The organism is Pseudomonas sp. B3G-3, from assembly GCF_028640915.1.
In the GTDB taxonomy this organism is placed as follows: Bacteria; Pseudomonadota; Gammaproteobacteria; order Pseudomonadales; family Pseudomonadaceae; genus Aquipseudomonas; species Aquipseudomonas chlororaphis_I.
Window position 1 is genome coordinate 43,780 of sequence record NZ_JAQZAB010000133.1, and the last position, 40,788, is coordinate 84,567.

Here is a 40,788-nt window from a genome sequence, read left to right on the forward strand (position 1 = left end):
TCTGTAGGAGCGAGGCTTGCCCGCGATAGGCCTCGCAGAGGCCGATCTCCAGGCAAAAAAATGCCCCGCACTTGGCGGGGCATTTTCATTCAGCGGCAGGCAATCACAGGCCGTCGAGCATTGCCTTGTTGCGCACCGCGCCCTTGTCGGCGCTGGTGGCCAGCAGGGCGTAGGCCTTCAGGGCGGTGGTCACCTTGCGTGGGCGTTTTTCCACCGGCTTCCAGCCTTTCTTGTCCTGCTCCACACGGCGGGCGGCCAGTTCTTCGTCGCTGACCAACAGGTTGATCGAGCGGTTCGGAATGTCGATCAGCACCTTGTCGCCGTCCTGGACCAGGCCGATGGCGCCGCCCGCGGCAGCTTCCGGCGAAGCGTGGCCGATGGACAGGCCCGAGGTACCGCCGGAGAAGCGGCCGTCGGTCAGCAGGGCACAGGCTTTGCCCAGGCCCTTGGACTTCAGGTAGGAGGTCGGGTAGAGCATTTCCTGCATGCCCGGGCCGCCTTTCGGACCTTCGTAGCGAATGATGACGATGTCGCCTTCCTTCACTTCGTCGGCGAGGATGCCGCGTACTGCGCTGTCCTGGCTTTCGAAGATCTTCGCGTTGCCTTCGAAGACGTGGATCGACTCGTCGACGCCGGCGGTCTTCACCACGCAGCCGTCCAAGGCGATGTTGCCGTACAGCACGGCCAGGCCGCCTTCTTTCGAGTAGGCGTGCTCGACGCTGCGAATGCAGCCGTGTTCACGGTCGTCGTCGAGGCTCGGCCAGCGGGTCGACTGGCTGAACGCGGTCTGGGTCGGGATGCCGGCCGGGCCTGCCTTGAAGAAGTGGTGCACCGCTTCGTCGTTGGTCTGGGTGATGTCCCACTTGGCGATGGCTTCTTCCATGCTGCGGCTGTGCACGGTCGGCAGGTCGGTGTGCAGCAGGCCGCCACGGGCCAGGGAACCGAGGATGCTGAAGATGCCGCCGGCGCGGTGCACGTCTTCCATGTGGTACTTCTGGATGTTCGGCGCCACCTTGCACAGCTGCGGCACGCTGCGGGACAGGCGGTCGATGTCGCGCAGGTCGAAGTCGATCTCGGCTTCCTGGGCGGCGGCCAGCAGGTGCAGGATGGTGTTGGTCGAACCGCCCATGGCGATGTCGAGCATCATGGCGTTCTCGAACGCCTTGAAGTTGGCGATGTTGCGCGGCAGCACCGACTCGTCGTTCTCGCCGTAGTAGCGCTTGCACAGCTCGACGATGGTGCGGCCGGCCTGCAGGAACAGCTGCTCGCGGTCGCTGTGGGTGGCCAGGGTCGAACCGTTGCCCGGCAGGGCCAGGCCCAGGGCTTCGGTCAGGCAGTTCATCGAGTTGGCGGTGAACATGCCGGAGCAGGAACCGCAGGTCGGGCAGGCGCTGCGCTCGTACTCGGCGACCTTCTCGTCAGAAGCGCTGGAGTCGGCGGCGATCACCATGGCGTCGACCAGGTCGAGGCCGTGGGAGGCGAGCTTGGTCTTGCCGGCTTCCATCGGGCCGCCGGAGACGAAGATCACCGGGATGTTCAGGCGCAGGGCGGCCATCAGCATGCCGGGGGTGATCTTGTCGCAGTTGGAGATGCAGACGATGGCGTCGGCGCAGTGGGCGTTGACCATGTATTCCACGGAGTCGGCGATGATCTCGCGGCTCGGCAGCGAATACAGCATGCCGTCGTGACCCATGGCGATGCCGTCATCCACGGCGATGGTGTTGAATTCCTTGGCCACGCCGCCGGCGCGTTCGATTTCGCGGGCGACCAGCTGGCCCAGGTCCTTGAGGTGCACGTGGCCCGGTACGAACTGGGTGAAGGAGTTGGCAATGGCGATGATCGGCTTCTTGAAGTCGTCATCTTTCATCCCCGTGGCGCGCCACAGTGCGCGGGCGCCGGCCATGTTGCGGCCGTGGGTGGATGTTTTCGAGCGGTAATCAGGCATGGAGCACTCCGGGCGGCTAATCAGGTAACAAATGGGGAGTGAGCTTCTATTGACCTCTGGAACACTCAGAAATGGCCGTGTGTCCTGAAGCTGCCGATGACGCCGCGGGATCGCCGCGCGCCTCAGCCTGAGCTCATAAACCCGCCGGGGGATGACTGGCGATGAATCTCGCGATTCTACACCGCTGGCGCCAGGAAGGAATGCCGCGAAACGCTGTGGCAGGACGGCTGACCTGAACCTGTAGGAGCGAGCTTGCTCGCGAAGGGCTTCAATGATGACGCGGACATGCAGGATGTGTGCGGCGTCCTTGAGATTTTTCGCGAGCAAGCTCGCTCCTACAGGGGATTCGTGGGGGCCGTAAGGTCAGAGCCAGATGGCATCCCATAGCGGATAGTCACCGATGTGTTGGACCAGCTCGGCGCGCAGCGGGTTGGCGATGATGTAGCGGGCCATGGCTTTCAGGTCTTCGTCACGACGCAGTGCGCGATCGAAATAGCCTTGCTGCCAGACGGGGGCGGAGCTTTCGCGGGTTCGGTTGATGGCTCTGGCGCTACGAGATTTGGTGGCTTGCATCAGCCGCGGCAAATCGCCGTTGTGCAGTTCCACCAGCCAGTGGAAATGGTCGGGCATTACCACCCAGGCTAGCGAGGTTGCTGCGCCTGTTTGTTGGGCATACCTGAGTTCGTTGACTACCCGGCGACCGAGGTGCCAGTCGTGGAAGATGGCTGAACGGTTTCGGGTGACAGCCGTGAGCAGGTAGATACGGCCCGATTCCGAGTAGCGACCGAGGCGCAGGCGATGGGCGTGTGGCGTGTTGGACATTCCGTTGTCCTCTTCGATGGATGGAAGAGCAACGGTAGGTGCTGTGAAGAAGGCTGTCGTAGTGACAATGGGACTGGATGTATCTGTAGGAGCGAGCTTGCTCGCGAAAAAAACATCAGGCACTGCGATTCGGCAGGGCGGGCGCGTTATCGTTGACGTTTTTCGCGAGCAAGCTCGCTCCTACAGGTTTTGTAACGCCTTGTGTAGCGATTAGCTGTTAGGCAGCAGGCGGCAGGTGATGCTCTTGATGTAGCGGGTTTCCGGGATGGCCGGGTGCACCGGGTGGTCCGGGCCCTGGCCGCCGCGTTCCAGCAGCTGGATATTGCGGTCCAGGTGGCGGGCGCTGGTGAGCAGGATGTTCTGCAGGTCGTCTTCCGGCAGATGCATCGAGCACGAAGCGCTGACCAGGATGCCGTCCTTGCTGAGCAGGCGCATGGCCTGTTCGTTCAGGCGGCGGTAGGCGCCTTCGCCGTTCTTCAGGTCTTTCTTGCGTTTGATGAAGGCGGGCGGGTCGGCCACGATCACGTCGAAACGCTCTTCGGCGGCCTTGAGTTCTTTCAGGGCCTCGAATACGTCGCCTTCGATGCAGGTGACTTTCTCGGCGATGCCGTTCAGTGCGGCGTTGCGCTCAACGCCATCGAGGGCGAAGCCCGAGGCATCGACACAGAACACTTCGCTGGCACCGAAGGCGCCGGCCTGCACGCCCCAGCCGCCGATGTAGCTGAACAGGTCCAGCACGCGCTTGCCCTTGGCGTAAGGCGCCAGGCGGGCGCGGTTCATGCGGTGGTCGTAGAACCAGCCGGTTTTCTGGCCTTCCATCACCGGGGCTTCGAACTTCACACCGTTCTCTTCCAGGGCGACCCATTCCGGCACCAGGCCGAACACGGTTTCCACGTAGCGGTTGAGGCCTTCGGCATCACGCGCGGCGGAGTCGTTCTTGAACAGGATGCCGCTGGGCTTGAGCACCTGGACCAGGGCGGCGATCACGTCGTCCTTGTGCTGTTCCATGGTCGCCGACGCCAGCTGCACCACGAGGATGTCGCCGAAACGGTCGACCACCAGGCCCGGCAGCAGGTCGGAGTCGCCGTAGACCAGCCGGTAGAACGGCTTGTCGAACAGGCGCTCGCGCAGCGACAGGGCCACGTTCAGGCGGTGCACCAGCAACGATTTGTCCAGCGCCAGCTTGGCGTCGCGCGACAGCAGGCGGGCGCAGATCAGGTTGTTCGGGCTCATGGCGACGACGCCCAGCGGCTTGCCGCCGGCGGCTTCCAGCACTGCCTGGTCGCCTGCCTTGAAGCCGTGGAGTGGGGTGGCGGCTACATCGATTTCGTTGCTGTAGACCCACAGGTGGCCGGCGCGCAGGCGGCGATCGGCGTTGGCTTTGAGGCGCAGGCTTGGCAGGGACATGACGTCGCTCCGGAAAAAAGAGCGGGAGTATAACGTGTTGCGCTCGCCGAGAGGCTGGCGAGTGGATATGCGGTGACAGGGCAGACCCGCCATGGATATCCCGCGCCTGCCCCGGCGTTGCCCCGAGGCGCCCGTTGTAAAGTTCCTGTCGGGTGGCCATGGGCGCCTTTTAAAGGGTTAGAATCGCCGCCTAGTCCAGAGTGCGTATCTATGTCCCAAGAGCTTTCCGCCGAACAGATTCAACAGGCCCTGCAAGGCATCAGCGTGCCGCCCCAACCGCAAATCATGGTGGATTTGCAGATGGAGCAGTACATGCCCGACCCTGACCTGGAAGTGATCGCGCGGCTGATCTCCCAGGATCCGGGCCTTTCCGGCGCCCTGCTGAAAATCGTCAACTCGCCGTATTACGGGCTGAGCAACAAGATCGCCTCGATCCAGCGCGCGGTGAACCTGCTGGGTAGCCGTTCGATCATCAACCTGATCAACGCGCAGTCGATCAAGGGCGAGATGAGCGACGAAACCATCGTCACCCTCAATCGTTTCTGGGACACCGCCCAGGATGTGGCGATGACCTGCCTGACCCTGGCCAAGCGCACCGGCTCGCAAGCGGTCGACGAAGCCTATGCCCTGGGGCTGTTCCACGATTGCGGCGTGCCGTTGATGCTCAAGCGCTTCCCCGACTACATGACGGTGCTGGAAGAGGCCTACGCCAGCGCGGGCCCCGAGAACCGGGTGGTGGACACGGAAAACCGTGTGTTCAATACCAACCACGCGGTGGTCGGTTACTACACGGCCAAGTCCTGGCGCCTGCCGGAGCACGTGACCAACGCCATCGCCAATCATCACAACGCGCTGGCGATCTTCAGCGACGAGTCTTCGCGCAACAGCCAGCTGAAGAACCTGCTGGCGATCCTGAAAATGGCCGAGCATATCTGCGCGTCCTACCGGGTGCTGGGCAATCAGGTCGATGATCATGAATGGAACAGCATCGGCCATCTGATCCTCGATTACGTCGGCCTGTCCGACTATGACTTCGAGAACCTCAAGGAAACCGTGCGCGAACTGGGCGCGCACTGATTCCCGACCACGTTATAGAGAACACGAGGCGCACATGCCTGAATTACCGGAAGTCGAAACCACCCGGCGCGGTATCGCGCCGCACCTGGAAGGGCAGCGCGTCAGCCGCGTGATCGTGCGCGAGCGGCGTCTGCGCTGGCCGATTCCGGAGGACCTCGATGTGCGCCTGTCCGGCCAGCAGATCGTCAAGGTCGAGCGCCGCGCCAAGTACCTGCTGATCAATGCCGAAGTCGGCACCCTGATCAGTCACCTGGGTATGTCGGGCAACCTGCGCCTGGTGGAAGTCGGCCTGCCGGCGGCCAAGCACGAGCATGTCGATATCGAGCTGGAGTCCGGCCTGGCACTGCGCTACACCGACCCGCGGCGCTTTGGCGCGATGCTCTGGAGCCTCGATCCGCTCAATCACGAGCTGCTGATCCGCCTGGGGCCGGAGCCGCTGACCGACCTGTTCGACGGCGAGCGCCTGTATCAGCTGTCGCGGGGACGTTCGATGGCGGTCAAGCCGTTCATCATGGACAACGCGGTGGTGGTGGGGGTGGGCAATATCTACGCGACCGAAGCGCTGTTCGCCGCCGGCATCGACCCGCGTCGCGAAGCCAAGGGGATTTCCCGGGCGCGCTACCTGAAGCTGGCGATCGAGATCAAACGTATCCTGGCCGCGGCCATCGAGCGCGGTGGCACCACCCTGCGCGACTTTATCGGCGGCGACGGGCAGCCGGGCTATTTCCAGCAGGAACTGTTCGTCTACGGGCGTGGCGGGGAACACTGCAAGGTCTGTGGCACGGGGCTGCGCGAGATCAAGCTGGGGCAGCGTGCGAGCGTGTTCTGCCCTAAATGCCAGAGCTGAAAAGCATCGCGGGCAAGCCTCGCTCCTACAGAAGCAAAACCCTGTAGGGGCGAGCGGGCGGCGATCCGACTTGCCCGCGAAGGCGTCCAGCCAGGCGCTAAATTTCTCAAGCCTTGCCGGTGATCTTCCGGTACTTGGCCATCAACTCTTCTTCGGTCTCCGGGTGGGCCTCGTCCAGCGGGATGCAATCCACCGGGCAGACCTGCTGGCATTGCGGCTCGTCATAGTGGCCGACACATTGGGTGCACAGGTTCGGGTCGATCACGTAGATCTCTTCGCCTTGGGAAATCGCGGCGTTCGGGCACTCGGGTTCGCAGACGTCGCAGTTGATGCAATCGTCGGTGATGATCAGGGACATGGGGCACTCCGGCCGGGGCGGCGGGCCCAGGCATTTGAAAAACCAATGGCGCAATTGTGCCGCATTGGCGAGCGCAGTGCACGCGGGGCTCGATGGGAGGGGCGTTTGCAGGTCGGCTGCGCGGAAGCTGGCGCAGGCCGCGCCAGCTCCCGCGGGGGTTATTTCTTGAAGCGCAGGGTCAGGGCGTCGGCCACGGCCGGATGCACGAACTTGCTGATATCGCCGCCCAATGCCGCGATTTCCCGGACCAGGGTCGAGGAAATGAACGAATAACGTTCAGACGGCGTGAGGAACAGGCTTTCCACGTCCGGCGCCAGTTGGCGGTTCATGTTGGCCAGCTGGAATTCGTATTCGAAGTCCGAAACCGCCCGCAGCCCCCGCAGGAAGACATTGGCGTTCTGCTCCTTGGCGAAATGCGCGAGCAGCGTGGAAAAACCGACGACTTCAACGTTCGGCAGATGCTTGGTGACCTCGCGAGCCAGTTCCACACGCTGTTCCAGGGGAAAAAGCGGGTTTTTCTTCGGGCTGGCGGCGACGGCGATGATCACATGATCGAACAGGCGCGAGGCGCGTTCGACCAGATCGCCATGGCCCTTGGTAATAGGGTCGAAGGTACCTGGGTACAACACTCGGTTCATCGCGTCGTCCTGGCGGGAGTCCGTTGGGGAGTCGGATGGTATCGCAGCCTTTCCGGTCGGCCAAGTCGCCTGTAACGGAAGAAAGCACTATAGACGACGAAAATAAGCGGCGTTTTCACCTGCTTTTCAGCCGTTCGGCCAGGGCCGTGGCCAGTTGCGCGGTCAGGCCGTAGACCGACAATTGCGGATTGGCGCCGATGCTGGTGGGGAACAGCGAACCGTCGTGGATCGACAGATTGGCCAGTTGGTGATGGCGGCCCAGGCTGTCGGCGACAGCGTTTTTCGGGTCTTCGCCCATGGCGCAACCGCCCATCACATGGGCGCTGCCCAGGCGGGTGCGGTACAGCGCAAGGTTCAGGCCGTCGATCAGGGTCCTGGCCTCGGCCAGGGTCTTCACGTAGCGGGCATCGCTGTGCATCGGCATGACCGCCTTGGCGCCGCCGGCGAACTGGATCTGCGCCATGCTGTGAAAGGCCCGGCGCACGCCGTCCCAGGCGTAGTCCGAGACCTGATAGTCGAGCACCGGCGAACCGTCGCCGCGCAGTTCCACGCTGCCGCCGCTGCTGTCCGGGTGAAAACCGTCGCGCAGCAGCGCGAGCATGGCGTGGGTGTGGGGCAGTTGCTGCATGTTCAGGGCGCTTTGCGGGCCGAAACCGCCGAGCAGGGTGGCGGCCAGCGCCGGTTGCAGCGGTGGTACCTCGAGCTTGTAGGACATCTTGCCAGTGGCGCCGTCCTGCCACTGGAAATGATCGGAGTAGATCGACTGCGGCGCACCGTAGAACGGGTTGATCACCTGGTCGAACTGCCCGGCGGAGAAGTTCACCAGGTGCAGGAAGGTGCGTTTGCCCAGGCGTTTGTGCGGATCGGCCGCATCGGAGCGCAGCAGCAGGGCCGGGCTGTTGATGCCGCCACCGGCCAGCACGTAGTGCCGGGCCTTGACCTTGATGGTGCGCCCGGTGGGCGCCACGCAGCGCTCGTCCATGGCCAGGCAGAGCAGGCTCTCGACCTGGTCGCCCTTGATCTGCAAGCGCTCGGCGCGGGCCAGGTACAGCAGCTCGCCGCCTTTCTCCAGGGTCGCGGGAATGGTGGTGACCATCATCGACTGCTTGGCGTTGGTCGGGCAGCCCATGCCGCAATAGCCAAGGTTCCAGCAGCCGCGCACGTTGCGCGGGATCACGTGCCAGCTGTAGCCGAGCTTTTCGCAGCCGATCCTGATCACGTCGTTGTTGGCGTTGGGCGGCATGATCCACGGGGCGACCCCCAGGCGCTGCTCCATTTTTTCGAACCAGGGCGCCATCTCGGCCGGGTTGTGGCCCTTGACGCCGTGCTCCTTGGCCCAGTGCTCCAGGGTCGGCTCGGGAGTACGGAAGCTGGACGTCCAGTTGATCAGGGTGGTGCCGCCGACCGCGCGGCCTTGCAGGATGGTGATGGCGCCATCCTTGCTCATGCGGCCGATGCCTTCCTGATAGAGGCTGGCGTAGGCCTGGTCCTCGAGCATCTTGAAGTCGTCGCTGGTCTTGAGCGGCCCTTCTTCGATCAGCAGCACCTTGTAGCCGGCGGCGCTGAGGATCTCGGCGCTGGTGCCGCCGCCCGCGCCGCTGCCGATGATGGCGACATCCGCTTCGAGGGTCAGGTCCTCCTGCAATTGCGAGCCGTTGTAGGTTTTCCAGCCTCGGGCCAGGCCTTCGCGAAACAGATCGGGTACGGGCATATCAGGCGCTCTCTAGTTGTTCTGTATTTCTGTAGCTGCTGCCGCAGACTGCGATCGACTGCAAAACAAGCCCCTGCGGGGCTTATCGCAGCCTGCGGCAGCGGCTACGGGTGTCAGATCCTGGGCGGCCCGGGATAACCGCAATGGGCCCAGGATTCGGGGCGGCTGTACCAGGCCATCATCACCAGTTGCAGCAGTGACGCGTGGCCCATGCGCAGCAGGCTGAGGGAGCTGTTTTTCCAGCGTTCGAGAAAGTGCCGGATGTCTTCGGCGCTGGCGTTTTCCCAGCTGCCCCAGATGCCGGTCAGGGGGCCGCGGGTGATGCCCATGCCCAGCACGTCGAACAGCTGGCGGGTGAGCTTGAGCATCTCAGGCGACAAGTGGTCGAGGCTGTGATCCAGGCTGTTCAGGGTGGCGTCGAGCGCCGCCGGCAGCTTCTCGGCAGCCACGGCGCCGTCGAGCATGACCGGGATCAGCGCCCGCAGCACCGGCAGGTCACTGCTGCGCAATGCGGTAAAGCCGCTGGCCGCGGTGCCGGACGAGCAGCCGCTGAGGCTGGCGCCGAGGCCGGCGGTGGTCAGGAACGCGCTGGCGCACAGGCCAATTTTCAACAGGCCACGGCGCGACAGTACGGGTGCTGCAGGCAGGCTGGGAGTCATTATCGTTATTACCCGGCAATGGTCTGGTTAGCGGATGAACAGCTTCTGGATCAGCTTCTGGATCGGTTTGCCATAAGGCGGGTAGATCAGTCGCGCGGCATTCAGGCGCTGCTTGCTCAGTACACCCTTGGCTTTGCTGAAGGTCAGGAAACCCTCGTGACCGTGGTAATGGCCCATGCCCGAGTGGCCGATGCCGCCGAACGGCATGTCGTCCTGGGCGACGTGCAGCAGGGTGTCGTTGAGGCAGACCCCGCCCGAGTGGGTTTCGTTGAGTACCCGCTCCTGCTCGGCCTTGTCGTAGCCGAAGTAGTAGAGCGCCAGGGGGCGAGGGCGCTGGTTGATGTAGGCGAAGGCCTGGTCCAGGCCGGTGTAGGGCACGATCGGCAGGATCGGGCCGAAGATCTCGTCCTGCATCACCGTCATGTCGTCGCTGACATTGAGCATCAGGCTGTGGCCCATGCGCCGCTCCTGGTTTTCCTCGAACAGCGGGATCAGCAGCGCGCCCTTGCTGGTGGCGTCGCTGATGTAGCTGTTCAGGCGCGCCAGTTGCCGCGGGTTGATGATCGCCGTGTAGTCGGGGTTGTCGACCAGGGTCGGGAAGAAGCCCCGGACCACCTGGCGATAGGCGTCGACGAAGGCGCCGACGCGGTGTTCCGGGACCAGCACGTAGTCCGGGGCGACGCAGGTCTGGCCGGCGTTCATGGTCTTGCCGAAGGCGATGCGTTCGGCGGCGTCCTTGAGCGGCACGTCGTCGGAAACGATGGCCGGGGATTTGCCGCCCAGCTCCAGGGTCACCGGGGTCAGGTTTTCCGCCGCAGCGCGCATCACGTGCTTGCCGATGCTGGTGGCGCCGGTGAACAGCAGGTGATCGAAAGGCAGCCGGGAGAAGGCCACGCCCACGTCGGCTTCGCCCAGCACCACGGCGACCAGGTCCTCGGGGAACGCCTTGGCCAGCAGGCGCTTGAGCAGCAGGCCGGTGGCGGGGGTCGATTCGCTGAGCTTGAGCAATACCCGGTTGCCGGCGGCGAGCGCGCCGACCAGCGGGCCGATGGCCAGGAACAGCGGGTAGTTCCACGGCACGATCACCCCGACCACGCCCAGCGGCTGGTAGACGACCTTGGCCGAGGCCGGCTGGAAGGCCACGCCGACTTTGCGCCGCGAAGGTTTCATCCAGCCCTTGAGGTGTTTGCTGGCGTAGTGGATACCCTGCAGGCTGGGCATGATTTCGGCGAGCAGGGTTTCGTCGGCGCTGCGATGGCTGAAGTCTTCGCTGATGGCCTCGATCAGGGCCTGGCGTTCGCTGTCGAGCAGGTCGCGCAGGCTCTTGAGCCATTGCTGGCGCTGGGCGGCCGGTGGCATGGGGTTGGCCGCGAAGGCCTGGCGCTGGACAGCGAACAGACGGTGGAGCTCATCCAGCTGCTGGTGGGCTTCCGGCAAGTAGGCGATTTCGGCAGACATGGGCGGCTCCGGTTTTTGTGGGTGGGAGATTTTTAGAGTTTATACTCTAAAATGTCAAATGAGATCCCGGGCCAGCTTTGATTTATCCCATCGGGGATAGGTCGTAAGATGCCGGGCAATGCCTTCTCGATTAAAGCCCACGCTCATGGCCCCACGCATAAAAACCCGCGAACGTATCGTCCAGAACAGCCTGGAGCTGTTCAACCAGCAAGGCGAACGCAGTGTCAGCACCAATCACATTGCCGCCCACATGGAGATTTCGCCGGGCAACCTGTATTACCACTTCCCCAACAAGCAGGCGATTATCGCCGTGCTGTTCTGCGAGTACGAAGCCCTGGTCGACAGCTTCCTGCGCCTGCCCCAGGGCCGCAGCGTGACCGTGGAGGACAAGCGCTATTACCTGCAGGAACTGCTGGCCGCCATGTGGCGCTATCGCTTCCTGCACCGCGACCTGGAACACCTGCTCGACAGCGACGCCGAACTGGCCGCCCGTTACCGGCGTTTCTCCCAGCGCTGCCTGATCCACGGCACGGCGATCTACGAAGGTTTCGTCGAGGCCGGCATCCTGCGGATGGACAAGGTGCAGATCGAGTCCCTGACCCTCAATGCCTGGATCATCCTTACCTCCTGGGTGCGTTTTTTGTGCACCACCCGGGAAAACTCCGCGCACCTGAGCGAAGAAGCCATCAAGCGCGGTGTGTACCAGGTGCTGGTGCTGGAGGCCGGGTTCGTCACCGACCACGCCCGGGAGGCGGTCGACGCGCTATACGACGAGTTTTACGTGCCCCTGGCGCAAGCCCTGGAAGAAGTGCAGTAGGATCTGGATCAAGTCATCGTTCAATTACTGGAGCCCGTCATGCCCATCGCGCAACTGATCAGTCCACAGCAATTGGCCGCTCGCCTGGAGCAGCCCGGGCTGGTGATTCTCGATTGTCGTTTTGCCCTGGAAGACCCGGATTACGGCCAGCGCAGTTATGCCAGCGGGCATCTGGCCGGCGCGCATTTTGCCGACCTGGAGCGTGATCTCAGTGGACGGGTGGTCAAGGGCGTGACCGGGCGCCATCCGCTGCCCGAACCGGCGACGCTGATCGCGCGCCTGCAGGCCTGGGGCATCGACGCCGACAGCGACATCGTGCTCTACGACGACGGCCCCGGTGCCTATGCCGCCCGCGCCTGGTGGCTGCTGGCCTGGCTGGGCAAGCGCGACGGTGTGTTCATCCTCGATGGCGGCCTGAAAGCCTGGCACGCCGCGGGCCTGCCGTTGAGCCTGGATCCGCCGACCAATGTTCTCGGCCATTTCACGGGCCAGCCCGACAAAACCCTGCTGCTGAGTGCCGAGCAGCTGCAAAAACGCCTCGGCCAGCCGACCCTGACCCTGCTCGACGCCCGCGCCCAGCCACGCTTTCGCGGCGAGGTGGAGCCGATCGACCCGGTGGCCGGGCATATCCCCGGCGCGCAATGTGCGGCGTTCACCGACAACCTGGACAGCGACGGCCGTTTCCTGCCGGCCGATCAGCTCAAGAAGCGTTTTGCCGCGAAGCTGGGCGAGCGTGCGCCGACCGAACTGGTGGCGTACTGCGGCTCGGGCGTGACTGCCTGTCACAACCTGTTCGCCCTGTGCCTGGCCGGTTATCCCCTGGGCAAGTTGTATGCCGGCTCCTGGAGCGAATGGATCACCGATCCGCAGCGCGCGGTCGCCACGGGCGACTGAATCCCCTTACCGTAGGAGCGAAGCTGGCTCGCGATCCAGGCGCTGCGTTGTTTCTGCTGGACCGCGTCGCCTGAGACATTTTTCGCGAGCAAGCTTCGCTCCTACAGGGGACAGGTGCTGTTTCAGAGAAACTGGCGGGCGCTGCGGTAGGCTGCCGGCCCCACGCCATAGACCTGCTTGAACTGCCGGCTCAGATGGCTCTGGTCGGCGAACCCCAATTGCGTCGCCACCTCCAGCGGCAGGCAACCGTCGCGCAGCAATGCCCGGGCCTGGGCGATGCGCTGTTGCATCAGCCAGGTGTGCGGCGGCATGCCGGTGGCGCGACGGAATACCCGGGCGAAATGAAACGGCGAGAGATTGACCGCCGCGGCCAGTTCTTCCAGGGACGGCGGGGCGGCCAGCTGCGCTTGCAGCAACTCCTTGGCCTGGACGATCGCCCGGTGTTCCCGTCCGGGTTTGCCCGGCGCCTTGACCCCGGCGTGACGCCGCAGCAGCAAGAGCATCATTTCCCGCCACAGGGTCTGTTGTTGCAGGGCGGTGGCCGGGCTTTCCAGTAATTGATGCAACTGGCAGAAGCCGCTGACCAGATCGGGGTCGCGATACAGCGTGGCGCCGAAGGCCGGCAGGCTGTCAGTGGGCAATTCCAGCTCGCCCAGCATGGCGAGGATTTGCGCGTTGTCCGGATAAAACGCCCGGTACAGCCAGCCGTCCTCGGTGCCTTTGTGGCCGGTGTGCAACTCGTCCGGGTTGATCAGCACCAGGGTGCCGCGCCCCGCCAGGTGCTCGGCGCCGCGATAACGGTAGCGCTGGGCGCCGTCCATGATCATGCCGATCACATAGCCGTCATGCACATGGGGCACGAAGCGATGCTCGATATAACGCGCGGCCAGCAACTCCACGCCGGCCAGGGGTGCGGTTTGCCAGAAACGGATCGATTCGCCCTGGCCGCTGTTCATCGCAGCTCGCCCCCCAGGCCGGACAGCCACTGGGGAATGCGCCGTTCCAGGTAATAACCCGGCGTCTTCACCGAACCCTCGACAAAGCCGACGTGCCCACCCTTGGCCTGCAATTCGAAGTGGGTGCTGCCGGACAGCTCCCGGGCTTCCGGCAGGCTGTGGGGGAATACGAAAGGATCGTCCGCGGCCTGGATGATCAGGGTTGGTGTGCGGATTTCCCCAAGGAAATAGCGGCTGGAGGCACGCCGGTAATAATCCTGGGCATCGGCAAAGCCATTCAGCGGCGCGGTGACCCGGCCGTCGAAGTCCCAGAAGGTGCGCAGCTTTTCCAGCGGCCCGAGCCGCTCCAGCACGGCCAGGCCTTCATGGCGCCCGTCGTGCTGGAACTGGCGCTGCTTGTCCTTGATGTAGGCCAGCATCTCGCGCATGAAATGCGCCTGGTAGACCTTGGAAAAGCCCTGGCCGATGCGGTCGGCGCACTGGTCCAGGCGAAACGGCACCGATACCGCGACGGCGCCTTGCAGCTGGCTGGCGCTGCCGCTTTCCCCCAGGTGCTTGAGCAATACATTGCCGCCCAGCGAGTAGCCCACCGCGAACAGCGGGGCCAGCGGGCGCTTGCTGCGCAGGTGGTCGATGGCGGCGGCCAGGTCTTCGCTGGCGCCCGAGTGGTAGCTGCGTGGCAGCAGGTTCGGCTCGCCCGAGCAGCCGCGCCAGTTCAGCGCCGCGCTGGCCCAGCCCTGGTTCGCCAGGGCCTTTTGCAGGCCGGCCACGTAAGGCGAATTGGAAGAACCGGTCAGGCCGTGCAGCACCAGCACCAGGGGCGCGGTGGCGGTGTGCGGGCCGTGCCAGTCGAGATCGAGAAAGTCGCCGTCGTCGAGCCACAGGCGTTCGCGCTGGCGGTCGAGGTGAGTGGTCTTGCGCCACAGCGGGCCCCACAGGGTTTGCAGGTGCGGGTTGCCGAGGCCGAAGGCGGGAATGAAGCGATCTGACGGAGTAGGCACGGTGATTCTCGTAGCAGCGGTGCGCGTCCCCGGCGGGGCTGCGCACCTTTTCAGGCCAGTGGTTTAACCGGCGATCTCTGCCATACGTTGCCACAAGGCGTAGTACACCTGCCCGGATTTTTGCTCGCGGTGTAGGCGCCAGTTCGCCGGGAGGCCGAGGGTCGACGGCGCGGTTTCACTTTCGGTATAGACCCAGGCGTCGTCGGCCAGCCAGTCGCGTTCTTCCAGCAGGGCGCAGGCGGCCGGCAGCAGGTTCTGATGGAACGGCGGGTCGAGGAACACCAGGTCGAAACGGCTGGCCGGCTGGGTTTCCAGATAACGCAGGGCGTCGGCGGTCTGCACCTGACCGACGGTGCAGCGCAGGGTGCCCAGGTGCTCGCGCAGGCGCGACACGGCCAGGTTGCTGGCATCCAGCGCCTGGCCCATGGCGGCGCCACGGGACAGGGCTTCGAGAAACAGCGCGCCGCTGCCGGCGAACAGGTCGAGCACCTTGGCCCCGGCGACATAAGGCGCCAGCCAGTTGAACAGGGTTTCGCGCACCCGGTCCGGAGTCGGGCGCAGGCCCGGCACATCGGGGAAGCTCAGGCGACGGCTGCGCCACTCGCCGCCGATGATGCGCAGTTGGCCCACACCGTTGTGCTGGTTGTGGACGGGTTTCTTGCTGGGACGCGATGGGCTGGCCATTAGTGCTCCGGAACCCCGAGCGGCTGCTCGGCGGGTTTGTCAGTAGGGGCCGGCAACGGCTTTTGCGGCACGGTCGGACCGGCGGTGACGACGACCATCTTGTCCGCGCTCAGGTGCTTGTTCAGTACATCCCGGACTTGCTCCACCGTCAGGCTCTGGGACTGCTGCATGAAGTCTTCAAGATAGCTCAGCGGCAGGTTGTAGAAGCCGATGGCGCCCAGTTGGCCGACGATGTCGGCGTTGCTGGCGGTGGACAGCGGGAAGCTGCCGGCCAGCTCGCGCTTGGCGTCGTCGAGTTCCTTCTGGGTCGGGCCGGTCTTGAGGTAGTCGGCGAGCACGTCCTGCACCAGCTTGAGGGTGCCCTCGCTCATTTCGGCGCGGGTCTGCAGGTTGATCATGAACGGACCACGGGCCTGCATCGGGCTGAAGCCGGAATAGACGCCGTAGGTCAGGCCGCGCTTCTCGCGCACTTCGCTCATCAGCCGGGTGCCAAAACCACCGCCACCAAGGATCTGGTTGCCCAGGGACAGCGCGGCGTAATCCGGGGCGTCACGATCGATGCCCAGTTGCGCCAGCAGCAGGCTGGTCTGGCTGGACGGGTATTCGATATGGCCGATGCTGGCCTGTGGTTCGGTCGGTTGCGGGATTTTCGCCAGCGCCGGGCCTTTGGGCAGGGCAGAGGAGATCTGTGCGGCAATCGCCTCGGCATCGCTGCGCGACAGGTCGCCCACCAGGGCGATCACCACGTTGCCGGCGGCATAGGCCTTGGCGTGGAACGCCCGCAGCTGGGCCAGGCTGATCGGCGGTACGCTCTGCGCGGTGCCGTCGCTGGAGTGGGCATACGGATGGCTGCCGTACAGGCGGTTCATCAGTTCCAGGCTCGCCAGCTTGCCGGGGTTCTGCTTCTGGTATTCGAAACCGGCGAGCATCTGGTTCTTGATGCGCGCCAGGGAGTCGGCCGGGAAGGTCGGCTTGCCGACGACATCGGCGAACAGTTGCAGGGCCGGCGTGCGCTTGTCCGGTGCGCTCAGGCTGCGCAGGGAGGCGATGGCCATGTCCTTGTAGGCGCCGTTGCCGAAGTCGGCACCCAGGCCTTCGAAACCTTCGGCGATCGCGCCGACATCCTTGCCGGCCACGCCTTCGTTGAGCATGGCGTTGGTCAGCATCGCCAGGCCTGGCGCGTCGCCATCCTGGCTGCTGCCGGCGGCGAAGGTCAGGCGCATGTCGAACATCGGCAGCTCATGGGCTTCGACGAACAGCACCTTGGCGCCTTCGGCGGTGCTCCAGGTCTTGATGTCGAGGCTGCGGTGGTTTGGGGCCTTGCCGTCGAGCTCGGCCAGGGATTGCAGCTTCTGGCTGCTCTTGGCCTTGTCCAGCGCCTGGCTGGCGTTGGATTCGTTCGCCCGCAGCAGATAAAGGCCGGCGGCGGCGATCAGGGCCACGAGTGCCAGGCCGAGCAGGACCGGGCTGGCGCTTTTGCGCTTACTCATGAGCGGACTCCTCAGGCAATACGTGGGCAACGCTCAGGCGTTCGCGAGTGAAATAGGTACGAGCGGCCTTCTGGATGTCTTCAGGGGTCACGCTTTGCAGTTCGGCGAGTTCGGTGTCCATGAGCTTCCAGGACAGGCCGACGGTTTCCAACTGGCCGATGGCGGTGGCCTGGCTGGTGATGGAGTCACGCTCGTAGACCAGGCCGGCGATCACCTGGGCGCGCACGCGCTCCAATTCTTCGGCGGTCGGCGGGGTGGTTTTCAGCTCTTCGAGCAAACGCCACAACCCGGCTTCGGCCTGGGCGATGGTTTTTTTCTTCTGGCTGTTGGGCATGGCCGAAAGCAGGAACAGGCTGTCGCCGCGGGTGTAGGCGTCGAAGCTCGACGAACCGCCGGACACCAGTTCTTCGCCGCGCTCCAGGCGGGTCGGGATGCGGGCGCTGTAGCCGCCGTCGAGCAGCGCAGCGATCAGGCGCAGGGCGTGCACCGAATGCTTGTCTTCGGCAGTGGCGATGCTCGGCACGTTGAAGGCCAGCATCACGCTCGGCAGCTGGGTCTTCACCCGCAGGGTGATCTGCCGCTCGCCGGGCTCGGCCAGCTCCAGGGGAATCTTCGCCGCGGGCACGGCACGCTTGGGAATGGCGCCGAAATAACGTTGGGCCAGGGTTTTGACTTCGTCCGGGGTGACGTCGCCGACCACCACCAGGGTGGCGTTGTTCGGCACATACCAGGACTCGTACCAGTGGCGCAGTTCCTCGACCTTCATCCGGTTGAGGTCGGCCATCCAGCCGATGGTCGGCGTGTGGTAGCCGCTGGCCGGGTAGGCCATCGCCTTGAAGCGTTCGAAGGCCTTGGACATCGGCTTGTCGTCGGTGCGCAGGCGGCGCTCTTCCTTGATCACTTCGATTTCGCGGCTGAACTCGTCCGGCGGCAGGCGCAGGCTGGCCATGCGATCGGCTTCCAGCTCGAAGGCCACGCCCAGGCGGTCACGGGCCAGCACCTGGTAATAGGCGGTGAAGTCGTCGCTGGTGAAGGCGTTCTCTTCGGCGCCCAGGTCGCGCAGGATCAGCGAGGCTTCGCCGGGGCCGACCTTTTCGCTGCCCTTGAACATCATGTGTTCCAGGGCGTGGGACAAACCGGTCTGGCCCGGGGTTTCGTAGCTGGAGCCGACTTTGTACCAGACCTGGGAGACCACGACCGGAGCCCGATGGTCTTCCCGGACCACGACCTTGAGGCCGTTGTCGAGGCTGAATTCGTGGGTGGGTTGTGGATCGGCAGCCAAGGCTGAAAGGGGCAGACAAACCGTACTGAGCAGCAGGCCTGCGGCGCGGCGGGCTAGAGCATTCATTCGTTTTTTAAACCTGTTGGACTGCCCGCTTGGTCTTAGCCTACGGGCGAGAGGTTGGGGCGTGTCATCAATCATTACCAGTACCGCGCCGGAGCCTGCCAGTGCGCAGGGCAAGGCGCGAGGAGTGTGGTTTGGTCATTCCAAATAAACTCCGAGCAACGCAGCCCTGCGCACTGGCAGGCCCGGCCCTCCGGGTGGCGCCTGAAAGCGGGCCATGCTGCGTTGCAGTCCTTGGAAAGGAAAACACATTTCCGGCGGACTGCGCCTTGCCTGGCCCGTTTTCAGGCGGCCACGCGGTACTGGTAATGATTGATGACACGCCCTAGGATACTGATCCGTTTTACTGGCGGCCACGCCTATCAGGCTCGCATGGATCAACGTGTGCTTGAGCAGGTTGTATGGGTTCCCGGCAAGAAGCGCTGTTTTATCGACTAGACTTCGACTTTTCGCCGATTTTGCCGTTTCAGTCCTTTAGTAAAATCGATCCTTGAGATGCCATTGGGCACCTCGACAAAATGTTGCGCGTGAACAAGCCGGCGGAAACGCAGTCTGTTCTGCATCGAATATTTATTTGCCGGTGCGCCTTGATGGCGCGTCGCTACCTTGAGATAGCCGTCCTCCATGTTTGGTTCCAACGACGACAAGAAGACCCCAGCCGCGGCTGGCGAAAAGAAAGGCCTGTTCGGATGGCTGCGCAAAAAACCGCAGGAAACCGTCGTCGAACAGCCACAAGTCCCTGTCGAGCCTGCCCCGGCTCCCGCTCCCGTTATAGATCAAGCCCCGGTTGTCGAAGTCGCCGCTCCTGTGGTGTCGCCGATCGCCGAGCCGATCCTGCAGCCTGAACAACCTGCGCCGGCGGTCGAACATGCTCCTGCGCCGGAACTGCCGCTGACCCCCGATCCCGAGCACAAGCCCTGGCTGACCCTGCCGGTGGCGGAAGAGCCGGTGGCGCTGGTGGAAGACGAGCAGGCGCCGCACATCACCCCGCCGATTCCGGCCGCGACCGATGTGCAGCAAGCCGCCGAGCTGTTGGTGGCCGAGTTGGCACACAGCGAGCCAGCTGCGGCCCAGGCGCCGATCGAAGAGGAGGACGTGCCACAACCAGTGATCGCGGCCTTCGTGCAGCCCGAGCCTGTCCGAGCACCGGAGCCTGCCCCGGTTGTCGTTGCTCCAGTTGCTCCAGTTGCTCCAGTTGCTCCAGTTGCTCCGGTCGCGGCGGTCGAAGTGCCTGCTGCCGTCGAGCCGCCCCGTGCCGAAGACAACAAGGTCGGCTTCTTCGCTCGCCTCAAGCAGGGCCTGTCCAAGACCAGCGCCAGCATTGGCGAAGGCATGGCCAGCCTGTTCCTGGGCAAGAAGACCATCGACGACGAGTTACTGGAAGATATCGAGACCCGCCTGCTGACCGCCGACGTGGGCGTGGAAGCCACCGCGGTGATCATCCGGAACCTGACCCAGAAGGTCGCGCGCAAACAGCTGACTGACGTCGATGCGCTGTACAAGTCGCTGCAGGCCGAGCTGGCGAGCATGCTCAAGCCGGTGGAACAACCGCTGCGGATCGCTTCGCAAACCAAGCCGTTCGTGATTCTGGTGGTGGGCGTCAACGGCGCCGGCAAGACCACCACCATCGGCAAGCTGGCCAAGAAGCTGCAGCTCGAAGGCAAGAAGGTCATGCTCGCCGCAGGCGACACCTTCCGCGCCGCGGCCGTGGAACAGCTGCAGGTCTGGGGCGAGCGCAACAAGATCCCGGTCATCGCCCAGCACACCGGCGCCGACTCGGCTTCGGTGATCTTCGACGCCGTGCAGGCCGCCAAGGCCCGTGGCATCGATGTGCTGATCGCCGACACCGCCGGCCGCCTGCACACCAAAGACAACCTGATGGAAGAGCTGAAGAAGGTCCGCCGGGTGATCGGCAAGCTCGACGCCGACGCGCCGCACGAAGTGTTGCTGGTGCTCGACGCCGGTACCGGCCAGAACGCCATCAACCAGGCCAAGCAGTTCAACCAGACGGTCGAGCTGACCGGCCTGGCCCTGACCAAGCTCGACGGCACCGCCAAGGGCGGGGTGATCTTCGCCCTGGCCAAGCAGTTCGGCCTGCCGATCCGCTACATCGGCGTCGGTGAGGGCATCGACGACCTGCGTACCTTTGAAGCCGAACCCTTTGTCCAGGCACTGTTTGCCGAGCGGGAGCGTTCATGATTCGTTTCGAACAGGTCGGTAAGCGTTATCCGAACGGCCATGTCGGCTTGCACGAGCTGAGTTTCCGGGTTCGTCGGGGCGAGTTTCTGTTCGTCACCGGTCATTCTGGCGCCGGCAAGTCCACGCTGCTGCGGTTGCTGCTGGCCATGGAGCGTCCAACCAGCGGCAAGCTGCTGTTGGCCGGTCAGGACCTGAGCACCATCAGCAATGCGCAGATTCCGTTCCTGCGGCGGCAGATCGGCGTGGTGTTCCAGAACCACCAGCTGCTGTTCGATCGCACCGTTTTCAACAATGTCGCCTTGCCGCTGCAGATCCTCGGCCTGTCCAAGGCCGAAATCGCCAAGCGCGTGGACTCGGCCCTGGAGCGCGTGGCGCTCTCGGACAAGACCGATCTCTACCCCGGCGACCTGTCCACCGGTCAGCAGCAGCGTGTCGGCATTGCCCGCGCCATCGTGCACCGCCCGGCCTTGCTGCTGGCGGACGAACCCACAGGTAACCTCGACCCGCGTCTGGCGGCGGAAATCATGGGCGTATTCGAAGATATCAACCGTCTGGGCACCAGCGTGCTGATTGCCAGTCACGACCTGGCGCTGATCGCGCGCATGCGCCACCGCATGCTGACCCTGCAACGCGGCCGATTGATCGGCGACGGGGAGGCTAGCGTATGAGTGCGACCCGCAGCCCTAAAGTGGCCGAACGCGTGGCTCCGAAAGCCCCGGATCAACCGCCGCAGAAGAAAAAGCGCGACGAAGACGACGGTCCGGATTTCAGCACCCTGCTGCACGCCTGGATCGAAAGCCATCGCGCCAGCCTGCTCGACAGCCTGCGTCGCCTGGGCAAACAGCCGATCGGCAGTTTCTTCACCTGCCTGGTGATGGCCGTGGCCCTGAGCCTGCCGATGGGCTTGTCGTTGTTGCTCAACAACGTCGAGCGCCTGGGTGGCTCCTGGCAGCGCGCGGCGCAGATTTCCCTGTACCTGGAGCTCGACGCCAGCGCCACCGAGGGCGAAAGCCTGAGTGAGCAGATCAAGGCCATGCCGGGCGTGGCGGATGCCGAGTTCATCAGCAAGGACAAGGCCCTGGACGAGTTCCAGCAGCAGTCCGGGCTGGGCGAGGCGCTCAAGGAGTTGCCGCAGAACCCGCTGCCGGGCGTGGTCCTGGTCACGCCGAACGAAGTGGACAAGGCGACCCTGGAAGCCTTGCGTCAGCGCCTGGCGGAAATGCCCAAGGTGCAGCTGGCGCAACTGGACCTGGTGTGGGTCGAGCGGCTGGCGGCGATCCTCAAGCTGGGCGACCGGTTTGTCTTCGGCCTGACGGTGTTGCTGGTTTCTGCATTACTTTTGGTGATAGGCAATACCATTCGTCTTCATATTGAAAACCGCCGCACCGAGATAGAAGTGATTAAACTCGTCGGCGGCACGGACAGTTATGTACGGCGTCCCTTCCTTTATATGGGCGCCTTGTATGGCTTCGGTGCGGGGATTCTGTCCTGGGGTGTTCTGGCGTTCGGCCTCGACTGGCTGAACGACGCGGTAGTGGGGCTGGCCGGCTTGTACGGCAGTGATTTCGCCCTGGCTGGCGTGCCGGTCGCCGATGGTCTATCACTCTTGCTTGGCGCGGTGTTGTTGGGGTATATCGGTGCGTGGATTGCGGTGGCCCGTCACTTGCGGGAGCTGGCGCCGAAATAGTGTCTTTTTGCTTGTATTGACCTTTTAGAATTTTTGGGAACTTGTTTTGTGGTTCCCGGTCAATTTTCAGCAGTGCTGAATAAGCACGAGTTATGTGAGTCGGAGGTTTTTTCGTATGACCACTTCTTTGCAACCTGCTTATGCCTTGGTCCCGGGTGCGAACCTGGAGGCCTATGTGCACACGGTGAACAGCATTCCATTGCTGACGCCCGAGCAGGAGCGTGAACTGGCCGAGAGTCTCTACTATGAGCAGGATCTTGAGGCGGCTCGGCAGATGGTGCTCGCCCACCTGCGTTTTGTCGTACATATCGCCCGTAGCTATTCCGGCTACGGTCTGGCCCAGGCCGACCTGATTCAGGAAGGCAACGTCGGCCTGATGAAGGCTGTAAAACGCTTCAACCCGGAAATGGGTGTGCGTCTGGTTTCGTTCGCCGTGCACTGGATCAAGGCGGAAATCCACGAGTTCATCCTGCGCAACTGGCGCATCGTGAAAGTCGCGACCACCAAGGCCCAGCGCAAGCTGTTCTTCAACCTGCGCAGCCAGAAGAAGCGCCTGGCCTGGTTGAACAACGAAGAAGTCCATCGTGTGGCGGAAAGCCTCGGTGTGGAGCCGCGCGAAGTGCGCGAGATGGAAAGCCGCCTGACCGGCCATGACATGGCCTTCGACCCAGCCGCCGAAGCGGATGACGACAGCGCCTTCCAATCGCCGGCCAACTACCTGGAAGACCACCGGTACGATCCGGCTCGTCAGCTGGAAGACGCCGACTGGACCGACAACTCCACCAGCAACCTGCATGAAGCGCTGGAAGTGCTGGACGACCGCAGCCGCGACATCCTCTACCAGCGCTGGCTGGCGGAAGAGAAAGCCACACTGCATGACCTGGCGCAGAAGTACAACGTCTCGGCCGAGCGTATCCGTCAGCTCGAGAAGAGCGCGATGAACAAGCTCAAGCTATCGATTGCCGCGTAATACGCCACGCAGTACAAAACGCCCCGATCCGATCGGGGCGTTTTTGTTTGTGGCGTTGGGGCGGCGCTGTCTGTAAGGGCGCTATCGCGAGCAAGCTTCGCGCCTACGGGGCCGCGCATTCTTCTGTAGGAGCGAAGCTTGCTCGCGATCAGATATTGAACGTCACTGCGCCCACAGCGCCTTGCGCGAATCGTTCAGGCCCAGCAGGTAGCTGTCGCCGCCCAACTGGCTCATCTGCCGGCGGATCCAGCCGGCCCGTTGCGCCACGTAGCTGCTTGGATGGCTGGCACTCCATACTCGTGGATTGGGCAGGACTGCGGCCAGCAGGCTGGCCTGCTGCCGCGACAGCGAGCCCGCGCTGACGCCGAAGTGATGCCGCGCTGCGGCCTCGGCACCAAATACGCCTTCGTCCCACTCGACGCTGTTGAGGTAGACCTCGAGAATCCGTTGCTTGGGCCAGAAGATCTCGATCAGCCCGGTGAACCAAGCCTCCAGCCCTTTACGCAGCCAGCTGCGTCCGGACCACAGGAACAGGTTTTTCGCCACCTGCTGGCTCAGGGTGCTGGCGCCACGAATCGAACCGCCGCGCTCGTTGTGGGCGAAGGCGGCCTGGATCGCGCCGAAGTCGAACCCCCAGTGTTCAGGGAACTTCTGGTCTTCGCCGGCGATCACCGCCACCTTCAGGTCGTCGGAGATCTCGTCCCAGGGTTTCCAGCTGCGTTGCAGGTCGATGGGTTCGCCGTCGACCCAGGATTCGACCTTGCGTTCGACCATCAAGGCCGTGCCCGGAGGCGGCACGACACGGAACACCAGCACCAGCAAAACGCTGCCGACGGCGAACCAGAGCAGGGCTTTAGAGAAACGACGGAAAAATAAACGCAGCATAGAGATGGCTTGGCCGAACCCGTTGAGCGCGCCATTATACAGGCCCGACCGACGATTCTGACTGGAGTTCCTCATGCTGCGTGGTTTCCTGATGCTGGCCGCCTTTTTCGGCTTTACCGGCGTTGCCCTGGGCGCATTCGCTGCCCATGGCCTGAAAAATCGCCTGAGCGCGGAATACCTGGCGATTTTCCATACCGGCGTCACTTACCAGCTGGTGCACACCCTGGCGCTGCTGGGCGTGGCGCTGCTGGCCACGCAGATCCCCGGCCGCCTGGTGACCTGGGCCGGCGCTTCGTTCGCCATCGGCATCCTGCTGTTTTCCGGCAGCCTCTACCTGCTGACCCTGACCGGTTTCAGCAAGCTGGGCATTGTCACCCCGTTCGGTGGGCTGGCCTTCCTGATCGGCTGGTTATGCCTGGGTCTTGCCGCCTGGCGCTTGCAGCTGACCGCTTGACGCTTGTAGCTGACCTTTAGGTCATGATCGGGCTAGAATGCTGGCCCCTAAAAATGATGGCGGCATCCGGCATGCGCATTCAGTTGAACGGCGAATCCTTTGAACTGCCCGACGGCGAAACCGTTGCGGCCCTGCTGACCCGTCTGGACCTGACCGGACGCCGGATCGCGGTCGAACTCAACCTGGATATCGTCCCGCGCAGCCTGCACGCCGAGACCACCCTCAACGAGGGCGATCAGGTCGAAGTAGTCCACGCCATCGGCGGCGGCTAGCCAAACACCGTGAAAACTACTGCAGGCTTCGCGCGCAATACTGCGTTAAAAACAGGCTCGGAATGCTCATTTACAGCCAGTAAAGTCGGGTGCGACTCCAACCGTTCCTCGCCTGTTTTTGCCTTGTCTTGCCTTCGCTCGCTACGTTTTCACGGCGTTTGGTCTAATAAAGCATTCTGCAAGAACCTCACCCCAACAGAGGATTTCCGATGAGCAACGTTCGCAGCGACAAGCCTTTCGTCCTGGCCGGTCGTACTTACCAGTCGCGTTTGCTGGTAGGCACCGGCAAGTACCGTGACATGGAAGAAACCCGCCTGGCCATCGAAGCCTCGGGTGCCGAGATCGTCACCGTCGCCGTGCGCCGGACCAATATCGGGCAGAACCCGGGCGAACCGAACCTGCTGGATATCCTGCCGCCGGACCGCTACACCATCCTGCCGAACACCGCCGGTTGCTATGACGCGGTCGAAGCCGTGCGCACCTGCCGCCTGGCCCGTGAACTGCTCGATGGCCACAACCTGGTGAAGCTGGAAGTGCTGGCCGACCAGAAAACCCTGTTCCCCAACGTGCTGGAAACCCTCAAGGCCGCCGAAGTGCTGGTCAAGGAAGGTTTCGACGTGATGGTGTACACCAGCGATGACCCGATCATCGCCCGCCAGCTGGCGGAAATGGGCTGCATCGCGGTCATGCCGCTGGCTGGCCTGATCGGTACTGGCCTGGGGATCTGCAACCCGTACAACCTGCAGATCATCCTCGAAGAAGCCAAGGTCCCGGTGCTGGTGGATGCCGGTGTCGGTACTGCCTCCGACGCCACCATCGCCATGGAACTGGGCTGCGAAGCGGTGCTGATGAACTCGGCCATCGCCCATGCACAACAACCGGTGCTGATGGCCGAAGCCATGAAGCACGCCATTGTGGCAGGCCGCCTGGCGTACCTCGCCGGCCGCATGCCGAAGAAACTCTATGCCAGCGCCTCCTCGCCGCTGGATGGTCTGATCAAGTAAGAGCCATTGATGACTGAATCAAACGACACGCCAATCCAGCCGGAAGCCGGCGACGAGCGCCAACACCGCCGCATCAAGAGTTTCGTGATGCGCGCCGGGCGCATGACCGAAGGCCAGCAGCGCGGCCTGGAGCAGGGCGCGCCGCTGTATGTGCTGCCGCTGGCCGACGCGCCGGTGGATTTCGATCAGGTGTTTGGCCGCTCGGCGCCACGTTCCCTGGAAATCGGCTTCGGCATGGGCCACTCGCTGCTGGAAATGGCCGCGGCCGCGCCGGAGCAGGATTTCATTGGTGTGGAAGTGCACCGTCCGGGTGTCGGCGCGCTGCTCAACGGCGTGCTGACCCAGGGCCTGACCAACCTGCGGGTCTACGATTGCGATGCGATCGAAGTGCTCAACCGCTGCATCGCCGATAACAGCCTGGATCGCCTGATGCTGTTTTTCCCCGATCCGTGGCACAAGAGCCGTCACCACAAGCGTCGTATCGTCCAGGCGTCCTTCGCCGAGCTGGTGCGCAGCAAGCTGAAGGTCGGCGGCATCCTGCATATGGCCACCGACTGGGAGCCTTATGCCGAGTACATGCTGGAAGTGATGAATGTCGCGCCGGGTTACCGCAACCTGGCCGAAGACGGCAAGTGCGTGCCGCGCCCGGCCGAGCGCCCGATCACCAAGTTCGAGCGCCGCGGCGAGCGCCTGGGCCATGGTGTGTGGGATCTGAAGTTCGAAAAGCTGGCGTGAGCCCAGCCTTGTAGGGGCCGGCTGACCGGCGATGGGCTTCTTGCGGGCCAATCGCTGGCAAGCCAGCTCCTACAGGATTGCGATGAAATTCGCCGGAACCTGATCGGTCAGCCAGACCCCGTTCTCCGCCTGATAGAACTTGAAGCCCTGCGCCTGCATGTCCTGTGCGGCGATCTTGAGTATCACCACCTTCCCGTAACGCTGCCCCACCGCTTCGGCGGTCGCCAGGTCCTGTGACAGGTGCACGTGATGGCGTGTGCCTGGGATCAGGCCTTTCTCGTTGATCGAGTCCATGAACCGCGTGGCGGTGCCGTGGTAAAGCACGGCCGGTGGCTGCTGCTCGGCCAGTTGCAAGCTCACGGTCTTGCTGGAATGGCCTTGCACGGCGCGAATGCGCTGGCTGTCCTCGGACAGGGCGAAGCGTTTCTTGTCGTTGCTGGCGACCACCTCGGCGATTAGTTCGGGCGTCAGCTGGCGTCCTTCCTTGGCGGCACCCTCGATCAAGGCATCGATCCCGGCCCAGCCTTCGCTGTCCAGCTGCAGGCCAATCGCCTGCGGCTCGTGGCGCAGCACGTAGCTGAGAAATTTGCTGACTTCTTCGGCGGCTTTTCTGCTCATATTCATCCTTGTGCATAAGTCATGTAGCCGCTGCCGCAGGCTGCGATCGGTTGCGAAGCGACCGCCAAGCCTGTTGATGCGATACGTCAGGTGTAATGCAGTGTCTGGGTTTATGGCTGCTGCGCAGCCAATCGCAGCCTGCGGCAGCGGCTACAGGTCAGCGGCGGTCGGCGACGACGCCGATCAGCACCAGCACCACCAGCAGCACCGGCGCCAGGCTGTAGTTGTTGAACTGGCTCAGTCCGCGGACGATCCACGGCGTGGCGTAGATCAGCGCCGCGCCGCTGCCGATCATGCACAGCAGCGCCATCATCGGTACGCGCAGAGCGCCGGCGAGGCCGCCCAGGCGCGCTTCGACCCAGCCTTTGATATCGGCACCGAACAGCACCAACAGGCAGCCGACCAGGGCCAGGGAGATTTCTGAAAGGTTGCTGCGACTCCAGCGGGACACGGTAGCGAGCAGGTCGAGTATCAAATCCATTCGTTTTCCCTTAGGGCTGAAATCAGCTCAGAAATTTCTGCAGCAAGTCATTGAGGAAGAGTTGGCCGCGCGGGGTGGCCGCCAGGCGTGACGGTTCGACCTGCAACAGGCCGCTTTGTTCGGCGTCGCGGCGACCTTCGGCGAGGCTTTCCAGGGGCAGCCCGGTGCGCTCCGGGTACAGCCGGGCCTCGACGCCTTCGGTCAGGCGCAGGGCGTTCATCAAGAACTCGAACGGCAGCTCTTCGTTGCTCAGGTCCTTTTCGCCGGCCTTGAAGTTTTTCGCCGGGTTGAGGTAGTCCTTGGGCAGGCGGGTCTTCCAGGTGCGCACGATGCGCCCGTCCGGATGGCTGAGCTTGCCGTGGGCGCCGGCGCCGATGCCGATGAAGTCGCCGAAGCTCCAGTAATTGAGGTTGTGCCGTGCCGCTCGGCCGGGCTGGGCATAGGCCGAGACTTCGTACTGGGCGTAGCCGTGTTCGGCCAAAAGCGCCTGGCCGGCTTCCTGGATGTCCCACAGGGTGTCGTCTTCCGGCAGCGTCGGCGGCTGGTTCCAGAACACCGTATTGGGCTCCAGGGTCAGCTGGTACCAGGACAGGTGGGTCGGCTTCATGGCGATGGCCTGGCGCAGGTCGCTCAGGGCGTCGTCCAGGGACTGGTCGGGCAGGCCGTGCATCAGGTCCAGGTTGAAGTTGTCGAACCCGGCCTGGCGCGCCATGCCGGCGGCGCGGACCGCCTCGTCGCCGTTATGGATGCGGCCCAGGGCCTTGAGCTTGTCTTCCTGGAAGCTCTGGATGCCGATCGACAGGCGATTGATGCCCAGGGCGCGATAGGCGGTGAACTTCTCCTGCTCGAAGGTCCCGGGGTTGGCTTCCAGGGTGATCTCGATGTCGTGGGCGAACGGGATGCGTTGCTCCACGCCTTTGAGCAGCCGGCCCAGGGCCTGGGCGCTGAACAGGCTCGGCGTGCCGCCGCCGAAGAAGATCGAACTCAGCTCGCGGCCGTAGACGGCGGGGAGGTCCTGGTCGAGGTCGGCCAGCAGGGCGTCGACGTACTCTTCTTCCGGCAGCACCGGGCTGGCGGCGTGGGAGTTGAAGTCGCAGTAAGGGCATTTGCGTACACACCACGGGATGTGGATGTACAGCGCCAGGGGCGGCAACTGGGGCAGGGCCGCCCGGGGCGTTTGCGCACCGCCGAGAATCAGCGGTTGCGCGGACGAATCAATGGTCATTGCAGGCTCAAGCGTTGCCGCAGAAGGGCCATGGCGCGGGCGCGATGGCTGAGTTGGTTCTTTTGGATCGGGTCCAGTTCGGCGCTGGAGCAGTTGCGCTCCGGCACCCAGAACAGCGGGTCGTAGCCGAAACCGTGCTCACCGCTGGCCGCCGTGAGAATGCGTCCGTGCCACAGGCCTTCGCAGAGGATCGGCAGCGGATCCTCTGCATGCCGCACCAGTGCCAGCACGCAGACGAACTGCGCGCCGCGCTCGGCCTCGGGGACGTCCTTCAGGGCGCCCAGCAGCTTGGCGTTGTTCGCCGCGTCGCCCTGGCCGTCGGCATAACGCGCCGAGTAGATGCCCGGCGCGCCGCCGAGGAAGTCCACCGCCAGTCCCGAGTCGTCCGCCAGCGCCGGCAGGCCGGAAATGCGCGAAGCGTTGCGGGCCTTGAGGATGGCGTTCTCGACGAACGACAGGCCGGTTTCTTCCGGCTCGACGCTGCTGAACTCGCCGATCGAGCGCAGGTGCACCGAGTCGCCGAGCATGGCCTGGAGTTCCTTGAGTTTGCCGGCGTTATGGCTGGCCAGTACGAGTTGGGTAAAAGTCATCATTCGCCGGGGAAAAGCTCTTGGTTGAAATTGATGGTGTTGATCGTGTCGCCGGTCTGCACCTTGATTTCGAAGGTGCGGGTTTCCTGCTGTTCCACCGGGTACTGGGCGATGTAGTAGATCGCGCCCTGTTCGGTGACCTGCTTGAATTTCAGCGGCACCGATTGGCTGGTCAGGTCCTTGACGGTCCCGGTGACCTGGGCGACCAGCGGTTTGCCGGCCTTGAGCACGGAAACGTTGATCACGCCCTGGTTCTTGCTGCGCACCAGCTCCGCGGCCTTGGCGATATCCGGTTGCAGGAAGGTGGAGTTGAAGGTGTTGTAGTGCACGGTCACATCACCGAACACTTCCTGGCGCTCGCCCTTGATGGGCTCGGCGGCCATCGCCGACGCGCTCAGGCACGCTGCCAATAGAAAAGTAACCAAGCGACCCATGATCGTTCTCCTTGCTTTGAACCTGGTTTATACCGCGATCTGGTGATCCTGCAGGCCGGGGCTGCTGACGCGGTAGATGCCGATCTCACCTAACAGATTAGGCCATAGCTTACTGGCCCACCCGTGGCGGTGCTGTTGATCCACCGCAAGGCGATCGATGACCTTGGCTTCACGTTCGCGGCAAAGCTCTTCGAAGTCCTCGAAGGTGCAGAAGTGGATGTTCGGCGTGTTGTACCAGGTGTACGGCAGGAATTCGGAGACCGGCATCCGCCCCTTGCTGGCCAGGTACCAGCGGCAGCGCCAGTGGCCGAAGTTGGGGAAGGTGATGATGCACTGGCGGCCGACCCGCAGCATTTCGTCGAGGATCCGGTCCGGGTAGTGCACGGCCTGCAGGGCCTGGGTCATGACCACGATATCGAAGCTGTTGCTGGCGAAGTTGCCCAGGCCCTTGTCCAGGTCCTGCTCGATGACGTTGATGCCCTTGGCCACGCACTCGGCGATGTTGTCCGGGTCGTTTTCCAGGCCATAACCGGTGACCTGCTTGTGATCGCGCAGCCAGCTCAGCAGTTCGCCATTGCCGCAACCGAGGTCGAGCACGCGGCTGCCGGCGGGGATCCATTCCTGGATGATTTCCAGATCAGCTCTCATGGCTTGTTCACACCGTAATTCGGTTCATGTAATTACCGAACGCCTGCAAGTAGCGCGGGATCGGAATCAGGAAGGCGTCGTGGCCCTGTGGCGCATCGATTTCCAGGTAGCTGACGTCCTTGCGCGCGGCCATCAGGGCGTCCACCAGCTCCCGCGAGCGGGCCGGGGAGAAGCGCCAGTCGGTGGTGAAGGACATCACGCAGAATTTGGCCTTGGCGCCTTCGAAGGTTTTCGCCAGGTTATCGTCGAAGTTCGCCGCCGGATCGAAGTAATCCAGGGCCTTGGTCATCAGCAGGTAGGTGTTGGCGTCGAACCGCCCGGAGAACTCCTCGCCCTGATAACGCAGGTAGCTTTCGACCTGGAACTCGACGCTGTGGAAGTCGTAGTTGAGCTTTTCGCTCTTCAGGCCACGGCCGAATTTCTCGCCCATGGAGTCGTCGGACAGGTAGGTGATGTGTCCGACCATCCGCGCCAGCATCAGCCCGCGCTTGGGGATCACGCCCTGTTCCTGGAACGAACCGCCGTGGAATTCGGGGTCGGTGAGGATGGCCTGGCGCGCCACTTCGTTGAAGGCAATGTTCTGCGCCGACAGCTTGGGCGCCGAGGCGATGGCCAGGCAATGGCGCACCCGGTCCGGGTAGGTGATGGTCCATTGCAGGGCCTGCATGCCGCCCAGGCTGCCGCCGATCACGGCGGCCCACTGGTTGATGCCGATCCGGTCGGCCAGGCGCGCCTGGCTGTGCACCCAGTCTTCCACGGTCAGCACCGGGAAATCGGCGCCGAACGGCTTGCCGGTGTCCGGGTTGACGCTGCTCGGACCGGTGGAGCCGTTGCAGCCGCCGAGGTTGTTCAGGCTGACGACGAAGAACTTGTTGGTGTCGATCGGCTTGCCCGGGCCGATGCAGCTGTCCCACCAACCCGGCTTGCGGTCGTCGGGGCTGTGGTAGCCGGCGGCGTGGTGATGGCCGGACAGGGCGTGGCAGATCAGCACGGCATTGCTCGCCGTGGCGTTCAGCTGGCCGTAGGTCTCAAAGATCAGATCATAGGCTGGCAGGGAGCGGCCGCAGGCCAGGGCCAGGGGCTCGCTGAAGTGCGCCACTTGCGGCGTCACCAGACCAACGGAATCGGCGGGAAAGGCAGTTGGCATCGACCCTGCTCTCGTTTAAATGAGGCGTAAGTCTAAAGACCGCTGCCCCCAGCGGCAAGCAAAGGCCGGGGCTGATTTCATTGCATTGCCAAGCGGGCCATTTATCGCGAGCAAGCTCGCTCCTACAGGGGCTGCGGTGACCTTGTAGGAGCGAGCTTGCTCGCGAAACAGGCTCAGGTCTGGCGCGTCAGGCCAGGCAGATCCGGCAGCTTCTTCGGCGCGTTGATCCGCACCCGTTTCTGCCGGTTCAGCTCGCCACTGATCAGGCTGACCTGGCTCTTGGACACGCCGAACGCCTTGGCCAGGAACGCCATCAGGTAGGCGTTGGCCTTGCCCTCCACTGGCGGCGCGGTGAGGCGGATCTTCAGGCGCTCGCCATGCAGCCCGGCGAAGTCATCGCTACGGGCCGCAGGTTGCAGGTGACACTCCAGGATCAGGTCGTCGCCGTCCCAGCGAAAGTAGCTCATCACAGAGGCCGGGTCAGATCAGCAGGCGCAGGATTTCCGGCATCATGGTCATCGCTGCCAGGTTGTTGATCACCAGCATGTCGATCAGCTTGAGCACCATGAACGCCAGGATCGGCGAGATATCCAGGCCGCCCATGCTCGGCAGGATGCGGCGGAACGGCGCCAGGGCCGGCTCGCAGATCTGGTTGACCAGTTCGGCGCCCGGGTTATGGCTGCCCGGGGCGACCCAGGAAAGGATCACGCTGATAATCAGGGCGAAGAAGAAAATCTTCATGAACAGCGCAGTCACGCCAATGATCGACCAGATCAGCAGTTGCACCGGGTTGCCGGTGGTGCCGTAGGTCAGCAGCAGGGTCAGGGCCATCAGCAGCAGTTGCACGACGATCGCCAGGATCAGCGACGACATGTCCAGGCCGAACAGGCTCGGGATGACCCGGCGCATCGGCTTGAGCAGCGGCTGGGTGGCGCGCACGGCGAACTGGCACAGCGGGTTGTAGAAGTCGGCGCGTACCAGTTGCAGCACGAAGCGCAGCAGCACGATCAGCAGGTACAGGCTGCCCAGGGTTTGCAGCACGTACACCGCCGCAGTGTTCAATCCAATCATCATTGGCTCCTTATTGGCCCAGTTGTTCGGCCATCTCGGCCGAGCGGTGCGCGGCGGCACCCAATGCTTTTTCCACCAGGGCTTCGAAGCCGCTGGCCTGGAACGACTTGATCGCCGCTTCCGTGGTACCGGCCGGCGAGGTCACGCGGCGGCGCAGTTCGGCCGCGTCGACGTCGCTGGACACCGCCATGTGCGCCGCGCCCAGCGCGGTCTGCAGGGTCAGTTGCCGGGCGGTTTCCCGTGGCAGGCCGAGCTTCTCGCCGGCGGCGGTCATGGCTTCGATCAGCAGGAAGAAATACGCCGGGCCACTGCCGGACACCGCGGTCACCGCGTCCAGTTGCTGCTCCTGCTCCAGCCACAGGACGATGCCCACGGCCGACAGCAGCTCTTGCGCCTGCTGGCGTTGCTCCGCGCTCACCGCGGCGGTGGCGTACAGGCCGCTGGCGCCCTGGCGCAGCAGGGCCGGGGTGTTGGGCATGCAGCGCACAATCGGCTGCTCGCCGAGCCATGTGTTCATGCTGGCGCAGGTGATGCCGGCGGCGATGGACACGATCAGCTGGTGCGGCTTCAGGCTGGGGCGCAGGGCTTCGCACACGGCCTTCATGGCCTGTGGCTTGACCGCCAGCACCACCACGTCGACGCCGTCGATGGCTTCGGCGTTGTCGGCGAACAGTTCAATGCCGTGCTCGGCCTGGACCTTGGCGCGGGTTTCGGCGCCCGGGTCGCTGGCGCGGATCTGGCTGGCGTCCAGGCCCTTGGCGCGCAGGCCGCCGATCAGGCTGGCAGCCATGTTGCCGGCGCCGATAAAGGCGATACGAGTCTTGCTCATGACAGGTCCTTATTCAGAGGTGGGGCCGCCACGGTCATGGCTGGCCATAATCGCGAGCGCCAAACAGGGCGGTACCGATACGTACCCAGGTGGCGCCTTGGGCGATGGCCGCTTCGAGGTCGTGGCTCATGCCCATGGAAAGTGTGTCGGTTGGCAGGTCCAGGCTGGCGTGCAGGTTTTCGTTCAGGCGGCGCACGGCCGCGAAGGCGGCGTCCTGGGCGGCACGATCTTCGGTCGGCTCGGGAATCGCCATCAGCCCGCGCAGTTTCAGGCGCGGCAAGGCGCCGATGGCGCTGGCCAGGGCGGGCAGGTCGGCCGGCGTGCAGCCAGACTTGCTGGCCTCGCCGCTGACATTGACCTGAATGCAGATGTTCAACGGCGGCAAGTCGGCCGGGCGTTGCTCGGACAGGCGTTGAGCGATTTTCAAGCGATCCACGGAATGCACCCAGGCGAAGTTCTCGGCGATAGCTCGCGTCTTGTTCGACTGAATGGGGCCGATGAAGTGCCAACTCAAGGGCAGGTCGCCGAGTTCCGCCTGTTTGCCCAGGGCTTCCTGCAGGTAGTTCTCGCCGAAGTCGTGCAGGCCGGCGGCATAGGCTTCACGCAGCGCCGCGGCGGGCTTGGTCTTGCTCACGGCCAGCAGGTGGATACTGCTTTCGTCACGTTGCGAGGCCTGCGCCGCGGCACGGATCCGTGCGCTAACCAGGGCGATGTTGTCTGCTATCGTGGACATTCGATGTACGCCAGCGGGTCTTGGGTTCGCGGCATTCTACTGGAATTGGGGAACGCTATGGATATCACTGAGTTGCTGGCCTTCAGCGTCAAGCAGGGCGCTTCGGACCTGCACCTCTCGGCCGGTTTGCCGCCGATGATTCGCATCGACGGCGATATTCGCCGGATCAACCTGCCGGTGCTGGAGGCGCAACAGGTGCACGAGCTGATCCTGGCCAGCATGACGGACCCGCAGCGGGCCGAGTTCAAGGCCGCGCTGGAGATCGACTTTTCCTTCGCGGTGCCGGGCCTGGCGCGCTTTCGGGTCAATGCCTTCAACCATCAGCGCGGCGCTGGCGCGGTCTTTCGCAGCATTCCGGCCAAGGTGCCGAGCCTGGACGAACTGGGCATGGGCGAGGTGTTTCGCCACATCAGCGAAGTGCCCCGCGGCCTGGTACTGGTGACCGGACCGACCGGTTCGGGCAAGTCGACCACCCTGGCGGCGATGATCGATCACCTGAACCAGAGCCGGCACCAGCACATCCTCACCATCGAGGACCCCATCGAGTTCATCCACGAATCGAAGAAGTGCCTGATCAACCAGCGCGAGGTGCATCGCGACACCCACAGCTTCTCCACGGCGCTGCGTTCGGCCCTGCGCGAGGACCCGGATGTGATCCTGGTCGGCGAGATGCGCGACCTGGAAACCATTCGCCTGGCGTTGACCGCCGCGGAGACCGGGCATCTGGTGTTCGGTACCCTGCACACCACCTCGGCGGCGAAAACCGTGGACCGGGTGGTGGATGTGTTTCCGGCCGAGGAGAAGGCGATGGTCCGCTCCATGCTCTCCGAATCGCTGCAGGCGGTGATTTCCCAGGCGCTGGTGAAGCGGATCGGCGGAGGCCGGGTAGCGGCCCACGAGATCATGCTGGGCAGCGCGGCGATCCGTAACCTGATCCGCGAGGACAAGGTGGCGCAGATGTATTCGGCGATCCAGACCGGCGGGGCGCAGGGGATGCAGACCCTGGACATGAGCCTGAAGGCGCTGGTGGATGCCGGGCTGGTCAGCCGGGAGCACGCCCGGGAGAAGGCGCGGGCGCCGGAGAGTATTTGAGGGGGAGAGGTATCGGGGCGGCAAATGCAATCGCGAGCCATCGAGCATGGCTGCTCGATGGCTCGCGATCAGGGAAAGCGGATCAGCGCTGGACGATGCGCAGGGTGTTCTGCTCTTTTGGCAGGACCCGCTTGGCCACTACGTAGTTCTTGTCCCAGTACGGCTTCTTCAGGGTATCGATGGTCACCGACTTGCCGCGGCGCGGCGCGTGGATGAAACGATCGTTGCCCAGGTAGATGGCGACGTGGTTGACCCGGCGGCTCTTGAGGTTGAAGAACAGCAGGTCGCCAGGCTTGAGGTCCTTGCGCTCGACTTTCTGCCCGTGGCCGCTGGCCATAGCATTGGAGGTGCGCGGCAGATCGACGGCGGCGACGTCGTTGAACGCGTATTTCACCAGGCCGCTGCAGTCGAAGCCTTTGCTTGGGCTGCTGCCGCCCCAACGGTAAGGGGTACCCAGTACGTTGACGGCACGGCTGAGCACGGTGCTGCTCTGCTTGGCCGCCATCTGCGGCACCGGCTTGCTGCTGACGCTGCTCAGGTGGGTCGGGCGTTTGACCGACAGCTTGTTCTTGGAGCTGTTCTTGCTGACTTGGGTAACGTGGGCTTTTGGAGTGAAGCCGTTCACGTTGGGAAGACGTTGCTCACGATTGGTGGCGTGGGCGGCCAGTGGCATCAATAGGCAAATGGTTAGCCATGTCTTGAAAAATGGACGCATTAGGCAAGGCTCATATGGGTTAGCGCGCAACTTTATAACAGCTTTTTTGTCACTTCTCAGGCCGTTGGTCGATTCAACCTGGAGGTCAAATTCGCTGAAGAGGCGGCAAATTGACGCAATTGTCCGACAGAAGTCAGGCAGTACAAGGGTTTCACGGCAGCGACCTTAACATTTGCCACACGTCGGCTGCCTGTAAAAAAGTCACAAAGAATTAAAGAAAATTTATCTATTGCGTGGAACGAGGTACTCAATGAACACCTATCGCCCGGACGGTTCGACCCATGACACCCACAGCAAGGTGATCGGTTACCTGTTGTGGATTTTCGGTTTTACCGGCTCTCACCGCTTCTATTACGGCAAGCCGATTACCGGGACTATCTGGTTTTTCACCCTGGGCTTGCTGGGTATCGGTTGGCTGATCGACCTGTTCCTGATCCCGGCCATGGACCGCGAGGCCGACCTGCGTTTTACCCCGGGACCGATCGAGTACAGCGTCGCCTGGATCCTGCTGACCTTTCTCGGGATCTTTGGCGTGCACCGTATGTATCAGGGCAAATGGATCAGCGGCCTGCTGTACCTGCTGACTGGCGGGGTGTTCTTTCTGGGGGTCTTGTATGACTTCTGGACGCTGAACGACCAGGTGTCGTTGCGTAACGCGCAGCGGCGTTGAATGCAGGAGCGCTATCGCGAGCAAGCTCGCTCCTACAGAAGAAGTACGGCGCCCATGTGGCCTGTGCCGTACCTGTAGGAGCGAGCTTGCTCGCGATCATGGCCGTCAGCCCTTGTGGCTGATCCGCCCATCCACCAGGGTGTAGCGCACCGCGCCCGGCAGGCTATGGCCGAGGAACGGGCAGTTCTCGCCTTTCGACAGCCAGTGTTCGCCGGCCACGGTGGACGTGCTCGGGTCGAACAGTACCAGGTCCGCCGGGGCGCCCACCGCCAGCTTGCCGACCGGCAGGCGCAGGGCGTCGGCCGGGCCGCTGCTCAGGCGTGCCAGCAGGGTCGGCAGGTCGAGCAGGCCGTCTTCCACCAGGGTCATGGCCAGTGGCAGCAGCAGCTCGACGCTGCTGATGCCCGGCTCGGTAGCCCCGAAAGGTGCCAGCTTGGCATCGCGTTCATGGGGCTGGTGATGGCTGGAGATGGCCTGGACCACCCCGGACTTCACCGCTTCACGCAGGCCTTCGCGGTCGGCGCGCGAGCGCAGCGGCGGCTGCACGTGATAGAGGCTGGAGAAGTCGATCAGCGCGTCGTCGGTGAGGATCAGCTGGTACAGCGCTACATCGGCGGTCACCGGCAGGCCACGGGCCTGGGCCTGGGCGATCAGGGCCACGCCCCGGGCACTGGTCAATTGGCTGAAGTGGGCGCGCACGCCGCTTTGTTCCACCAGCAGCAGGTCACGGGCCAGCGCCACGGTTTCCGCGGTTTCCGGAATGCCCGGCAGGCCGAGGAAGCTGGCGGTGGCGCCTTCGTGGGCCAGGCCGCCTTCGGCCAGGTCGCGGTCCTGGGAGTGGAAAATCACCGTCAGGTCGAAGGTTGCCGCGTATTCCAGCGCCCGGCACAGGGTACGGGCGCTGCGGAAACCCTCCAGGCCGTTGCCGAAGGCCACGCAACCGGCGTCGCGCAGGGCGATCAGCTCGGCCAGCTGTTCGCCGTCCAGGCCTTTGCTCAGGGCGCCGATCGGGAACACCTTGGTATTGCCGGCTTCGCGGGCGCGATCGAGGATCAGCTCGGCCACCGCCGAGGTGTCCAGCACCGGCTTGGTGCGCGGCGGGCAGCACAGGCTGGTGACGCCACCGGCCGCGGCGGCGCGGGTTTCGCTGGCGATGGTGCCTTTGCGGCTGTAGCCCGGCTCGCGCAGGGAGACGTTCAGGTCCACCAGTCCGGGCGCGGCCACCAGGCCTTTGGCGTCGAGGCTTTCGACCGCGTTGAAACCGGCGGGCGCGGCGCCGATGGCGACGATCTTGCCGGCTTCCAGATGGATATCGCTGACTTGATCCAGGCCGCTGCTTGGATCGATGACACGGGCGCCGAGAATGCTGAGCTTCACTGGGCGTTCTCCTGCTCGAATTGTCGCTGGGCGGTCTGCCCGCTCATGGCCATGGACAGTACGGCCATGCGTACCGCGATACCGTAGGTCACCTGGTTGAGGATCACCGAGTGCGGACCGTCGGCCACCGCCGATTCGATCTCCACGCCGCGGTTGATCGGCCCCGGGTGCATGACGATGGCGTCCGGCTTGGCGCCGGCCAGGCGCGCGGTGGTCAGGCCGAACAGGCGGTAGAACTCGCCCTCGCTCGGCAGCAGGCCGCCCTGCATGCGCTCACGCTGCAGGCGCAGCATGATCACCACGTCGACGTCTTTCAGGCCTTCGGCCATGTCGGTGTAGACCTTCACCCCGTATTGCTCGATGCCGATCGGCAGCAGGGTCTTGGGCGCGATCACGCGGATGTCCGGGCAACCCAGGGTTTTCAGGGCCAGCATGTTCGAGCGCGCCACCCGCGAGTGCAGGATGTCGCCGACGATGGCCACCGAGAGGTTTTCGAAGCCGCCCTTGTGCCGGCGGATGGTGAGCATGTCGAGCATGCCCTGGGTCGGGTGGGCGTGGCGGCCGTCGCCGCCGTTGATGATCGCCACCTGCGGGCACACATGTTCGGCGATGAAGTGCGCGGCGCCGGAGTCGCCGTGGCGCACGACGAACATGTCGGCGGCCATGGCTTCGAGGTTGCGCAGGGTATCGAGCAGGGTTTCACCCTTGCTGGCCGAGGAGGTGGATACGTTGAGCGTGATCACGTCCGCCGACAGGCGCTGGGCCGCCAGTTCGAAGGTGGTGCGGGTGCGGGTGGAGTTTTCGAAGAACACGTTGCACACGGTCTTGCCGCGCAGCAAAGGGACTTTCTTCACCGCCCGGGCGCCGACTTCGAGGAAGGAGTCGGCGGTGTCGAGGATTTCCGTCAGCAGCTCGCGACGCAGACCGTCGAGCGAGAGGAAATGGCGCAGCTGGCCCTGATCGTTGAGCTGCAGCGGGCGCTTGGCGTCTAGAGGCGTCATCGCAATGGACTCTTTAGAGGGGCGAATTAAAGGGCGAGGTCTTGAAGCTCGAGTTGAAGCGGCGCAGGACCGGACAATTTTACCCGCTCGTGGGCGGCCAGCGACAGGGTGGCACCGACCACGTTCGGGCGAATCGGCAGCTCGGCGGCGTCCAGGTCCAACAGGCAGACCAGGGTCACGCTGGCCGGGCGGCCATAGTCGAACAGCTCGTTGAGGGCGGCGCGGATAGTGCGGCCGCTCATCAGCACGTCGTCGATCAGGATCAGGTGCTGGCCTTCGATCTCGAACGGCAGCTCGGAAGGGCGCACCTGCGGGTGCAGGCCGTTCTGGCTGAAGTCGTCGCGGTAGAAGGACACATCCAGGGTGCCCAGCGGCGCGTCGCTGCCCAGTTCGGCGAGCAGGGCCTGGGCGACCCAGACGCCGCCGGTACGGATGCCGATATAGCGGGGCTCGCTGATGGCGCGTTGTTCCAGGTGGGCGGTGAGACGCACGGCCATCTGGCTGATCAGTTCGGCGGGATTGGGCAGGCTCATGATTGCTCCTTCGTGGGCCCGCGCCTGGTTGCGTGCAGCGAGGCGCAGGGTCTTACGGCTGGTGTTGTGGCCAGGAGGCGCGTGGCCGGGGGTGGCCACGCATCTTCAGGATTCGGCGTTTCAGTTGTTCAACAGCGCTGCGTTTTCGTCGAGCCAGCCTTGCAGCAGCAGGGCAGCGGCGATGGCGTCGACCGGGTTGTCGCGGTAACTGCCTTTCTGGCCGCCCCGGGCCAGGCGTTCGCCCTTGGCCTCGAAAGTGGTCAGGCGTTCGTCATGGGTATAGAAGGGCAGGTTGTAGCGGCCATTGAGGCGCCGGGCGAATTTCTCGGCGCGCACGCACATCTCGCTCGGGGTGCCGTCCATGTTCAATGGCAGGCCGACCACCACCGCGTCCGGCTTCCATTCCTTGATCAGGGCTTCGACCTGGTTCCAGTCCGGTACGCCGTTCTGCGCCTTCAGGGTGCACAGCTCGCGGGCCTGGCCGGTGATGGCCTGGCCAACCGCCACGCCAATCTGCTTGGTGCCGTAGTCGAACCCGAGGATCAGTCGCAGGGCCATCAGGCGTGGCCCGCCTGGCTGGTCAGCAGGGCGAGGTTGATGCCCAGGTGCTTGGCCGCCGCTTCCAGGCGCAGCTCACTGCTGGTGTTGAACAGGATGTCGGCGTCGAACGGGCAGGTCAGCCAGGCGTTGTCCGCCAGCTCGGCTTCCAGCTGCCCGGCTTCCCAGCCGGCATAACCGAGGGCGATCAGGCTTTTGGCCGGGCCGACGCCATCGGCGATGGCGAACAGCACGTCCTGGGACGTCGACAGCGACAGGCCATCCAGCTCGACCGTGGCCTGGAAGGTCGGGCCGCTGGGATGCAGGACAAAGCCGCGATCGGTCTGCACCGGGCCACCGATGAAGATTGGCACATGCTGGCAGAGCGCTGGCGGGTCGATCTCGGGGCGCAATTGCTCGAGGATGTCGGCGAGGTTCAGGTCCTGCGGACGATTGACCACCAACCCCATGGCGCCATTGGCATTGTGCTCGACGATGTAGGTCAAGGTGTGCGCAAAGTTCGGGTCGGCCATGTGCGGCATGGCGATCAGGAAGTGATGCTTGAGGTAGCTGGGGCTGACGTTTTTCATGAGCGCTAGTGTGGCGGTGGAGGGGCGAACTGACAAGCTGGGGATGCGCGGCACCGGGCATTTTGGTCGGCCTTTTGCAGCTGTGTCGGCATCGGGTCCATCGCGAGCAAGCTCGCTCCTAACTCTCAAGTCCATCGCGGGCAAGCCTCGCTCCTACAACGGATTACCTTCGCTTTTATAGC

At 64.0% G+C, this 40,788-nt stretch carries 45 protein-coding genes; 14 read left to right on the forward strand and 31 right to left on the reverse strand.

The window, feature by feature from the left end:
• Positions 1-103: 103 nt before the first annotated feature.
• The 3 genes from ilvD to PVZ80_RS30310 all read right to left on the reverse strand — a co-directional run bounded on the left by ilvD (position 104) and on the right by PVZ80_RS30310 (position 4,174).
• Positions 104-1,945: a dihydroxy-acid dehydratase gene (gene ilvD / locus PVZ80_RS30300; RefSeq protein WP_028683538.1), complete on the reverse strand. Its 1,842-nt coding sequence runs from the start codon at positions 1,943-1,945 to the stop codon at positions 104-106.
• 363 nt (positions 1,946-2,308) lie between these two features.
• Positions 2,309-2,767, reverse strand: a complete 459-nt coding sequence (locus PVZ80_RS30305) for an REP-associated tyrosine transposase (RefSeq protein WP_273864946.1) — start codon at positions 2,765-2,767, stop codon at positions 2,309-2,311.
• Positions 2,768-2,977: 210 nt separating this feature from the next.
• On the reverse strand, positions 2,978-4,174 hold the full coding sequence (locus PVZ80_RS30310) for a class I SAM-dependent rRNA methyltransferase (RefSeq protein ID WP_007921262.1): 1,197 nt from the start codon (positions 4,172-4,174) through the stop codon (positions 2,978-2,980).
• A gap of 264 nt (positions 4,175-4,438) precedes the next feature.
• On the opposite strand from PVZ80_RS30310, the gene PVZ80_RS30315 reads away from it, so the two are divergent.
• Complete coding sequence (locus PVZ80_RS30315) at positions 4,439-5,251, forward strand: HDOD domain-containing protein (RefSeq protein ID WP_164485217.1); 813 nt, start codon at positions 4,439-4,441, stop codon at positions 5,249-5,251.
• Between the two features lie 34 nt (positions 5,252-5,285).
• Positions 5,286-6,098, forward strand: coding sequence for a bifunctional DNA-formamidopyrimidine glycosylase/DNA-(apurinic or apyrimidinic site) lyase (gene mutM / locus PVZ80_RS30320; protein ID WP_007921258.1), 813 nt, complete (start codon positions 5,286-5,288; stop codon positions 6,096-6,098).
• Positions 6,099-6,204: 106 nt separating this feature from the next.
• Here mutM and PVZ80_RS30325 read toward each other — a convergent pair whose 3' ends face one another.
• From PVZ80_RS30325 to PVZ80_RS30345, 5 genes are all read right to left on the reverse strand, one after another.
• A complete protein-coding gene (locus tag PVZ80_RS30325) occupies positions 6,205-6,456 on the reverse strand; it encodes a YfhL family 4Fe-4S dicluster ferredoxin (protein ID WP_007921257.1) in 252 nt (83 codons plus the stop codon).
• Between the two features lie 158 nt (positions 6,457-6,614).
• Positions 6,615-7,094 (reverse strand): pantetheine-phosphate adenylyltransferase, encoded by a 480-nt coding sequence (gene coaD / locus PVZ80_RS30330; protein WP_003229157.1) that lies wholly within the window; start codon positions 7,092-7,094, stop codon positions 6,615-6,617.
• Between the two features lie 115 nt (positions 7,095-7,209).
• Positions 7,210-8,805: a GMC family oxidoreductase gene (locus PVZ80_RS30335; protein ID WP_273864947.1), complete on the reverse strand. Its 1,596-nt coding sequence runs from the start codon at positions 8,803-8,805 to the stop codon at positions 7,210-7,212.
• 113 nt (positions 8,806-8,918) lie between these two features.
• Positions 8,919-9,464: a hypothetical protein gene (locus PVZ80_RS30340; RefSeq protein WP_016704831.1), complete on the reverse strand. Its 546-nt coding sequence runs from the start codon at positions 9,462-9,464 to the stop codon at positions 8,919-8,921.
• Between the two features lie 27 nt (positions 9,465-9,491).
• Positions 9,492-10,922: a coniferyl aldehyde dehydrogenase gene (locus PVZ80_RS30345; protein WP_038636068.1), complete on the reverse strand. Its 1,431-nt coding sequence runs from the start codon at positions 10,920-10,922 to the stop codon at positions 9,492-9,494.
• Between the two features lie 145 nt (positions 10,923-11,067).
• Between PVZ80_RS30345 and PVZ80_RS30350 the strand changes: the two genes are divergently transcribed.
• A complete protein-coding gene (locus PVZ80_RS30350; protein ID WP_038575050.1) occupies positions 11,068-11,739 on the forward strand; it encodes a TetR/AcrR family transcriptional regulator in 672 nt (223 codons plus the stop codon).
• Positions 11,740-11,778: 39 nt separating this feature from the next.
• On the forward strand, positions 11,779-12,633 hold the full coding sequence (locus tag PVZ80_RS30355; RefSeq protein WP_016704833.1) for a sulfurtransferase: 855 nt from the start codon (positions 11,779-11,781) through the stop codon (positions 12,631-12,633).
• 122 nt (positions 12,634-12,755) lie between these two features.
• Here the strand turns inward: PVZ80_RS30355 and PVZ80_RS30360 are convergent, their stop codons facing one another.
• The 5 genes from PVZ80_RS30360 to PVZ80_RS30380 form a co-directional block, all read right to left on the reverse strand.
• On the reverse strand, positions 12,756-13,589 hold the full coding sequence (locus tag PVZ80_RS30360) for an AraC family transcriptional regulator (RefSeq protein WP_257371983.1): 834 nt from the start codon (positions 13,587-13,589) through the stop codon (positions 12,756-12,758).
• Positions 13,586-14,590: a hydrolase gene (locus PVZ80_RS30365; protein WP_110175766.1), complete on the reverse strand. Its 1,005-nt coding sequence runs from the start codon at positions 14,588-14,590 to the stop codon at positions 13,586-13,588. The genes PVZ80_RS30360 and PVZ80_RS30365 overlap by 4 nt, the downstream gene beginning before the upstream one ends.
• A gap of 63 nt (positions 14,591-14,653) precedes the next feature.
• On the reverse strand, positions 14,654-15,274 hold the full coding sequence (rsmD, locus tag PVZ80_RS30370) for a 16S rRNA (guanine(966)-N(2))-methyltransferase RsmD (RefSeq protein ID WP_007921224.1): 621 nt from the start codon (positions 15,272-15,274) through the stop codon (positions 14,654-14,656).
• The gene (locus tag PVZ80_RS30375) at positions 15,274-16,764 is read right to left on the reverse strand and encodes a M16 family metallopeptidase (protein ID WP_273864948.1); all 1,491 of its coding nucleotides are present in this window, start codon (positions 16,762-16,764) and stop codon (positions 15,274-15,276) included. Before PVZ80_RS30375 ends, rsmD begins: the two co-directional genes overlap by 1 nt.
• The gene (locus PVZ80_RS30380) at positions 16,757-18,112 is read right to left on the reverse strand and encodes a M16 family metallopeptidase (RefSeq protein ID WP_009051328.1); all 1,356 of its coding nucleotides are present in this window, start codon (positions 18,110-18,112) and stop codon (positions 16,757-16,759) included. Before PVZ80_RS30380 ends, PVZ80_RS30375 begins: the two co-directional genes overlap by 8 nt.
• 621 nt (positions 18,113-18,733) lie before the next feature.
• On the opposite strand from PVZ80_RS30380, the gene ftsY reads away from it, so the two are divergent.
• The 4 genes from ftsY (at position 18,734) to rpoH (ending at position 22,965) form a co-directional block, all read left to right on the forward strand.
• On the forward strand, positions 18,734-20,308 hold the full coding sequence (gene ftsY, locus PVZ80_RS30385; protein ID WP_273864949.1) for a signal recognition particle-docking protein FtsY: 1,575 nt from the start codon (positions 18,734-18,736) through the stop codon (positions 20,306-20,308).
• Positions 20,305-20,976 carry a cell division ATP-binding protein FtsE gene (ftsE, locus tag PVZ80_RS30390; protein ID WP_009051326.1) on the forward strand — a complete coding sequence of 224 codons (672 nt, stop codon included), beginning with the start codon at positions 20,305-20,307 and terminating at the stop codon, positions 20,974-20,976. Before ftsY ends, ftsE begins: the two co-directional genes overlap by 4 nt.
• Positions 20,973-21,995 (forward strand): permease-like cell division protein FtsX, encoded by a 1,023-nt coding sequence (gene ftsX / locus PVZ80_RS30395; protein WP_110175770.1) that lies wholly within the window; start codon positions 20,973-20,975, stop codon positions 21,993-21,995. Before ftsE ends, ftsX begins: the two co-directional genes overlap by 4 nt.
• A 115-nt stretch (positions 21,996-22,110) precedes the next feature.
• Positions 22,111-22,965, forward strand: coding sequence for an RNA polymerase sigma factor RpoH (gene rpoH, locus PVZ80_RS30400; RefSeq protein ID WP_007921212.1), 855 nt, complete (start codon positions 22,111-22,113; stop codon positions 22,963-22,965).
• 162 nt (positions 22,966-23,127) lie between these two features.
• Here rpoH and mtgA read toward each other — a convergent pair whose 3' ends face one another.
• The gene (gene mtgA / locus PVZ80_RS30405; RefSeq protein WP_029527268.1) at positions 23,128-23,850 is read right to left on the reverse strand and encodes a monofunctional biosynthetic peptidoglycan transglycosylase; all 723 of its coding nucleotides are present in this window, start codon (positions 23,848-23,850) and stop codon (positions 23,128-23,130) included.
• 73 nt (positions 23,851-23,923) lie between these two features.
• On the opposite strand from mtgA, the gene PVZ80_RS30410 reads away from it, so the two are divergent.
• The 4 genes from PVZ80_RS30410 to trmB all read left to right on the forward strand — a co-directional run bounded on the left by PVZ80_RS30410 (position 23,924) and on the right by trmB (position 26,315).
• Positions 23,924-24,304, forward strand: a complete 381-nt coding sequence (locus PVZ80_RS30410) for a DUF423 domain-containing protein (RefSeq protein ID WP_009051323.1) — start codon at positions 23,924-23,926, stop codon at positions 24,302-24,304.
• 71 nt (positions 24,305-24,375) lie between these two features.
• Entirely contained in the window at positions 24,376-24,576 is a 201-nt protein-coding gene (thiS, locus tag PVZ80_RS30415; RefSeq protein ID WP_016704841.1) for a sulfur carrier protein ThiS, read from the forward strand.
• Positions 24,577-24,785: 209 nt separating this feature from the next.
• Positions 24,786-25,580 (forward strand): thiazole synthase, encoded by a 795-nt coding sequence (locus tag PVZ80_RS30420; protein ID WP_007921204.1) that lies wholly within the window; start codon positions 24,786-24,788, stop codon positions 25,578-25,580.
• 9 nt (positions 25,581-25,589) lie between these two features.
• Entirely contained in the window at positions 25,590-26,315 is a 726-nt protein-coding gene (trmB, locus tag PVZ80_RS30425) for a tRNA (guanosine(46)-N7)-methyltransferase TrmB (RefSeq protein ID WP_016704842.1), read from the forward strand.
• A gap of 69 nt (positions 26,316-26,384) precedes the next feature.
• Here the strand turns inward: trmB and PVZ80_RS30430 are convergent, their stop codons facing one another.
• The 11 genes from PVZ80_RS30430 to PVZ80_RS30480 form a co-directional block, all read right to left on the reverse strand.
• Positions 26,385-26,933, reverse strand: coding sequence for an RNA 2'-phosphotransferase (locus PVZ80_RS30430; RefSeq protein ID WP_016704843.1), 549 nt, complete (start codon positions 26,931-26,933; stop codon positions 26,385-26,387).
• A gap of 157 nt (positions 26,934-27,090) precedes the next feature.
• Entirely contained in the window at positions 27,091-27,414 is a 324-nt protein-coding gene (locus PVZ80_RS30435; RefSeq protein WP_007921199.1) for a DUF3392 domain-containing protein, read from the reverse strand.
• A 22-nt stretch (positions 27,415-27,436) separates the two neighbouring features.
• Positions 27,437-28,639, reverse strand: coding sequence for a radical SAM family heme chaperone HemW (hemW, locus tag PVZ80_RS30440; RefSeq protein WP_053270129.1), 1,203 nt, complete (start codon positions 28,637-28,639; stop codon positions 27,437-27,439).
• A complete protein-coding gene (gene rdgB, locus PVZ80_RS30445; RefSeq protein WP_041984937.1) occupies positions 28,636-29,232 on the reverse strand; it encodes an RdgB/HAM1 family non-canonical purine NTP pyrophosphatase in 597 nt (198 codons plus the stop codon). The genes hemW and rdgB overlap by 4 nt, the downstream gene beginning before the upstream one ends.
• Positions 29,229-29,663, reverse strand: a complete 435-nt coding sequence (locus tag PVZ80_RS30450; RefSeq protein WP_028683555.1) for a DUF4426 domain-containing protein — start codon at positions 29,661-29,663, stop codon at positions 29,229-29,231. Before PVZ80_RS30450 ends, rdgB begins: the two co-directional genes overlap by 4 nt.
• Before the next feature lie 27 nt (positions 29,664-29,690).
• Entirely contained in the window at positions 29,691-30,311 is a 621-nt protein-coding gene (metW, locus tag PVZ80_RS30455) for a methionine biosynthesis protein MetW (protein WP_007921185.1), read from the reverse strand.
• Positions 30,312-30,318: 7 nt separating this feature from the next.
• Positions 30,319-31,458 (reverse strand): homoserine O-succinyltransferase MetX, encoded by a 1,140-nt coding sequence (gene metX / locus PVZ80_RS30460; protein ID WP_038636097.1) that lies wholly within the window; start codon positions 31,456-31,458, stop codon positions 30,319-30,321.
• A 173-nt stretch (positions 31,459-31,631) separates the two neighbouring features.
• Positions 31,632-31,925, reverse strand: a complete 294-nt coding sequence (locus tag PVZ80_RS30465; RefSeq protein WP_028683556.1) for a DUF167 domain-containing protein — start codon at positions 31,923-31,925, stop codon at positions 31,632-31,634.
• A 13-nt stretch (positions 31,926-31,938) separates the two neighbouring features.
• Positions 31,939-32,529 (reverse strand): YggT family protein, encoded by a 591-nt coding sequence (locus tag PVZ80_RS30470; protein ID WP_009051315.1) that lies wholly within the window; start codon positions 32,527-32,529, stop codon positions 31,939-31,941.
• Between the two features lie 10 nt (positions 32,530-32,539).
• Positions 32,540-33,358 carry a pyrroline-5-carboxylate reductase gene (gene proC / locus PVZ80_RS30475; protein WP_009051314.1) on the reverse strand — a complete coding sequence of 273 codons (819 nt, stop codon included), beginning with the start codon at positions 33,356-33,358 and terminating at the stop codon, positions 32,540-32,542.
• Positions 33,359-33,392: 34 nt separating this feature from the next.
• Complete coding sequence (locus tag PVZ80_RS30480) at positions 33,393-34,091, reverse strand: YggS family pyridoxal phosphate-dependent enzyme (protein ID WP_101283828.1); 699 nt, start codon at positions 34,089-34,091, stop codon at positions 33,393-33,395.
• 57 nt (positions 34,092-34,148) lie between these two features.
• On the opposite strand from PVZ80_RS30480, the gene PVZ80_RS30485 reads away from it, so the two are divergent.
• Positions 34,149-35,183 (forward strand): type IV pilus twitching motility protein PilT, encoded by a 1,035-nt coding sequence (locus tag PVZ80_RS30485; protein WP_273864950.1) that lies wholly within the window; start codon positions 34,149-34,151, stop codon positions 35,181-35,183.
• Positions 35,184-35,265: 82 nt separating this feature from the next.
• Here PVZ80_RS30485 and PVZ80_RS30490 read toward each other — a convergent pair whose 3' ends face one another.
• A complete protein-coding gene (locus PVZ80_RS30490) occupies positions 35,266-35,898 on the reverse strand; it encodes a C40 family peptidase (RefSeq protein ID WP_009046022.1) in 633 nt (210 codons plus the stop codon).
• Between the two features lie 250 nt (positions 35,899-36,148).
• Between PVZ80_RS30490 and PVZ80_RS30495 the strand changes: the two genes are divergently transcribed.
• The gene (locus PVZ80_RS30495; RefSeq protein ID WP_009051311.1) at positions 36,149-36,568 is read left to right on the forward strand and encodes an NINE protein; all 420 of its coding nucleotides are present in this window, start codon (positions 36,149-36,151) and stop codon (positions 36,566-36,568) included.
• A gap of 105 nt (positions 36,569-36,673) precedes the next feature.
• On the opposite strand, the gene PVZ80_RS30500 is transcribed toward PVZ80_RS30495, so the two are convergent.
• From PVZ80_RS30500 to PVZ80_RS30520, 5 genes are all read right to left on the reverse strand, one after another.
• Positions 36,674-37,945 carry a dihydroorotase gene (locus tag PVZ80_RS30500; RefSeq protein ID WP_009051310.1) on the reverse strand — a complete coding sequence of 424 codons (1,272 nt, stop codon included), beginning with the start codon at positions 37,943-37,945 and terminating at the stop codon, positions 36,674-36,676.
• Positions 37,942-38,946, reverse strand: a complete 1,005-nt coding sequence (locus tag PVZ80_RS30505) for an aspartate carbamoyltransferase catalytic subunit (RefSeq protein WP_007929978.1) — start codon at positions 38,944-38,946, stop codon at positions 37,942-37,944. Before PVZ80_RS30505 ends, PVZ80_RS30500 begins: the two co-directional genes overlap by 4 nt.
• 26 nt (positions 38,947-38,972) lie before the next feature.
• The gene (gene pyrR / locus PVZ80_RS30510; RefSeq protein WP_007929976.1) at positions 38,973-39,479 is read right to left on the reverse strand and encodes a bifunctional pyr operon transcriptional regulator/uracil phosphoribosyltransferase PyrR; all 507 of its coding nucleotides are present in this window, start codon (positions 39,477-39,479) and stop codon (positions 38,973-38,975) included.
• 120 nt (positions 39,480-39,599) lie between these two features.
• The gene (ruvX, locus tag PVZ80_RS30515; RefSeq protein WP_009046019.1) at positions 39,600-40,037 is read right to left on the reverse strand and encodes a Holliday junction resolvase RuvX; all 438 of its coding nucleotides are present in this window, start codon (positions 40,035-40,037) and stop codon (positions 39,600-39,602) included.
• Positions 40,037-40,606 (reverse strand): YqgE/AlgH family protein, encoded by a 570-nt coding sequence (locus PVZ80_RS30520; protein ID WP_007929972.1) that lies wholly within the window; start codon positions 40,604-40,606, stop codon positions 40,037-40,039. Before PVZ80_RS30520 ends, ruvX begins: the two co-directional genes overlap by 1 nt.
• Positions 40,607-40,788: the final 182 nt, after the last annotated feature.

Excerpts from the sequence above, each read along its gene's own strand:
- PVZ80_RS30345 (WP_038636068.1), bottom strand. The coding sequence starts at position 10,922 with ATGTCTGCCGAAATCGCCTACTTGCCGGAAGCCCACCAGCAGCTGGAT.
- PVZ80_RS30380 (WP_009051328.1), bottom strand. The coding sequence starts at position 18,112 with ATGAATGCTCTAGCCCGCCGCGCCGCAGGCCTGCTGCTCAGTACGGTT.
- rpoH (WP_007921212.1), top strand. The coding sequence starts at position 22,111 with ATGACCACTTCTTTGCAACCTGCTTATGCCTTGGTCCCGGGTGCGAAC.
- PVZ80_RS30360 (WP_257371983.1), bottom strand. The coding sequence starts at position 13,589 with ATGAACAGCGGCCAGGGCGAATCGATCCGTTTCTGGCAAACCGCACCC.
- PVZ80_RS30430 (WP_016704843.1), bottom strand. The coding sequence starts at position 26,933 with ATGAGCAGAAAAGCCGCCGAAGAAGTCAGCAAATTTCTCAGCTACGTG.
- PVZ80_RS30335 (WP_273864947.1), bottom strand. The coding sequence starts at position 8,805 with ATGCCCGTACCCGATCTGTTTCGCGAAGGCCTGGCCCGAGGCTGGAAA.
- ftsY (WP_273864949.1), top strand. The coding sequence starts at position 18,734 with ATGTTTGGTTCCAACGACGACAAGAAGACCCCAGCCGCGGCTGGCGAA.
- PVZ80_RS30375 (WP_273864948.1), bottom strand. The coding sequence starts at position 16,764 with ATGAGTAAGCGCAAAAGCGCCAGCCCGGTCCTGCTCGGCCTGGCACTC.
- ruvX (WP_009046019.1), bottom strand. The coding sequence starts at position 40,037 with ATGGCCCTGCGACTGATCCTCGGGTTCGACTACGGCACCAAGCAGATT.
- PVZ80_RS30470 (WP_009051315.1), bottom strand. The coding sequence starts at position 32,529 with ATGATTGGATTGAACACTGCGGCGGTGTACGTGCTGCAAACCCTGGGC.
- PVZ80_RS30450 (WP_028683555.1), bottom strand. The coding sequence starts at position 29,663 with ATGGGTCGCTTGGTTACTTTTCTATTGGCAGCGTGCCTGAGCGCGTCG.
- coaD (WP_003229157.1), bottom strand. The coding sequence starts at position 7,094 with ATGAACCGAGTGTTGTACCCAGGTACCTTCGACCCTATTACCAAGGGC.
- PVZ80_RS30310 (WP_007921262.1), bottom strand. The coding sequence starts at position 4,174 with ATGTCCCTGCCAAGCCTGCGCCTCAAAGCCAACGCCGATCGCCGCCTG.
- PVZ80_RS30350 (WP_038575050.1), top strand. The coding sequence starts at position 11,068 with ATGGCCCCACGCATAAAAACCCGCGAACGTATCGTCCAGAACAGCCTG.
- PVZ80_RS30305 (WP_273864946.1), bottom strand. The coding sequence starts at position 2,767 with ATGTCCAACACGCCACACGCCCATCGCCTGCGCCTCGGTCGCTACTCG.
- PVZ80_RS30325 (WP_007921257.1), bottom strand. The coding sequence starts at position 6,456 with ATGTCCCTGATCATCACCGACGATTGCATCAACTGCGACGTCTGCGAA.
- mutM (WP_007921258.1), top strand. The coding sequence starts at position 5,286 with ATGCCTGAATTACCGGAAGTCGAAACCACCCGGCGCGGTATCGCGCCG.
- PVZ80_RS30490 (WP_009046022.1), bottom strand. The coding sequence starts at position 35,898 with ATGCGTCCATTTTTCAAGACATGGCTAACCATTTGCCTATTGATGCCA.
- PVZ80_RS30340 (WP_016704831.1), bottom strand. The coding sequence starts at position 9,464 with ATGACTCCCAGCCTGCCTGCAGCACCCGTACTGTCGCGCCGTGGCCTG.
- PVZ80_RS30410 (WP_009051323.1), top strand. The coding sequence starts at position 23,924 with ATGCTGCGTGGTTTCCTGATGCTGGCCGCCTTTTTCGGCTTTACCGGC.
- ilvD (WP_028683538.1), bottom strand. The coding sequence starts at position 1,945 with ATGCCTGATTACCGCTCGAAAACATCCACCCACGGCCGCAACATGGCC.
- mtgA (WP_029527268.1), bottom strand. The coding sequence starts at position 23,850 with ATGCTGCGTTTATTTTTCCGTCGTTTCTCTAAAGCCCTGCTCTGGTTC.
- PVZ80_RS30505 (WP_007929978.1), bottom strand. The coding sequence starts at position 38,946 with ATGACGCCTCTAGACGCCAAGCGCCCGCTGCAGCTCAACGATCAGGGC.
- trmB (WP_016704842.1), top strand. The coding sequence starts at position 25,590 with ATGACTGAATCAAACGACACGCCAATCCAGCCGGAAGCCGGCGACGAG.
- PVZ80_RS30465 (WP_028683556.1), bottom strand. The coding sequence starts at position 31,925 with ATGAGCTACTTTCGCTGGGACGGCGACGACCTGATCCTGGAGTGTCAC.
- metW (WP_007921185.1), bottom strand. The coding sequence starts at position 30,311 with ATGAGAGCTGATCTGGAAATCATCCAGGAATGGATCCCCGCCGGCAGC.
- PVZ80_RS30355 (WP_016704833.1), top strand. The coding sequence starts at position 11,779 with ATGCCCATCGCGCAACTGATCAGTCCACAGCAATTGGCCGCTCGCCTG.
- ftsX (WP_110175770.1), top strand. The coding sequence starts at position 20,973 with ATGAGTGCGACCCGCAGCCCTAAAGTGGCCGAACGCGTGGCTCCGAAA.
- PVZ80_RS30485 (WP_273864950.1), top strand. The coding sequence starts at position 34,149 with ATGGATATCACTGAGTTGCTGGCCTTCAGCGTCAAGCAGGGCGCTTCG.
- proC (WP_009051314.1), bottom strand. The coding sequence starts at position 33,358 with ATGAGCAAGACTCGTATCGCCTTTATCGGCGCCGGCAACATGGCTGCC.
- PVZ80_RS30495 (WP_009051311.1), top strand. The coding sequence starts at position 36,149 with ATGAACACCTATCGCCCGGACGGTTCGACCCATGACACCCACAGCAAG.
- rsmD (WP_007921224.1), bottom strand. The coding sequence starts at position 15,274 with ATGGCCAGCCCATCGCGTCCCAGCAAGAAACCCGTCCACAACCAGCAC.
- metX (WP_038636097.1), bottom strand. The coding sequence starts at position 31,458 with ATGCCAACTGCCTTTCCCGCCGATTCCGTTGGTCTGGTGACGCCGCAA.
- thiS (WP_016704841.1), top strand. The coding sequence starts at position 24,376 with ATGCGCATTCAGTTGAACGGCGAATCCTTTGAACTGCCCGACGGCGAA.
- hemW (WP_053270129.1), bottom strand. The coding sequence starts at position 28,639 with ATGACCATTGATTCGTCCGCGCAACCGCTGATTCTCGGCGGTGCGCAA.
- ftsE (WP_009051326.1), top strand. The coding sequence starts at position 20,305 with ATGATTCGTTTCGAACAGGTCGGTAAGCGTTATCCGAACGGCCATGTC.
- rdgB (WP_041984937.1), bottom strand. The coding sequence starts at position 29,232 with ATGATGACTTTTACCCAACTCGTACTGGCCAGCCATAACGCCGGCAAA.
- PVZ80_RS30420 (WP_007921204.1), top strand. The coding sequence starts at position 24,786 with ATGAGCAACGTTCGCAGCGACAAGCCTTTCGTCCTGGCCGGTCGTACT.
- PVZ80_RS30520 (WP_007929972.1), bottom strand. The coding sequence starts at position 40,606 with ATGAAAAACGTCAGCCCCAGCTACCTCAAGCATCACTTCCTGATCGCC.
- PVZ80_RS30480 (WP_101283828.1), bottom strand. The coding sequence starts at position 34,091 with ATGTCCACGATAGCAGACAACATCGCCCTGGTTAGCGCACGGATCCGT.
- PVZ80_RS30435 (WP_007921199.1), bottom strand. The coding sequence starts at position 27,414 with ATGGATTTGATACTCGACCTGCTCGCTACCGTGTCCCGCTGGAGTCGC.
- pyrR (WP_007929976.1), bottom strand. The coding sequence starts at position 39,479 with ATGAGCCTGCCCAATCCCGCCGAACTGATCAGCCAGATGGCCGTGCGT.